The 56389-nt window shown below is 54.9% G+C and carries 60 protein-coding genes, 1 tRNA gene and 1 other RNA gene (2 of these 62 cut by a window edge); 30 read left to right on the plus strand and 32 right to left on the minus strand.

The window, feature by feature from the left end; translation table 11 throughout:
• The 7 genes from AC3CHX_RS24590 to pth form a co-directional block, all read left to right on the plus strand.
• Positions 1 to 1322, plus strand: partial view of a tetratricopeptide repeat protein gene (locus AC3CHX_RS24590; RefSeq protein ID WP_488630585.1) — the 3' portion only. The gene continues 466 nt to the left of window position 1, outside the view; 1322 of the gene's 1788 nt are visible here — the last part of the coding sequence; the start codon falls outside the window, past its left edge; it ends in the stop codon at positions 1320 to 1322.
• An 8-nt stretch (positions 1323 to 1330) separates the two neighbouring features.
• Entirely contained in the window at positions 1331 to 2062 is a 732-nt protein-coding gene (gene lolB, locus AC3CHX_RS24595) for a lipoprotein insertase outer membrane protein LolB (RefSeq protein WP_488630586.1), read from the plus strand.
• Between the two features lie 20 nt (positions 2063 to 2082).
• Positions 2083 to 2946, plus strand: coding sequence for a 4-(cytidine 5'-diphospho)-2-C-methyl-D-erythritol kinase (gene ispE, locus AC3CHX_RS24600; protein WP_488630587.1), 864 nt, complete (start codon positions 2083 to 2085; stop codon positions 2944 to 2946).
• A 74-nt stretch (positions 2947 to 3020) separates the two neighbouring features.
• Positions 3021 to 3097: transfer RNA gene (locus AC3CHX_RS24605), tRNA-Gln, on the plus strand.
• A 200-nt stretch (positions 3098 to 3297) separates the two neighbouring features.
• Entirely contained in the window at positions 3298 to 4251 is a 954-nt protein-coding gene (locus AC3CHX_RS24610; protein WP_488630588.1) for a ribose-phosphate pyrophosphokinase, read from the plus strand.
• A 113-nt stretch (positions 4252 to 4364) separates the two neighbouring features.
• The gene (locus tag AC3CHX_RS24615) at positions 4365 to 4994 is read left to right on the plus strand and encodes a 50S ribosomal protein L25/general stress protein Ctc (protein ID WP_488630589.1); all 630 of its coding nucleotides are present in this window, start codon (positions 4365 to 4367) and stop codon (positions 4992 to 4994) included.
• 210 nt (positions 4995 to 5204) lie between these two features.
• Positions 5205 to 5789 (plus strand): aminoacyl-tRNA hydrolase, encoded by a 585-nt coding sequence (gene pth / locus AC3CHX_RS24620; RefSeq protein ID WP_488630590.1) that lies wholly within the window; start codon positions 5205 to 5207, stop codon positions 5787 to 5789.
• Between the two features lie 53 nt (positions 5790 to 5842).
• On the opposite strand, the gene AC3CHX_RS24625 is transcribed toward pth, so the two are convergent.
• Positions 5843 to 7069, minus strand: a complete 1227-nt coding sequence (locus AC3CHX_RS24625) for a S53 family peptidase (RefSeq protein ID WP_488630591.1) — start codon at positions 7067 to 7069, stop codon at positions 5843 to 5845.
• 470 nt (positions 7070 to 7539) lie between these two features.
• Between AC3CHX_RS24625 and ychF the strand changes: the two genes are divergently transcribed.
• Positions 7540 to 8631 carry a redox-regulated ATPase YchF gene (ychF, locus tag AC3CHX_RS24630; RefSeq protein WP_488630592.1) on the plus strand — a complete coding sequence of 364 codons (1092 nt, stop codon included), beginning with the start codon at positions 7540 to 7542 and terminating at the stop codon, positions 8629 to 8631.
• 154 nt (positions 8632 to 8785) lie between these two features.
• Here ychF and AC3CHX_RS24635 read toward each other — a convergent pair whose 3' ends face one another.
• The gene (locus tag AC3CHX_RS24635; RefSeq protein WP_488630593.1) at positions 8786 to 9673 is read right to left on the minus strand and encodes an SMP-30/gluconolactonase/LRE family protein; all 888 of its coding nucleotides are present in this window, start codon (positions 9671 to 9673) and stop codon (positions 8786 to 8788) included.
• 288 nt (positions 9674 to 9961) lie between these two features.
• Between AC3CHX_RS24635 and AC3CHX_RS24640 the strand changes: the two genes are divergently transcribed.
• Positions 9962 to 10804, plus strand: coding sequence for an MOSC domain-containing protein (locus tag AC3CHX_RS24640; RefSeq protein ID WP_488630594.1), 843 nt, complete (start codon positions 9962 to 9964; stop codon positions 10802 to 10804).
• Positions 10805 to 10835: 31 nt separating this feature from the next.
• Here the strand turns inward: AC3CHX_RS24640 and AC3CHX_RS24645 are convergent, their stop codons facing one another.
• The 3 genes from AC3CHX_RS24645 to rsmD all read right to left on the minus strand — a co-directional run bounded on the left by AC3CHX_RS24645 (position 10836) and on the right by rsmD (position 12427).
• Entirely contained in the window at positions 10836 to 11096 is a 261-nt protein-coding gene (locus AC3CHX_RS24645) for a YfhL family 4Fe-4S dicluster ferredoxin (protein ID WP_488630595.1), read from the minus strand.
• Positions 11097 to 11165: 69 nt separating this feature from the next.
• Positions 11166 to 11672, minus strand: a complete 507-nt coding sequence (gene coaD, locus AC3CHX_RS24650) for a pantetheine-phosphate adenylyltransferase (RefSeq protein WP_488630596.1) — start codon at positions 11670 to 11672, stop codon at positions 11166 to 11168.
• An 86-nt stretch (positions 11673 to 11758) separates the two neighbouring features.
• Positions 11759 to 12427, minus strand: coding sequence for a 16S rRNA (guanine(966)-N(2))-methyltransferase RsmD (gene rsmD, locus AC3CHX_RS24655; RefSeq protein WP_488630597.1), 669 nt, complete (start codon positions 12425 to 12427; stop codon positions 11759 to 11761).
• Between the two features lie 169 nt (positions 12428 to 12596).
• On the opposite strand from rsmD, the gene ftsY reads away from it, so the two are divergent.
• From ftsY to rpoH, 14 genes are all read left to right on the plus strand, one after another.
• Positions 12597 to 13913 (plus strand): signal recognition particle-docking protein FtsY, encoded by a 1317-nt coding sequence (gene ftsY / locus AC3CHX_RS24660; protein ID WP_488630598.1) that lies wholly within the window; start codon positions 12597 to 12599, stop codon positions 13911 to 13913.
• Between the two features lie 32 nt (positions 13914 to 13945).
• Positions 13946 to 14629: a cell division ATP-binding protein FtsE gene (locus tag AC3CHX_RS24665; RefSeq protein WP_488630599.1), complete on the plus strand. Its 684-nt coding sequence runs from the start codon at positions 13946 to 13948 to the stop codon at positions 14627 to 14629.
• Positions 14626 to 15552, plus strand: coding sequence for a permease-like cell division protein FtsX (gene ftsX / locus AC3CHX_RS24670; RefSeq protein WP_488630600.1), 927 nt, complete (start codon positions 14626 to 14628; stop codon positions 15550 to 15552). The genes AC3CHX_RS24665 and ftsX overlap by 4 nt, the downstream gene beginning before the upstream one ends.
• 6 nt (positions 15553 to 15558) lie before the next feature.
• The gene (locus AC3CHX_RS24675) at positions 15559 to 16395 is read left to right on the plus strand and encodes an AraC family transcriptional regulator (RefSeq protein ID WP_488630601.1); all 837 of its coding nucleotides are present in this window, start codon (positions 15559 to 15561) and stop codon (positions 16393 to 16395) included.
• 138 nt (positions 16396 to 16533) lie between these two features.
• The gene (locus tag AC3CHX_RS24680; protein ID WP_488630602.1) at positions 16534 to 17490 is read left to right on the plus strand and encodes a DMT family transporter; all 957 of its coding nucleotides are present in this window, start codon (positions 16534 to 16536) and stop codon (positions 17488 to 17490) included.
• Positions 17491 to 17604: 114 nt separating this feature from the next.
• Positions 17605 to 18093 carry a hypothetical protein gene (locus AC3CHX_RS24685; protein ID WP_488630603.1) on the plus strand — a complete coding sequence of 163 codons (489 nt, stop codon included), beginning with the start codon at positions 17605 to 17607 and terminating at the stop codon, positions 18091 to 18093.
• Positions 18094 to 18285: 192 nt separating this feature from the next.
• Positions 18286 to 18630: a DUF1840 domain-containing protein gene (locus AC3CHX_RS24690; protein WP_488630604.1), complete on the plus strand. Its 345-nt coding sequence runs from the start codon at positions 18286 to 18288 to the stop codon at positions 18628 to 18630.
• A 338-nt stretch (positions 18631 to 18968) separates the two neighbouring features.
• Entirely contained in the window at positions 18969 to 19616 is a 648-nt protein-coding gene (locus tag AC3CHX_RS24695) for a LysE family translocator (RefSeq protein ID WP_488630605.1), read from the plus strand.
• A gap of 8 nt (positions 19617 to 19624) precedes the next feature.
• Complete coding sequence (rsmB, locus tag AC3CHX_RS24700; protein WP_488630606.1) at positions 19625 to 21037, plus strand: 16S rRNA (cytosine(967)-C(5))-methyltransferase RsmB; 1413 nt, start codon at positions 19625 to 19627, stop codon at positions 21035 to 21037.
• A 122-nt stretch (positions 21038 to 21159) separates the two neighbouring features.
• Positions 21160 to 21729, plus strand: a complete 570-nt coding sequence (locus AC3CHX_RS24705) for a DUF4390 domain-containing protein (protein WP_488630607.1) — start codon at positions 21160 to 21162, stop codon at positions 21727 to 21729.
• A gap of 1 nt (position 21730) precedes the next feature.
• Positions 21731 to 24052: a sensor histidine kinase gene (locus AC3CHX_RS24710; RefSeq protein WP_488630608.1), complete on the plus strand. Its 2322-nt coding sequence runs from the start codon at positions 21731 to 21733 to the stop codon at positions 24050 to 24052.
• Positions 24053 to 24239: 187 nt separating this feature from the next.
• On the plus strand, positions 24240 to 24956 hold the full coding sequence (locus AC3CHX_RS24715) for a response regulator (protein ID WP_488630609.1): 717 nt from the start codon (positions 24240 to 24242) through the stop codon (positions 24954 to 24956).
• Positions 24953 to 25348: a GTPase gene (locus AC3CHX_RS24720; protein WP_488630610.1), complete on the plus strand. Its 396-nt coding sequence runs from the start codon at positions 24953 to 24955 to the stop codon at positions 25346 to 25348. Before AC3CHX_RS24715 ends, AC3CHX_RS24720 begins: the two co-directional genes overlap by 4 nt.
• A gap of 261 nt (positions 25349 to 25609) precedes the next feature.
• Complete coding sequence (gene rpoH / locus AC3CHX_RS24725) at positions 25610 to 26509, plus strand: RNA polymerase sigma factor RpoH (RefSeq protein ID WP_488630611.1); 900 nt, start codon at positions 25610 to 25612, stop codon at positions 26507 to 26509.
• Positions 26510 to 26582: 73 nt separating this feature from the next.
• On the opposite strand, the gene AC3CHX_RS24730 is transcribed toward rpoH, so the two are convergent.
• From AC3CHX_RS24730 to AC3CHX_RS24750, 5 genes are read right to left on the minus strand one after another with little or no spacing between them, the layout of a single operon-like run.
• Complete coding sequence (locus AC3CHX_RS24730) at positions 26583 to 27218, minus strand: SCO family protein (protein ID WP_488630612.1); 636 nt, start codon at positions 27216 to 27218, stop codon at positions 26583 to 26585.
• 31 nt (positions 27219 to 27249) lie between these two features.
• Positions 27250 to 28134 carry a heme o synthase gene (gene cyoE, locus AC3CHX_RS24735; RefSeq protein WP_488630613.1) on the minus strand — a complete coding sequence of 295 codons (885 nt, stop codon included), beginning with the start codon at positions 28132 to 28134 and terminating at the stop codon, positions 27250 to 27252.
• A 4-nt stretch (positions 28135 to 28138) separates the two neighbouring features.
• Positions 28139 to 29311, minus strand: a complete 1173-nt coding sequence (locus tag AC3CHX_RS24740; RefSeq protein ID WP_488630614.1) for a COX15/CtaA family protein — start codon at positions 29309 to 29311, stop codon at positions 28139 to 28141.
• 6 nt (positions 29312 to 29317) lie between these two features.
• Positions 29318 to 29956 (minus strand): SCO family protein, encoded by a 639-nt coding sequence (locus AC3CHX_RS24745; protein WP_488630615.1) that lies wholly within the window; start codon positions 29954 to 29956, stop codon positions 29318 to 29320.
• Positions 29919 to 30668 (minus strand): SURF1 family protein, encoded by a 750-nt coding sequence (locus AC3CHX_RS24750; RefSeq protein ID WP_488630616.1) that lies wholly within the window; start codon positions 30666 to 30668, stop codon positions 29919 to 29921. The genes AC3CHX_RS24745 and AC3CHX_RS24750 overlap by 38 nt, the downstream gene beginning before the upstream one ends.
• Positions 30669 to 30707: 39 nt before the next feature.
• Between AC3CHX_RS24750 and AC3CHX_RS24755 the strand changes: the two genes are divergently transcribed.
• The gene (locus AC3CHX_RS24755; protein ID WP_488630617.1) at positions 30708 to 30908 is read left to right on the plus strand and encodes a twin transmembrane helix small protein; all 201 of its coding nucleotides are present in this window, start codon (positions 30708 to 30710) and stop codon (positions 30906 to 30908) included.
• Positions 30909 to 31024: 116 nt separating this feature from the next.
• Here the strand turns inward: AC3CHX_RS24755 and AC3CHX_RS24760 are convergent, their stop codons facing one another.
• The 11 genes from AC3CHX_RS24760 to rnpB all read right to left on the minus strand — a co-directional run bounded on the left by AC3CHX_RS24760 (position 31025) and on the right by rnpB (position 40024).
• Complete coding sequence (locus tag AC3CHX_RS24760) at positions 31025 to 31885, minus strand: cytochrome c oxidase subunit 3 (RefSeq protein WP_488630618.1); 861 nt, start codon at positions 31883 to 31885, stop codon at positions 31025 to 31027.
• A gap of 43 nt (positions 31886 to 31928) precedes the next feature.
• Positions 31929 to 32144, minus strand: a complete 216-nt coding sequence (locus AC3CHX_RS24765) for a DUF2970 domain-containing protein (RefSeq protein WP_488630619.1) — start codon at positions 32142 to 32144, stop codon at positions 31929 to 31931.
• A 30-nt stretch (positions 32145 to 32174) separates the two neighbouring features.
• Entirely contained in the window at positions 32175 to 32753 is a 579-nt protein-coding gene (locus AC3CHX_RS24770; protein WP_488630620.1) for a cytochrome c oxidase assembly protein, read from the minus strand.
• Positions 32753 to 32860, minus strand: a complete 108-nt coding sequence (locus AC3CHX_RS24775) for a cytochrome oxidase small assembly protein (protein WP_488630621.1) — start codon at positions 32858 to 32860, stop codon at positions 32753 to 32755. Before AC3CHX_RS24775 ends, AC3CHX_RS24770 begins: the two co-directional genes overlap by 1 nt.
• 33 nt (positions 32861 to 32893) lie before the next feature.
• Complete coding sequence (gene ctaD, locus AC3CHX_RS24780; protein WP_488630622.1) at positions 32894 to 34489, minus strand: cytochrome c oxidase subunit I; 1596 nt, start codon at positions 34487 to 34489, stop codon at positions 32894 to 32896.
• 18 nt (positions 34490 to 34507) lie between these two features.
• Positions 34508 to 35677, minus strand: a complete 1170-nt coding sequence (gene coxB, locus AC3CHX_RS24785; protein ID WP_488630623.1) for a cytochrome c oxidase subunit II — start codon at positions 35675 to 35677, stop codon at positions 34508 to 34510.
• 32 nt (positions 35678 to 35709) lie between these two features.
• Positions 35710 to 36165: a DUF2244 domain-containing protein gene (locus tag AC3CHX_RS24790; RefSeq protein WP_488630624.1), complete on the minus strand. Its 456-nt coding sequence runs from the start codon at positions 36163 to 36165 to the stop codon at positions 35710 to 35712.
• Between the two features lie 270 nt (positions 36166 to 36435).
• Positions 36436 to 37602 carry an enoyl-CoA hydratase/isomerase family protein gene (locus AC3CHX_RS24795; RefSeq protein ID WP_488630625.1) on the minus strand — a complete coding sequence of 389 codons (1167 nt, stop codon included), beginning with the start codon at positions 37600 to 37602 and terminating at the stop codon, positions 36436 to 36438.
• Positions 37599 to 38759, minus strand: coding sequence for an acyl-CoA dehydrogenase family protein (locus AC3CHX_RS24800; RefSeq protein WP_488630626.1), 1161 nt, complete (start codon positions 38757 to 38759; stop codon positions 37599 to 37601). The genes AC3CHX_RS24795 and AC3CHX_RS24800 overlap by 4 nt, the downstream gene beginning before the upstream one ends.
• Positions 38760 to 38987: 228 nt before the next feature.
• Complete coding sequence (locus AC3CHX_RS24805) at positions 38988 to 39542, minus strand: fasciclin domain-containing protein (protein WP_488630627.1); 555 nt, start codon at positions 39540 to 39542, stop codon at positions 38988 to 38990.
• A 154-nt stretch (positions 39543 to 39696) separates the two neighbouring features.
• Positions 39697 to 40024, minus strand: an RNA gene (rnpB, locus tag AC3CHX_RS24810) — RNase P RNA component class A.
• Positions 40025 to 40254: 230 nt separating this feature from the next.
• On the opposite strand from rnpB, the gene AC3CHX_RS24815 reads away from it, so the two are divergent.
• The 4 genes from AC3CHX_RS24815 to AC3CHX_RS24830 all read left to right on the plus strand — a co-directional run bounded on the left by AC3CHX_RS24815 (position 40255) and on the right by AC3CHX_RS24830 (position 43712).
• A complete protein-coding gene (locus AC3CHX_RS24815) occupies positions 40255 to 41523 on the plus strand; it encodes a D-amino acid dehydrogenase (protein ID WP_488630628.1) in 1269 nt (422 codons plus the stop codon).
• Positions 41524 to 41546: 23 nt separating this feature from the next.
• A complete protein-coding gene (locus AC3CHX_RS24820; RefSeq protein ID WP_488630629.1) occupies positions 41547 to 42476 on the plus strand; it encodes an ornithine cyclodeaminase family protein in 930 nt (309 codons plus the stop codon).
• A 210-nt stretch (positions 42477 to 42686) separates the two neighbouring features.
• Positions 42687 to 43364 carry a MarC family protein gene (locus tag AC3CHX_RS24825; protein ID WP_488630630.1) on the plus strand — a complete coding sequence of 226 codons (678 nt, stop codon included), beginning with the start codon at positions 42687 to 42689 and terminating at the stop codon, positions 43362 to 43364.
• 201 nt (positions 43365 to 43565) lie between these two features.
• Positions 43566 to 43712, plus strand: a complete 147-nt coding sequence (locus tag AC3CHX_RS24830) for an entericidin A/B family lipoprotein (RefSeq protein ID WP_488644926.1) — start codon at positions 43566 to 43568, stop codon at positions 43710 to 43712.
• Between the two features lie 126 nt (positions 43713 to 43838).
• On the opposite strand, the gene AC3CHX_RS24835 is transcribed toward AC3CHX_RS24830, so the two are convergent.
• The 7 genes from AC3CHX_RS24835 to AC3CHX_RS24865 form a co-directional block, all read right to left on the minus strand.
• A complete protein-coding gene (locus AC3CHX_RS24835) occupies positions 43839 to 44603 on the minus strand; it encodes an enoyl-CoA hydratase (protein ID WP_488630631.1) in 765 nt (254 codons plus the stop codon).
• A gap of 15 nt (positions 44604 to 44618) precedes the next feature.
• The gene (locus AC3CHX_RS24840) at positions 44619 to 45815 is read right to left on the minus strand and encodes an acetyl-CoA C-acyltransferase (RefSeq protein WP_488630632.1); all 1197 of its coding nucleotides are present in this window, start codon (positions 45813 to 45815) and stop codon (positions 44619 to 44621) included.
• Positions 45816 to 45829: 14 nt separating this feature from the next.
• A complete protein-coding gene (locus AC3CHX_RS24845; RefSeq protein WP_488630633.1) occupies positions 45830 to 48217 on the minus strand; it encodes a 3-hydroxyacyl-CoA dehydrogenase/enoyl-CoA hydratase family protein in 2388 nt (795 codons plus the stop codon).
• A gap of 74 nt (positions 48218 to 48291) precedes the next feature.
• Positions 48292 to 50082, minus strand: coding sequence for an acyl-CoA dehydrogenase C-terminal domain-containing protein (locus tag AC3CHX_RS24850; protein ID WP_488630634.1), 1791 nt, complete (start codon positions 50080 to 50082; stop codon positions 48292 to 48294).
• A gap of 25 nt (positions 50083 to 50107) precedes the next feature.
• Positions 50108 to 50773: a TetR/AcrR family transcriptional regulator gene (locus AC3CHX_RS24855; RefSeq protein WP_488630635.1), complete on the minus strand. Its 666-nt coding sequence runs from the start codon at positions 50771 to 50773 to the stop codon at positions 50108 to 50110.
• A gap of 330 nt (positions 50774 to 51103) precedes the next feature.
• Positions 51104 to 51490: an RNA-binding S4 domain-containing protein gene (locus AC3CHX_RS24860; RefSeq protein WP_488630636.1), complete on the minus strand. Its 387-nt coding sequence runs from the start codon at positions 51488 to 51490 to the stop codon at positions 51104 to 51106.
• Between the two features lie 21 nt (positions 51491 to 51511).
• Positions 51512 to 52294, minus strand: coding sequence for a Nif3-like dinuclear metal center hexameric protein (locus AC3CHX_RS24865; protein ID WP_488630637.1), 783 nt, complete (start codon positions 52292 to 52294; stop codon positions 51512 to 51514).
• A 14-nt stretch (positions 52295 to 52308) separates the two neighbouring features.
• On the opposite strand from AC3CHX_RS24865, the gene AC3CHX_RS24870 reads away from it, so the two are divergent.
• Positions 52309 to 53481, plus strand: coding sequence for a Do family serine endopeptidase (locus tag AC3CHX_RS24870; protein ID WP_488630638.1), 1173 nt, complete (start codon positions 52309 to 52311; stop codon positions 53479 to 53481).
• 10 nt (positions 53482 to 53491) lie between these two features.
• On the plus strand, positions 53492 to 54172 hold the full coding sequence (locus tag AC3CHX_RS24875) for a DUF2461 domain-containing protein (protein ID WP_488630639.1): 681 nt from the start codon (positions 53492 to 53494) through the stop codon (positions 54170 to 54172).
• Positions 54173 to 54233: 61 nt separating this feature from the next.
• Here the strand turns inward: AC3CHX_RS24875 and tatC are convergent, their stop codons facing one another.
• The 4 genes from tatC to AC3CHX_RS24895 form a co-directional block, all read right to left on the minus strand.
• Entirely contained in the window at positions 54234 to 55001 is a 768-nt protein-coding gene (tatC, locus tag AC3CHX_RS24880; RefSeq protein ID WP_488630640.1) for a twin-arginine translocase subunit TatC, read from the minus strand.
• 97 nt (positions 55002 to 55098) lie between these two features.
• Positions 55099 to 55596 carry a Sec-independent protein translocase protein TatB gene (gene tatB, locus AC3CHX_RS24885; RefSeq protein ID WP_488630641.1) on the minus strand — a complete coding sequence of 166 codons (498 nt, stop codon included), beginning with the start codon at positions 55594 to 55596 and terminating at the stop codon, positions 55099 to 55101.
• Between the two features lie 64 nt (positions 55597 to 55660).
• Complete coding sequence (tatA, locus tag AC3CHX_RS24890; RefSeq protein WP_488630642.1) at positions 55661 to 55876, minus strand: Sec-independent protein translocase subunit TatA; 216 nt, start codon at positions 55874 to 55876, stop codon at positions 55661 to 55663.
• Positions 55877 to 56030: 154 nt separating this feature from the next.
• Positions 56031 to 56389: the 3' portion of a histidine triad nucleotide-binding protein gene (locus AC3CHX_RS24895; RefSeq protein WP_488630643.1), read on the minus strand. The gene runs 13 nt beyond the window's last position; 359 of the gene's 372 nt are visible here — the last part of the coding sequence; its start codon lies off the right edge, out of view; it ends in the stop codon at positions 56031 to 56033.

The raw sequence follows: 56389 nt of genomic DNA on the forward strand, positions 1-56389 counted from the left end.
TTCTTGAGCAACGGCTGGCCAAAGCGACACCGCAAACGCGCGGCCTGATGATTTTCCAGATCCAGCGGCTGCTGGCCCGGGCACCGGATAAAAACGCCGCCATGACTTTGCTGGAAGCTGTCGTGGCGCCATATATGAACATGCCGGAGGCCCATCTGGCACTGGCACAAGCGGCTTTTTCCAACGGCAATAGCCCCCGCGCCATTGAAGAAGCCGGTCTGGCATTACAGTTGAAACCGGACTCCGAACTGGCGATCCTGACCGTTGCCCAAGTCGCACCGGACAAAGCCACATCCGAGAAAGCACTGACCGATTTTCTGAAGGCACATCCGAAAGCGCGTGAAGTCCGGATCGCCTATGCCCGCAGCCTGGTCGAACAAAAAGAATACGACAAGGCGCGCAGCCAGTTTGAAATTTTACTGAAAAGCGACAAGCGGGATGTCACCATGCTATTGGCGCTGGGCTTGCTGAATGCGCAAATCGGCTATACCAAGGCGGCCGAAAAATATCTGACCGGCTACGTCGATGAACTGGCGGCACATCCGGACGAGAGCCGCGACAATACGCAAGCGCTGCTGGTCCTGGCACAAATGGCCGCAGAACGAAATGATATCGATAGCGCCCTGAAATGGCTGGCCAAAGTCGAACCGGGCGAAGCGTATATCGATGCGCAACTCCGGCGTGCGCAATTAATCGCCAAGCGCGGCGATGTCGATGGCGCCAGACAGGTCCTCACACGAATCGAAACCAATGGCGAACGCGAAGAAATCCAGGTAACGCAAGTCGACGCACAATTGCTGCGCGATGCGAATCGGAATATCGACGCCTTGCACGTACTCGAAGCGGCGCTCAAACATTATCCCGAAAACACTGACTTGTTGTACGACTACGCAATGGTGGCGGAACATCTCAACAACTTGAACGTGATGGAGTCGACCCTGCGCAAGCTAATCAAGCTGGCGCCGAATAGCCAACAAGCGTACAACGCGCTGGGTTACTCGCTGGCAGATCGCAACGTTCGGCTTCCGGAAGCTTTGGCGCTGATAACCAAGGCACTATCGCTGGCACCCGCGGATCCTTTCATTCTGGATAGCATGGGCTGGGTCCAATTCCGTCTGGGCAATCTGACAGAAGCAGAATCGCACCTGCGCGCAGCCTATAGCATACTGCCCGATGTCGAAATCGCGGTGCACCTGGGCGAAATCCTGTGGGTCAAGGGCCAAAGAGAAGAAGCACAAAAACTGTGGCGCGAAGTGCAGACCAAAGACCCGAAAAATGCCGCATTGAATAGCACGCTGACACGCCTGCACGTCAACCTATGATGGGGCCGATGGCGTGGTCTGTGCGCAGGTCGGGGAATGCGGCGTCCAGGAAAGTCACATCGGGTATTGGTATTGCGAATAGCCGGCAACGTCTGCTGACCAGACTGGCCGTGTTGACCGCAGTGACCATTGCCACCTTGGCGGCCAGCGGCTGCTCAACCTTATCGACACCAACCGCTCAGGGCGCCACTGCCGTCAGTAGCGGCACCCGCCAATATCATCAGGCGATTGACTTGAGCGGTCGCTTGTCGGTGCGTTATCAACAGGACGGTAAAGAGCAAGCGGTACATGGTAGTTTCACCTGGTCGCAAACCAGCGAACATACTATCGTCACAGTACTGTCGCCGCTGGGGCAAACCTTGGCGACCATTGATATCACGCCACAAAAATCAACGCTGCACCAAGCCGGCCAACCAGCGCGTACGGCCGCAGATGTCGACCTGCTGACGGCACAAACCCTGGGATGGCCACTACCTATCGCGGGCTTGCGTGACTGGCTGCAAGGCTTCGGCGCCGATGCCAATGGCAAACGCTTCAACATCAGCCCGGCAAGCGATAGCAGTGTCACCAACATCACCACTGCCGATCACTGGCTGATCCAGTACGTCGGCTGGCAAACTGCAGACGGCTCCGCTGGCGCCGCCAACAGCTATCCGAAACGTATCGATCTGACCCGCAACACCGAGCAGGCCGGCCAGGTTGCGATCCGCATCGTGCTCGACAGCTCACAGCCTCACTGAACAACTTTATCCCGATCGCAATGATACGTACGCTGAATAACTGCCCCGCTCCCGCCAAACTGAATCTTTTTTTGCACATCAATGGCAGGCGGTCGGATGGCTATCATTTATTGCAAACGGTATTTCAACTGCTCGACTACGGCGATCTGCTGGACTTCGAAACACGGGACGATGGCATCATCCGTCGGGTTTCCGATATTCCGGGCGTACCGGAAGAAAGCGATCTGATCGTGCGTGCGGCCAAGCTGTTACAAGCTGCCGCCGCTAAAAAAACTGGCCAGAAAACGCCTGGCGCCAACATCGCGATTAACAAAATATTGCCGATGGGCGGTGGCCTGGGCGGTGGCTCCTCCGATGCAGCGACTACATTGATGGCGCTAAATCACTTGTGGCATGCCAGCTTCACCCGTGCCGAGTTAATGAAGATCGGTTTGCTGTTAGGCGCGGACGTACCCTTTTTCATATTCGGTCAAAATGCATTTGCCGAAGGCGTGGGCGAGGCTTTACAACCGGTTGAAACCGCCGACTGCTGGTACATCGTGATCGAACCCGGGGTCGAAATTCCAACTTCATTAATTTTTTCGTCAGAAGAATTGACACGGGATACAAAATTAGTCAAAATAGCGGACTTTTCAGGGCATCAAGAGTGCTTCGGAAAGAATGATTTACAAATCGTAGCCGCCAAGCAGTTTCCAGCTGTTGCCGAAGCCATTAATTGGCTCCAGACATACGGAGATGCAAGGATGACCGGTTCCGGCGCATGTGTTTTTTGTGCCTTCGCACAAGAAAAACAAGCAGACGAGGTACTGAAGTTGGCACCCCGGCGCTGGAAAGTTTGGAAAGCAAGAGGAATTAGCTTCCATCCTTTAAAAGATTTGCTATAATGTGGACCCAAATTCGTTGGTCATGAAATCGAGCGCTGCACTTGCGTAGAGTCATGGCAAACAACAAGTTGCGTAGGGGAGTCGCCAAGTTGGTTAAGGCACTGGATTTTGATTCCAGCATTCGAAGGTTCGAGTCCTTCTTCCCCTGCCATTAAGTTCTGGTGTTATCCAGTGATAACACTCAAGCAGCACCCAAGCAGCAAAAGAAACCAGCGTACTACGTGGCATCAACATTCGCCGGTAGCAACGCGCAAAACACGACGATACAAAAAATAAGCCGCCAACGCAAGACTGTCTCAGTCGGGCATTGTCGGCTTTTCAACTTTCTAACGACTGTACTCAGGGATCTCCATGGCACTCGAAAACCTTATGGTTTTTACCGGCAACGCAAACCCGGAACTAGCTATTGGAGTCGCCAAGCAGCTCGGCATTCCGCTCGGCAAAGCTAACGTCACCAAGTTCTCCGATGGTGAAGTGGCAATTGAGATCAATGAGAATGTGCGCGGCAAAGACGTCTTTGTTCTGCAATCGACCTGCGCACCGACCAACGACAACCTGATGGAAATCATGTTGATGGTCGATGCACTGAAACGCGCTTCCGCCGGTCGCATTACGGCAGCAATCCCCTACTTTGGCTACGCCCGTCAGGATCGCCGTCCGCGCTCGGCGCGCGTTGCGATTTCGGCCAAAGTGGTTGCCAACATGTTGCAGGAAGCCGGCGTTGAACGTGTGTTGATTATGGATCTGCACGCAGACCAGATTCAGGGCTTCTTCGATATCCCGGTTGATAATATTTACGCATCGCCAATTTTGTTGGGCGATCTGGTCAGCAAGAACTATGAAGATCTGCTGGTTGTTTCCCCGGATGTAGGCGGCGTCGTTCGTGCCCGCGCTCTGGCGAAACGTCTAAACTGCGATCTGGCCATCATCGACAAACGCCGCCCAAAAGCGAACGTCTCGGAAGTCATGAATATCATCGGTGAAGTCGATGGCCGTAACTGCGTGATTATGGATGACATGGTGGATACCGCCGGCACTCTGACCAAAGCAGCTGAAGTATTGAAAGAACGTGGCGCGAAGAAAGTTGTGGCTTACTGTACGCACCCGGTTTTATCGGGCCCGGCACTTGAGCGCATTGCCAATTCGCCGCTGGACGAACTGGTTGTGATCGACACGATTCCCCTGTCCGCCGAAGCCAAGGCTTGCGGCAAAATCCGTCAGTTGTCATGCGCGGAATTGCTGGCTGAAACCTTCAAGCGTATTAGCAAGGGCGACTCGGTGATGTCGCTGTTTGCCGACTCTTAAGAATTTATAACCGCTGAATTTGGACTTTCCAATTCAGAGGCATACTTAAATCCCCTGGTCGCGGGGGATTTTTACCGCAAGACGAAAGTCCTGCAAACATTGGAGCTTCAAAAATGAAAGTTATCGCATTTGTACGCAAAGAGCAGGGGACCGGAGCGAGCCGCCGCCTGCGCATTGCTGGCCAAACACCAGGTATCGTGTACGGTGGTTCGGAAGCGCCGGTCAGCCTGTCGCTGGATCACAACGCGCTGTACCACGCGCTGAAAAAAGAAGCGTTCCACTCGTCGATCCTGGACCTGGAAATCGACGGTAAAGTACAAAAAGTTCTGTTGCGCGACTTCCAAGTCCACGCATACAAACAACTGGTACTGCACGCTGACTTCCAACGCGTAGACGCGAAACAAGCGATCCACGTAAAGGTGCCGCTGCACTTTGTCAACGCAGAAATTTCACCAGCAGTGAAACTGTCGGCCGGCATCATCAGCCACGTTATCACCGACCTGGAAATCTCATGCTTGCCAAGCGACCTGCCAGAGTTCGTTGAAGTTGATCTGACCGCTCTCGAAGTTGGCCACTCGATCCACTTGTCCGACCTGAAACTGCCTAACGGCGTGACAGTAGTCAGCCAGGAAAACCTGACGATCGCTACTGCAGCGATTCCAGCTGGTAAAGTTGAAGCAGAAGTACCTGCCGCGGCTGCCGCAGCTGCAGCAGCGCCAGCTGCTGACGCAGACAAGAAGTAATGTAATCAGCAGCCAGAACATATCCTGGCTCGAAAAACCCGCCCTTCGTGGCGGGTTTTTTATTGTTGGCCCTGCTCTTTTGCACACGGCGATAATCCCGGGACAATTCCGTTTCCTGCTCAAAGGTGGACGGGAAAGCGCAACATCCGCGATAATCTAGCCACTTCACAACAAGCTGCATCAAACATCTCTCGCCCTATTCGGAATCTCATGTCAATTCGCCTCATCGTCGGCCTCGGCAATCCCGGCCCGGAATACGAACAAACCCGTCATAACGCTGGCTTCTGGCTAGTCGACAATCTGGCGCAAGACCTTGGCTGCAGCCTGCAGCGCAAAGCCGACTTCAAGGCACTGATGGGCAAGACCAGAATCGGCGCGCAAGAAGTCTGGCTGCTGGAGCCGCAAACTTTCATGAACCGCTCCGGCCAGTCAGTCGGCGCACTAGCGCGCTTTTTCAAGATCGCTGCCGAAGAAGTGTTGGTGGTGCATGACGAACTCGATCTGCCACCAGGCATCGCCAAACTCAAAAAAGGCGGTTCGTCCGGCGGTCACAACGGCTTGAAAGACATTACCGCTGCACTCGGCACGCAAGACTACTGGCGCTTGCGAATAGGCATCGGCCACCCACGCACATTAAATTTGCCTCAGGTAGTCGCCGATTTTGTATTGCATCGTCCGCGCAAGGACGAACAGCCGCTGCTCGACGACGCCATCGCCGACAGCCTGAAAGTGATACCTCTGCTATGCGACGGCAAGTTTGCAGAAGCGACGATGCAGCTGCATACCGCTAAATAACATCCGGCAATGACCGTTAAAATCACTCCAATCCATTAAAAAATCTGTGCGCTTCAGGGAAGCGAATTTACCAAACCAGGTATGAGGTAATTTGCTTGCCCACTTCCCAAGCCGGTGACGTAATCATAGCCGCCCGCCGCCGCACACACATTGCCGCAAGTTCCGTTGCTACCGGTCGTCACGTCATGAAAGTCGGACGCGTACGCGCTGACGTTGTAGAGGGTGTTATAGGTTGCCCTAAGCGTTCCCTTTAATGTAGCCGCTCGCAGGGAATTGGCAATCGCAAAAAGGCCGGCCCACTGGGGAGCACCAGCGCTCGTGCCTCCAACTTGAAACCATCCGGACTGTCCGGAATAACTCACCGAATCGTAGACAGGAAAGCCGGTATTCGGATCACCGTTGTAAGCCACATCCGGAATGCCGCGTTTGCCGGCGTGATAAGGGATGGGCCAGCTAGCTTGCCCGCTTGTTTCAGCTTCATAGGCGCTAATGCCACCGCCACTTCCACTCCAGGCGGACTCCGAAACATAGCTGCCGTTCGCGTCCACCCTCAACGTAGTACCCCCGACACCAATGACATATTGCGACGCTGCGGGATACTCAACTCCGTTACCGCTGTCGCCGGAAGACGCGACGAATGTCACGCCACCCACATTAAAATGACTATCGTAAGCAGTCTCTCCGCTAAATTCGCTTCCGCCAAAACTCATCGAGACTACGCTTGCTCCATTTCTGACGGCAACATCAACTGCACTCATCAAATCGGTAAAACTGCTCGACTTCGCCTCGACCAGCAGTATCTTGGCGGCGGGAGCTATAGCATGCGCCCATTCCACGTCCAGCGAGATTTCAAGCGCCCAACCGGAATTGGTACGTGGCCTGTTGCCAGCGGCGAAAACCTTCTTAAAACATCCGTTTACAGTAGTGCAATCCGGCAATTTGAACGTGGCGTTGAACACCGCTAGGTCTGACTCGATATTCGGATGGTCATATGCATCCACTATGGCAACGGTTTGCCCCGCACCTTGATTGGCAACCGTATCAAATCCGTAGGCATGCCGAACTTGTGCTGGCGGTATTCCGTTGGGCGTCGCGTTAGTGACATTCGGTCTGATATGGAACGGTGGACGAGCATAACCTTGTGGTGGGCGCCCTCCCTCAACGACTATTTCGGGATCTCCATTAACAGCGGCTGCGCTGGACTGCGCAAGAACCGATGGAGTGAGCGTTAGCGCACTGAGTGCGATACCGATAATAGCGCCAGACTTTACCGTTTGCATGATTTCTCCCAATGCAATCCAGGTTGCGACGAGTAGCGGAAAACGAAATATGTTCGTCGAAAGCCGACGTCCCACCTAATTGCGCAATGCATGGGTGGATGTTTCTGATGAACATCTGAATCGACGCTCCGCCTGTTTGTAAATTATTGGCAACCTGTTTTGGATTGTAGAGGCCAATATCAAAAAGTAAAGATTAAAAACCATTACCATCGGAAATTTTCAAGCTAGCCTAAAACCCCCTTAACTGCCTTGACCACGTTCTCGACGGTAAAGCCAAAGTGCCTTTTGCAGTAGCGCTTCTGACAGGGTTACAATAGGCATCTTTTTTTGACAAAACCAATACAAAATCCAGCGAAATAGCTTCAAATTTCGCGTCTTGTCAAAATTTCCCCCTTTTCGGTCGCAGCTAGGTTGATTCCCGCACCAATGCCACAGAAAAAATGCTAAGTAATTGATTTAGAAAGAAATATATGAGTCTCAAGTGCGGCATCGTCGGCCTACCCAACGTCGGCAAATCCACCCTCTTCAATGCGCTGACCAAAGCAGGCATTCCGGCGGAAAACTATCCCTTCTGCACCATCGAGCCGAACGTCGGTATGGTCGAAGTGCCGGACCAGCGCCTGAAATCGCTGGCCGAGATCGTCAAGCCGGAGCGCATTCTGCCGGCCACGGTTGAGTTTGTCGACATCGCGGGCCTGGTAGCCGGCGCATCCAAAGGGGAAGGCCTGGGCAACCAATTCCTGGCCCACATCCGCGAAACGGATGCCATCGTCAACGTGGTGCGCTGCTTTGAAGATGACAACGTGATCCACGTTGCCGGCAAAGTCAGCCCGTTGGACGACATCGAAGTCATCCAGACCGAGCTGGCGCTGGCCGACATGGGCACGGTCGAGAAAGCGATCCATCGCGAAAACAAAAAAGCGCGCTCCGGCGACAAGGATGCGGTCAAACTGGTCGCGGTACTGGAACGTTTGATGCCGGAACTGGACCAGGCCAAGCCGGTGCGCGCATGCGGCCTTGATGCCGAAGAAATGGCATTGATCAAACCGCTCTGCCTGATTACCGCCAAACCGGCAATGTATGTCGCCAACGTTTCAGACAGCGGCTTCACCAACAATCCATTGCTGGACCAATTGACTGCATACGCAGCAGCGCAAAATGCGCCTATCGTTGCCATCTGCGCCTCGATTGAGTCCGAAATCGCCGACCTGGACGAAGCGGACAAACACGAATTCCTGGCCGACATGGGCATGGAGGAGCCAGGCCTGGATCGCTTGATCCGCGCCGCCTTCAAGCTGCTCGGTCTGCAAACCTACTTCACTGCCGGCGTTAAGGAAGTGCGTGCTTGGACCATCCATGTCGGCGATACCGGCCCGCAAGCTGCCGGCGTCATCCACACCGACTTCGAACGCGGCTTCATCCGTGCCCAGACCATTGCCTACGAAGATTTCATCACCTACAAAGGCGAAACCGGTGCCAAGGAAGCGGGCAAGATGCGCGCGGAAGGTAAAGAATACGTGGTCAAGGATGGCGACGTTTTGAACTTCTTGTTCAATGTATAAGAATTAAGCCATTGAGGTGCCGACCCTGTTGTAATCAGGTCGACACGAAGGCTGTCACTCAAAGCAAGCCCCGCATTTCAAGCGCGTAGCCATCGCGCCTGGATTGCGGGGCTGCTTGCTTAAGATGTGCGCGGCCCGGCCACAAGGAAACAAATTAACCGCCCACAGTCCGAAAACGCGGCTCCGGCAAACCCGCCACTTCTACTCGCATCGCAAACACGCCACCGGATTGCGGATACTCCCGCAACTCTGCGTCAGGGCGCCCGGCGCTTGCGCTGGTAACGTACAAGGTGCGCAAATCGTCGCCGCCAAACGCGCACATGGTCGGGCACCGCGCCGGCAACGGATAGGTCTCGACAACTTCACCGGCCGGTGAAATCCGTACGATCCGGCCGCCTTCGTATAAGGCGCTCCAGTAGTAGCCCTGACTATCGATGGCGGCACCGTCCGGGCGACCGCGATCGTCTGCCGTCGGCGTGAAGCGCGCCCAGACTTCCTTGCTGCCGAGCGCGCCGCTAGCAGCATCGTAGGAATGCCGATAGATGACAAAATTCGGCGTATCCGAGTGATAAATCCAGCGCTGATCGGGGCTGAAGGCCAGGCCGTTCGATGTGAGTAAGCCGCCATCCATAGCGGCCAGCCCGCGCTCATCAAAACGATACAGATGCGCATTGCTGCCAGCCTTGGGTTCATCCAGCGTGCCGGCCCAGAACCGGCCCTGGCTATCGCAACGTCCGTCGTTGAAGCGGCTATGCGCCTGATCTTCAGGATTATCGGCCAGCTTGCTGACTTGTTCTCCGGCGGCGTTCAACAGCCAGATTCCCGACCGCATGCCGGCCACAAAACCGCCATCGTCAGTGAACGAAAAACAACCGATGTGCTCGGCCACCGGTAACGTTTGATGCTCACCGCTGCCGGGGCTAAAGAAATGGATGGCCGGCGCCAGGATGTCGACCCAGTACAGGCGCTGGCGAATATCATCCCAACGCGGGCACTCGCCCAGTTTTGCGGGTGTTTCGATGATGCATGCAAACTTGTTCATTAATTTCAGCTCCCTCTATCTCTCAGGCCTTTGCTTGCGGCGACATGCGTTTCAACCACTTCCATCCCTTGACACCACTTTGCTGCCCGCTTTGCAGAGGCACCAGCGATTTTACTTTTTTGACTCAGCCGTGTGGGAGGTTTTTAGAAGTAATCTGAAACCTGTACGCCAATCACGGGCGTGCGCACTGGCGCGCGCCGACAAAACCGGGCGATAATCGCGTTCAAGCTAGGCATCATGCGAGCCGCACAACCTATCCCCAGCAATCACCGATGAAAGCCACAGCGCATGCCGACCATCACCTCACTGACTATTTATCCGATCAAATCCTGCGCGGGCATCGCATTGCAGGAGGCCACGCTGACGCCAGCCGGCATACGACATCAGCAAGCTAACGACCGCGAATGGATGGTGGTGGATAGCGCCGGACGATTTTTAACGCAGCGCGAGTATCCGCAGATGGCATTGATCGCACCTAGTCTGTGCCCAGATGGAATGCGCCTGACTGCACCTGGAATGCCAGCACTGGATATCCCGTTCAATGCACCGACATCAACCACGCTCGCTGTCGTCGTCTGGGACGCCAGCCTCACAGCGCTGGACAGCAACGACACTATCGCGCATTGGTTTTCTGCAATGATCGGCATCCCTTGCCGACTGGTACGCTTCGATCCGGCCAGCAAGCGCCTGGCAAGCAAAAAATGGACTGGGGAACGGGAGGCGCCGACCCTGTTTTCCGACGGCTTTCCGATGCTGCTGACATCGCAGGCATCGCTGAATGATTTAAATCAGAAATTGCAAGCGCAAGGACGCGACGCGCTGCCTATGAATCGCTTCCGACCCAACATCGTGATCGATGGCGTAGAGGCATTTGAAGAAGATTTTGCCGAGACCTTCAGCACCGGCAAAGTGCGGTTGCAACCGGTAAAACCCTGCCCGCGCTGTCCAATGCCATCCATCGACCAGGCCACCGGCAAGTTCGGTCCCGACCCGATGGACATCCTGCAAACTTATCGCGCCAATCCCAAAGTCGATGGCGGCATTACGTTTGGGATGAACATCATCCTGCTGGAAGGCGATGGAGAAGTATTGCGGGTCGGGCAGGAAATTGAGGTGGAACTGGCGTTCTGAATCTATTGTATATCGGGCTTCCAGGGAAGCCTTAAGAAGCCTTGATCTCAGCCTGCAAGCGCTCATACTTGGCCTGCAACTGCTCTTTGCTTTCATGCCAGGCAGGATCCAGCGGAATACAACTCACCGGACAAACCTGCTGACATTGCGGTTCATTGAAATGCCCGACACACTCGGTACATTTATGCGGGTCGATTTCGTAAATCAGCGGCCCCATATAAATTGCACCGTTCGGGCACTCGGGCTCGCATACGTCGCAATTAATACAATCGTCAGTGATAAGTAATGCCATGGGACTGCTCTTTTAATTCACAAAGCGTGGGTGTATCGCCCTAGCGTCCTGTCGGACCTGGGGGAATAGTTATACTTTACCTGGCGGAACCGCCGCCTGCACGGTCAGTTTTTCCTTCAGCCACTTTTCAACGGAAGGGAACACGAATTTGGACACATCGCCGCCCAGTGTTGCAATCTCGCGCACGATAGTGCCCGAAATAAACTGATACTGATCCGATGGCGTCAGGAACAAGGTTTCCACATCCGGCAGCAAATAGCGATTCATCCCAGCCATCTGAAACTCGAATTCGAAATCCGATACCGCGCGCAATCCCCGCACAATCACGTTGGCATCATGCTGACGCACAAAATCCTTGAGCAAGCCGGAGAAGCTCTCCACCTGCACATTGGGATAATGTCCCAGCACTTCATTCGCAATCGACAAGCGTTCTTCCAGCGAAAAAAACGGCTTTTTGCTTTTGCTATCGGCAACGCCGACCACCAACTTGTCAAATAATCCCGATGCCCGTCGCACCAAATCTTCGTGCCCGCGCGTCAGTGGATCGAATGTTCCTGGATATACAGCTGTGACCATCTTGTTTCCCCCCTCAAGTGCCCCAATCAGACCGCGCATTATGCCTGAATATTGCGCAAGTCAAGTAGTCTGAACAGGACTGACTACTAGCTTTGTTGTCGTTGCAACACATGATAGAACACCATTCCGGCCTTGTCAGCCCGCACCACTTGCCACCCGGCCATCCAGTCCGGCAATGCCAACTCACTCGTCTCAATCAGTGCAAATTCCGACTCAACGTAGATCAGACCATGATCGGTCAGCAAGCGTTCACATAGCGGTAATGTTTTAGCCAGCCAGCCCTGATGATACGGCGGATCGAGAAAAATCAGGTTGAAGCGCGCATTTTCGGCGCCGTCGTCACTAGCGGCCGATGCTTTCCCTGCCATCGACTGCAATACGCTTGAGGCATCGCCACGCTGAATCCGGACCTGGCTGGCGTCCAGCTTGGCTTTGGTCGCCTCCAGTTGACGCACCGCGGGCGTATTGTGTTCAATCATCATGACTTGCGCCGCACCGCGACTGGCCGCTTCAAAACCAAGCGCGCCGGTACCGGCGAACAAATCGAGGCAGCGGACCTCGGACCAGCGCCCGTCGAGCAAGTGCGTCAACCAGTTAAACACCGTTTCGCGCACCCGATCCGGGGTTGGCCGCAATCCTTCACTGTCGATCACGGCCAGCGGCGTACGCTTCCATAGCCCGCCGATGATACGTACCTGACGCGCTTGCACTGGCCGCGGGCGATGGACTGGGGCTGGTTTTTTAGTTTGCTTCATTTGTTCTTCACTGGTTAGACTGAAGGAACCTGACAGGCTCCGTCTTGAATTTGATCGGCATAGCTCTGATAGAATGCCGGGGATTGTACCTTGCGATTAATTCCTGCGCGGCACGCCGTTGCGGGCACCGCACCGCCCCTATTTGAACGCCTTTCCGACCAGGCCATTGATGTTTAGTTTCTTCAAGAAAAAACCCAAAGTTGACCCAGCACCATTGCCGGAATTGCAACCTGAAGCGCCGCCTGCACTGCAGGAACCGGCACAGGCGGCCATCCCCGCCACGCCAGTCCATAAGACTGCGGACGCCGGCAACCTCACAGAAACCCCGGCAGTCGAGCCAAAACGCTCGTGGCTGGACCGCCTGACCGGCAAAGCTGAGCCACAGACCGAACCGCAAGTATCTGAAAAAATACAGCCGCTCGCCCCCGCTGCGCCAATTCCAGCCAAAAATACTGCGCCGACAGTCGCGCCAGCCGCCATTGCCCCGATCGCGCCTGCACCGATCGAACAGCCGCCGCAAGAGGTCGACATTGAAGACGCAGAGTACGAGGAAGAAATATTTGTCCCGACTCCGGTCGCCGCCGAGCAAAAACGCTCATGGCTGACGCGTCTGAAAACCGGTTTATCGAAAACCTCCTCAAACCTGACCACGCTATTCATCGGCGCCAAAATCGACGATGACCTGTATGAAGAACTGGAATCCGCGCTGCTGGTCTCGGATGCAGGTGTCGAAGCGACCCAATTCTTGCTGAAGGCACTGAAAAAGAAGGTCAAGGATGAACGCCTGACCGAAGCGCAACAGGTCAAGGCAGCCCTGCGTTTCCTGTTGATTGAATTGCTGAGGCCGCTGCAAAAGCCTATGGCAATCGGCAAACATCAGCCGCTGGTCATGATGATAACGGGCGTCAATGGCGCCGGCAAAACCACCACCATCGGCAAACTCGCCATGCATTTGCAGGCGCACGACCAATCGGTATTGCTGGCTGCCGGCGACACCTTCCGTGCCGCAGCCCGCGAGCAACTGACGATCTGGGGCGAGCGCAATAATGTCAGCGTCATCGCCCAGGAATCCGGCGATCCGGCCGCCGTGGCTTTCGACGCGGTACATTCAGCGCGCGCGCGTGGCACCAACGTCGTCATGATCGACACCGCCGGTCGTTTACCGACCCAGTTGCACCTGATGGATGAGCTGAAAAAAATCAAGCGCGTGATCACCAAAGGCATGGCCTCGGCACCGCATGAAATCCTGCTGGTGCTGGATGGGAATACCGGTCAGAACGCGCTGACGCAAGTCAAAGCCTTCGACGATGCGCTCGGCCTGACCGGCCTGGTGATCACCAAACTGGACGGCACCGCCAAAGGCGGCGTACTGGCGGCAATCGCCAGCACCCGCCCGATCCCGGTGTACTTCATAGGCGTAGGCGAACAGATCGAAGATTTACAGCCGTTTGATGCGGCTGAATTTGTTGATGCTTTGTTGAGCTAACCTTTGCATTTCATTAAGCATCTCATTCCCCAATGATTGAATTCAGCCAGGTCTCCAAACAATATGAACGCGGCATTTTTGCGTTGCGCGATATCACGCTAACGGTCAACAAAGGCGACCTGATTTTCCTGGCCGGTCCATCCGGTGCAGGCAAGTCGACGCTGCTAAAAATGATCGGCGCGATCGAGCGCCCGAGCAGCGGCACGCTCACCGTCAGCGGTCAGAACATCGGCAAGCTGAAGACCTCGGGCGTGCCTTATCTGCGACGCAATCTTGGCCTGATTTTTCAGGAGCAACGGCTGCTGCCGGATCGCACGGTATTGGCTAACGTGATGCTGCCGCTACTGGTCACCGGTGCGACCCGTGTCGACGCCGAAAAGCGTGCGCGCGCCGCGCTCGACAAAGTTGCTCTGGCCGATAAAGCATCGTCAAATCCGCAGACGCTGTCCGGCGGCGAGCAACAGCGCGTGGCGATTGCCCGCGCCATCGTCAACCGGCCGCAGATCATTCTGGCCGACGAACCCACCGCCAACCTCGACCGCGACAATGCAGACCGTGTCTTGAATGCGCTGAAGTCGTTTCACGCCGCTGGCGTGACTTGCCTGATTTCGACCCATGACGAACAATTTCTGGATAGCGCCAACCATGTGATCTTTCTCGATCAGGGGCAGATCGTCGATCATTGGCAAAATTCGGCAGCGCGAGGCGGCAAATGAAAACCTGGCTACGACAGCATCTCTCAGCGATCGCAGATGCCTTCGCCCATGTATGCAAAGCACCCGGCAGCTTTGCCATGAATGTGCTGGTGGTGGCGATTGCATTGGCGTTGCCATTTGCCGGTCTGACCCTACTCGAAAACGTGCGCCCGGTATCGGAGCAGTTGGCGGTGCAGCCGGAAATCAGTTTGTTCACCGCGATCGACACGCCGCGCGAAAAAGCCACGGCGCTAGCGACACCTATCCGCGCGATCCTGCGCGACCACGACAAGAACGCCAAGATCAGTTTCGTCCCGCGCGAGCAGGCACTGGATGACCTCAAGGGCAAAACCGGCCTGGTTGACGCGCTGACTACGCTTGGCCGGAACCCGCTGCCGGACGCCTATGTGTTGAAGCTATCCGGCTTCGAGAATTTGGCCGATGCCAATCAGATTGACGGCATTGCCGCGCAATTGAAAGCGCTGCCAGGCGTCGAGGCCGTACAAGTCGATTCGGACTGGGTCAAACGACTGGCAGCCTTGCTGCATATCACGCGCCTGATATTGCTGTTCCTGGCGATCACACTGGCCGTGGTGGTGGTTGCGGTAGTGTTCAACACCGTCCGCTTGCAAGTCCTCACCCAACGCGAAGAAATCGCCGTCGCCAAACTGGTCGGCGCTACCAACGCCTTCATACACCGACCGTTTTATTACACCGGTGCGCTACTCGGTTTGAGCGCCGGCGGCGTCGCACTCGGCTGTGTCGCGCTCGGGCTGCAGCCGCTGAACCAGGCGATTGCTGAATTTGCGCGTCTGTATGCATCCGAATTTTTGCTGCTGCCGCTGAACCTGAACACCACTCTGACGCTACTGGCTATCAGCGCTGCATTGGGACTCTGCGGTGCAGTCCTGTCGGTACGGCGTCATTTAGCCCGGTTAGCGTAGACAACCGTGTTCCATCACCCCGCCGAATTCGTTACCTTCAAGACCAGCCCGCATTTGCCGGGCGTGGAATTGTATTCGGCCAACATTGTTGATCATACGTTTGCGCCGCACGTGCATGACGCCTATTCGCTGGGGGCGATCGAAGCCGGCGCGCAGCGCTTTCGTTACAAGGGCAGCAATCACGTGGCAGCAGCCGGAACATTGGTGCTGCTTAACCCCGACGAATTACACGATGGTCATGCCGAGATCGCCAGCGGCTGGACTTATCAGACGCTGTACATCGATCGGCCGGTGTTAGCCGAGATGACTGGCAGCGCGACGTTTTTTTCTGACGCCACCGCACATGATCCGGCCTTGGCGGCCCATTTTAAGACGCTGTTTAAGCGCATGTGGCAAGCCCCGGACGATCTGGCCTTTGTCTCGGACTTCACACTATTGGTCGATACCGTCACGCGGCGTTACGGCAGCAATCCGCGCTCCGCTCCCATCATTCCGGAGCGCCACCCGCAGCGCTCACTAGCGATGCAACGGGTACGCGATTGCATCGAGGCCCATCTCGACCAAACCCTGCATATCGACACGCTGGCGGCAGAAGCCGGGATGTCGATATTCCATTTTGTGCGGACTTTTTCAGCGCAGTTTCATGCGACGCCGCATCAATACCTGCAAGCACGCCGCGCTGCGCGTGCCAAGACCTTGCTGACGCAGCGAGCGACGCCGTGTGATGCGGCTGCTGCGGTCGGACTCACCGACCAAAGCCATCTGACGCGCTGGTTCAAGCGTGCGTATGGCGTCACGCCGGCGCAGTATCAACAGCAAATTGGTACAAGACCACTGTCCTGAAAACCGGCATGATGGCGTTATATTTCCTGATAACAACGTCGGCATCAGCCCGCGTCGGTCGACCATCCACCTCCTATTGTTGAAAATGCTGCCAACATCTACCAAACACCGCATGCCCAACCTTCATCCGGCCGCAGCATGCTGATCGGCATGCTGTGCGCCCTGGGCGCAGGACTGGTCTGGGGCATGGTGTTCATTGCGCCGTTACTGCTATACGACTATCCCGGCATCGTGCTGTCGTTCGGCCGTTATCTGGCGTTTGGTCTGATTGCCATCGTCCCTGCGCTCATCGACCGCAAGCGCATGGCGACACTGACCCGGGCCGATTGGCGCGCCGCGTTGAAGCTCTCGCTGGTTGGCAATTTGCTTTACTACGCGGCATTGGCGACGGCGATCCAATTGGCGGACGCGCCATTGCCGACCATGATCATCGGCACGCTGCCGGTGGTGATTTCAGTTTGCTCCAATTGGTCGCCCACGCACGGTGCCGACAGTGTCGCCTGGCGCCTGCTGCTACCGTCCCTCATCATCATTTTGATAGGCTTGCTGTGCGTCAACAGTGCCGAACTGACCCACATGAAACTTGCCGGAGCAAACCAGCGCTCCCTATCCGACTATGTGCTGGGTTGTGCGATTGCGATTGCCAGCGTGGCCGCCTGGACCTGGTATCCGATTGTCAATTCACGCTATCTGAAAGCCCATCCGCAGATCAGTTCAACCACGTGGGCCTCTGCGCAGGGCTTGACCACCTTGCCGCTAGCGCTGATCGGGTTCATCGGTTATTTCGTCTATCTGAAATTATCCGGCAGCGCGTATGCGTTTCCGTTCGGGCCGCGCCCCTCCCTGTTTATCGGCCTGATGTTGCTGATCGGCTTATGCGCTTCATGGCTTGGGACGCTGTTCTGGAATAAGGCCAGTCAGCATTTGCCAACTGCGCTGCTGGCGCAACTGATTGTTTTCGAAACCTTGGCGGCGTTGCTATATGCGTTCATACTGCGCGGCGCGGCGCCGAGTTTGCTGGTAATTACGGGAATCGTGCTGTTAGGTATAGGCGTGATTTTGGGTGTCCGTACCTTTCAGCATCAGATACCATAGCGACTGCTTCCATTTTTGCAGCCATCTGCCCCTATCGTGTTGAATATCGCTCTTAAACGTCGGTTGGCATTTTCCAGCCGTGCCATGCTGCTTTGCGCTGGTGCTGGACTCCTGTTGGCTGCCTGCTCACCCAAATTCAATTGGCGCCAGGTGCAGGGCAGCGATGCCCCGTACAGCGTACTGCTGCCGGCGAAACCGTCCACGTTCACGCGCGAGGTTGATCTGGATGGGATCAAGCTCAGCATGACCATGACCGCAACCGAAGTTGATGACACCGTATTTGCTGTCGGTAGCGCCAAAGTAGTTGATCCCGCTCAAGCCGCCGCCGCGCTGCAAGCGATGAAAACGGCTCTGGTGAAGAACATCAATGGCAGCGTCACGTCCGAGAAGGCCAGCGCCATTGCAGGCGGCCCGCAAGGCAACGCCAACAGCATTGATCTGGAAGCGATCGGCAGCGCCGCTAACAGCAGTCAACCAAAAGTGCTTTTCGCGCATTTACAGAGCAAAGAACAATACATTTACCAAGTCATCGTGATCGGCCCGCAAAAAACCGTGACGCCCGAAAATGTAGAGATGTTCATGCGTTCGTTCAAGGCCGGCTAAGGTGTCGCTATACTTGCTGCACGGAGTCGGCGCGCCGAGTCAATAAAACGCTCAACAACACTGTTTTTCTGGGGCCATATTGATATACCCTAGCGACACTGTAACGAGCAGTGACATTAGTGGCGATGGCACCGACAAACAGGTATCCTATGATGTGTGTGTTTTATCAACAACAATATATGCTGAGGCTTTATGTTAATTACTTTTAAATGCAAATCGTCACCCGACGTTGTCATGTTCGAACAACACGTTCAACCGATTTTCGAATTGCTGGACAAAGATGTCAAAATCGGGGTCATCACCGCCGCCGAAACTGCTCACGCAATACAATTATTACAAGGTGAAATAGCCAAGACCACAGCACATGAAAAATCAGCCGAAGTCGAACGCGATGTAGTTGCCCATCACAACGAAAACGGCGACGACCACGGCCACGAGGTCATCGAGCACGTGGCATATGCTGCGCGCACGCGCCCATTGCTGGCCATGTTAATGGCAGCCAACCAGGCTGGCGACGACGTTCTTTGGGGTATTTAAGGAACATCTGGTTGTCGTCGAGCGACCTTTCAACAACCGCCCTCTTGCCAGTCGACGCAGCGGCGGCTGTTGAAAAACCTGCATCAATATGCAATTTTTAAGCAATCTCTTGCGTTTACCCATCCCGAACCGACATTCCCCGCCAGATTTATTTTTAGGCTCGGTAAAGTAGCACGGCAACGCCAACAACAGCATCACAAAGCCGCACCGCGACATCACCCCCCCAGCCCCGAGCCGACCGAACCGATTACTTTGGCGGAATTCCTCAGTCTCTGCCCGCAGCCGCCACGCATGCCGTTACAATCACGTCTTTACATTGGATGCGGTAACGGAAGCCCATGTTGACGAGCTACTTTGGCATTTCCAGTTTTGGCCTGTTTTGTCTGACCGTCCTGCTATTGAATGCCACTCCCGGCCCGGACACCGCTTATATCGTCGGCCGTAGCGTCGCCCAAGGCCGCACCGCCGGCTTGATGTCGGCGTTAGGCATCACCGCCGGCTGCCTGGTGCATGGCACACTCTCCGCATGCGGTCTGACGGCTTTGCTGGCAGCCTCTGCTTCCGCTTTTTTGGTGATCAAGTTGGCAGGTGGCGCTTATCTGATTTACCTTGGCCTGCGCATGCTACTGACGAAACCGGAGCATGCGCAGGCCAAGCGTAGTAACGCCGGCGATGTGCGACCGCAGCGCACGATTTTCCTGCAGGCGCTCGTGACGAATGTGCTCAATCCCAAGGTCATTCTGTTCTTCCTGTCATTCTTTCCGTTGTTCGTAAAGCATGATTCCCCGCACAAAATACTTGCCTTTCTCATGCTGGGTATCGTGTTTGCGTTGATGTCGCTGTGCTGGAACAGCGGTACCGCATTGCTCGCGGGCACGCTGACACGCCACGCCGGCAACAATCCTCAGATTAAACAATGGCTGGAACGCACTGTGGGAGCGGCTTTTATCGCGCTCGGTGTGAAACTGGCCCTCACTAAAAGTTAACGTAAGACATGGAAAAAAATAAAATCCGCGTTGTAAAAAAAGCCAGCGTGCAATCAGCGTCAAAGCCGGCTTCCAAGGCGCCGCAGTCAAGGCCTGACTTGAAACACCGGCTGAATTTTTCCAACCTGAAAAACGACTCGCTGGCCTATGCTCTGTTAGGTGCAGGTCAGGCAATAGCAATGGTACGCGACGGCGCCTCCTTGCCACAGGCGCTAGCGCAAGTGTTTGCGCAAGCGGCGGCGCCGGCAGCGACCCGTGGCGCCATCCAGGATATCGCCTATCGGACCATGCGCGGCGTCGGCCAGGCCGAAGTACTGTTAGCCGCGTTGACTAGCAAAGCCCCGGAACCGGCGTTGTTGCACGGCTTGTTGTGTTGCGCACTGTGTTTGCTGGCGGAGCTTGATAACCCGGCGTATGACCACTTCACCGTAGTCGATCAGGCCGTCACCGCAACCGGGTCCGACGCCAGCATCGCGCATGCAAAAGGCATGGTCAATGCAGTCCTGCGCCGCTTCTTGCGCGAACGCGAGGCACTCAGTGCCGACGCCAGCAAAAATCCGCTGGCTGCTTGGAATTACCCGGTGTGGTGGATAGACCAGATGAAAGCGGCTTACCCGCAAGACTGGCAGGCAATTCTGGTTATAGGCAATCAACCGCCGCCGCTGACTCTGCGTGTCAATCAACGCAAAACCAGCGTGGCAAACTATCTGCAACTGCTGTCGACAAATGGGATCATGGCACGTCAGATCGGCAACGTTGCGGTGCGTCTTGACAAACCCCTACCGGTCAACCAGATCCCGGGCTTTGAAGATGGTTTGGCCTCGGTGCAGGATGCAGCCGCGCAATTGGCCGCGCCGTTGCTTGATCTGCAAGATGGCATGCGGGTACTGGACGCCTGCGCCGCACCTGGCGGAAAAACCTGTCATTTGCTGGAACTGGCCGATATCGCGCTCACCGCGCTCGACCAGGATGCCAAGCGCTTGCAGCGGATCGCGCAAAATCTGCAGCGCCTGCAGTTGCAAGCCAACTTGCAAGTTGGCGATGCGCGCGTAGGTGCCGTAGCTGACGGCTGGTGGGATGGCCAGCAATTCGACCGCATTCTGGCCGATGTCCCTTGTACGGCCTCCGGCATCGTCCGACGCCACCCGGATATTCGCTGGCTACGACGCCAGACCGATACCGCTCAACTTGCAACACTTTCGGCAGATATTCTGGACAACCTTTGGCAGATGCTGCGGCTAGATGGTAAATTGCTACTCGTAACGTGCTCTCTATGGCCGCAAGAGTCGGAGGCACAGGCACTAGCTTTCGCTACCCGTAATCAGGCTGTCAGATTATCGGCACCAGGCCAATTAATACCGACACTGGGCGCGGAGCATGATCATGACGGTCTGTTTTACGCACTGTTTCAGAAAGCCTGATTTTTGCAGCTCACTTAAATAACAAACTTATAAGTCCGACTTGTGTGCAGAAAAAATCATTACAATCCACTCACACCTTTTTAACCGGACTTTGATCCGCCCCAAGAATAGTGACGCGACCATTGCCCCATTTTATTAAGTACTGGCTGCTGACGCTTTTGTTGCTGGCGGTATCACTAGGAACCGTCTCTGCCTACGCAACCGACGGCGCCGAAATGATTAATGCGCGCATCGAGACCAGCGATGAAGGTTACCGGCTCTCTGCCGCATTTTCATTCGACCTGAACCGCGGACTGGAAGACGCAATCAATCGTGGGGTCCCGTTATATTTCACCACCGAAGTCGAATTGACGCGACCACGCTGGTACTGGTTTGATGAAAAAGCCATCAACGCCACGCAAACCATCCGCATTTCGTACAACGTCCTGACCCGTCGATATCACGCAGCAATCAACGGCGGCCTGCAGCAAAGTTTTAACTCTCTCGACGATGCGCTGTCGCTGATCCGTCGCCCCAGCCGCTGGGTGATCGCCGACAAGGGCGCATTGCAAGCCGGCGAAGTCTACAAAGTGGCAATACGCATGGGACTCGACCTGGCGCAACTACCCAAGCCGTTCCAGGTGAATGCGCTAAACAATAGCGACTGGCGTCTTTCGTCCGACTGGAAGACCTTCAACTACAAGGCGGAGTAAAGTGCCACGTGTAATACGTTATTTGCTGATCGTTGGTGGCGCGGTTGTCAGCATTCTTCTCTTTCTCCTGGCCTCGGCGTCAGAAAACTCGATTTTTTTCGATAAGTATTATTCCTGGTTGTTCGGCCTGAATGCACTGGTTGCGATAGCGCTGTTAGGCCTGGTGTGCCTGTTGCTGGGGAGACTCTACAGTCGTTATAAACGCGGCAAGTTCGGCTCCCGACTGATGGCGAAACTGGTGCTGCTATTTGCACTGATCGGGATTTTGCCTGGCGTTATTATTTATTTGGTATCGGTGCAATTTGTATCGCGTTCGATTGAGTCATGGTTTGACGTGCGCGTTGAGGCGGCACTGGAATCCGGCCTGAATCTGGGTCGCGCGGCGTTGAACTCATCATTGGCCGACCTGATGACCAAATCCAAAAGCATTGCATTGGAATTATCTGAAGAGTCGAGTTCTGGACAAGTTTCGCAGCTGACCAGACTGCGGGATCAAAATATCGAAGCATCGATCATCACAGCCAACGGCCAGGTGATTGCATCAGTCGGTGGTCGCCTCGGCACACTATCGCCGAATCTGCCAACCGCGACCATGCTGCGACAAGCGCGACAGAGCCGTGGCTTTTCGGCAATCGAAAGCGAACTCGATAATCGTGACGACACCGGCGCAACCAAACAGACCGATTTGTCTGCCACAGTGGCAAATGACGCGAATAATAATTTACGGCTCCACACGGTCGTAGAGATTCCACCGCCAATCAAGGCGTTGTCACTGCAGAACGAAGCCCGCTTCCTGCAAATCCTGCAACCGGTCCCAAGTTATCTCGCCACCAATGCCGAAGCGCTCCGTGCTGCTTCCAGTGAATATCAGGAACGCTCGCTGGCACGCTCAGGTCTGCGCAAAATTTACCTGGTGACACTGACCCTGACACTGCTGCTGGCGATTTTCGGCGCCATCATCAGCGCATTCCTGATCGCCAGCGATCTTGCCAAGCCGCTGTTGTTGTTGGCCGAAGGCACTAAAGCAGTAGCCGAGGGGAATCTATCGCCGCGTCCGATCATTGCCACCTCCGATGAACTCGGCACCCTGACCCAATCGTTCAACATGATGACGCGTCAATTATCCGATGCGCGTGCGTCAGTGGAGAAGAATCGCAACGAGCTGGAAAATGCCAAGGCGTATCTGGAGTCGGTATTGGCAAATATGTCCGCAGGCGTGATGGTGCTGGATGACAACTTCCACCTGGTCACCAGCAATCAGTCGGTGCAGCGCATTTTGCAATACGACCTGACACCGCATATCGGTCAACCGCTCAACATCATTGACGGCTTAGCCCATTTTGCAGAAATCATCACCAAGGCCTTCTCAGAACAAAATGCCCAGTTTGCGGCAGGCAAAATAGGCGAAAGCCGCCAGCACTGGCAACAGCAGATTGAGATCCCCCGCAGAATCGATAACATCGATAGCGATGATATTTCGCTACTGGCGCGCGGTTCGCGCCTGCCTGTCGAAAATCGTGACGGCTACGTGGTGGTGTTCGATGACATTTCGGACGTCATCTCGGCGCAACGCTCAATTGCCTGGGGGGAAGTCGCACGTCGTTTGGCACATGAAATCAAGAATCCGCTGACACCGATCCAACTGTCTGCAGAACGGCTTCAGATGAAGCTGGAAGATAAGCTGATGACGCAGGATGCCGCGATCCTCAAGAAAAGCACTTCCACCATCGTCAATCAGGTCGCCGCCATGAAACGGATGGTGGATGATTTCCGCGATTACGCCAAGACCCCGCCTGCGGTATTAAGCGCACTGGATCTCAATGTTCTGATAGCTGAAATTCTGCATCTGTATGTGGCCGGTGATGAGCGCGACATGATTCATGCGGCGCTGGCTCCTGAGTTGCCGCACATCATGGGCGACGCCACACAATTGCGTCAGGTGATCCACAATTTATTGCAGAATGCACAGGATGCCGTCACCGATCCGGCTGCGGAGGTGACGGCACCGCGTATCGATGTAGTGACTGAACGCGTCAGCTATCAGGGCTCGGACGGCCAGCCAAGCACCGCGGTGCGTTTATCCATCACCGATAATGGCCCAGGTTTCTCGTCCAAAATTCTGTCACGCGCCTTTGAGCCTTATATCACATCGAAACCACGCGGCACCGGTTTGGGTCTGCCTATGGTGAAAAAAATCATTGACGAACATGGTGGCCGCATCGACTTGCACAACCGTAGCGATACAAAGGGCGCAAAAATATTAATTTTGCTGTTAAAGTTAGCCCCGAGTAGGTACGCAGATAATGACCGACAAATTATTTGAGTAAAATTAAGACGCCAAGATGCACAGGACGAACGCCAAGCGGGACGTCGCTGATATAGCATGTAAGCTCTGACTTAGAAAATTAAACGCAAAGCACAGAAATAGTGCTGCAGCCGCATAAACATGAACTGCATGGCCAGTCCATAATTTTATGATTTGATGCAATAGAAAATGGGAAGACTACCGCATGGCTAATATCCTGGTCGTTGACGACGAAATGGGAATTCGAGAATTGCTATCGGAGATTTTGGGAGATGAGGGGCATGTTGTAGCGACTGCAGAAAACGCGCAACAGGCACGCGAATTTCGTCAAAACGGCGTACCGGATCTGGTGTTGCTCGACATTTGGATGCCCGACACCGACGGCGTAACGCTGCTCAAGGAATGGCAGCGTGATGGCTTGCTGACGATGCCCGTCATCATGATGTCGGGTCACGCCACTATCGATACTGCGGTAGAAGCAACCCGCATCGGCGCTCTCAACTTTCTCGAAAAACCGATTGCGTTACAGAAACTATTAAAGGCGGTTCAGCAAGGCTTGTCACAAGGACCCAAAGCGGCCCGGGCACCTACACTGTTCGCACAGGCTGCGACATCGGGCGAAGTTCCCGAGCTGGCAAGTATCAGCAATTTCGCTAGCACCGTGACCTCCGAAGCGCCGCACTTGACGCCTTTGCCAGTCGCCGCGCTGGCCTCGGACAACCTGTTTTCATCGTCGTTCGGCCTGCCGCTGCGCGAGGCCCGCGATGCGTTTGAACGGGCCTACTTTGAGTACCATTTAATTCGTGAAAGCGGCAGCATGACCCGCGTAGCGGAAAAAACCGGTCTGGAGCGCACTCACCTGTATCGCAAGCTCAAGCAACTGGGTGTTGATCCCGGCAAGCTGTCGAAAAAAGGCGGATGACTCTCCTCGACTCAACTACTTTAGTAAGCCTGGTAACAGGCGTTAGCGCCCACGCTCGCGAAGCAGCCATCTGGTCAGCCATTGAGACCGACGCTAAGTCAGCCCGGTTTGCCAACACCTTTACCGGGGTGATTCTGGAAGGGCTGCCCGATGGCAAATCGAGCCCCGACCCGGCAAATCCCAGTCTGCAAATCAAGCGCATCGCTCCAGGTTGCTTTTGTTGCATCGGCAATCTGACTTTGCGGGTCACATTGAACCGTCTGCTGCGCAGTCACCCATCCCGGCTGTATATCAGTATCGCGGATACCACACACCTCGATAAAATCCACGAATTTCTCACTCAGTCTCCCTACGACGAGTGGCTGACCTTAAGCGATGACATTACCGTTTAGATAATTTTCTCTCAATGAGAAAACGCAAGTTACACATTCTCACAGTATTTTGGCGCAGATCTACGCAACTTCCCCTCCTGGAAGCGCTCTAATTGCTGTTCGTCATTAAATCGCCGAAATTGCATCGATAGCAGTTGACTATTACCGTTATTTGATAAATTCGATTAGCACTCTATAATAGGGAGTGCTAAGATACCCGATCAAATCAGTCTGGTTTAAGGCCCGTTGGTCGTAAATTCCGTCTGATAGCTAGGAGAAACAATGAAAAATCCGTCAGTACAAACTGCGTTAGTTCCAGCCGAAACAGGTGCTTTGGCGCTGGGCTTTTCCGGCACCCTGGGCAACATTGACGCGTATATTTCGGCTGTCAATCGACTGCCGATGCTGACGCACGACGAAGAAATTTCGCTGGCGCAAAAACTGCGCGAAAACAACGATCTGGCTGCCGCTCAAAAACTGGTGCTGTCGCATCTGCGCCTGGTCGTCTCGATTGCACGTGGCTATTTGGGCTACGGCTTGCCGCACGCCGATCTGATCCAGGAAGGCAATATCGGTTTGATGAAAGCGATTAAGCGCTTCGATCCCGATCAAGGCGTGCGTCTGGTGTCGTATGCGATGCACTGGATCAAAGCAGAAATGCATGAATACATTTTGAAGAACTGGCGCCTGGTCAAAGTAGCCACGACCAAAGCGCAGCGCAAACTGTTCTTCAATCTGCGTAGCCACAAAATCGGATTGGATGCGATGACGCCATCGCAAGTTGACGACTTGGCCAAAACACTGAATGTAAAACGCGAAGAAGTGATCGAGATGGAAACCCGTCTGACCGGTCGTGATATCGCCCTGGAGGCGCCAACCGACGATGATGACGATAAATTCGCACCGATCGCCTACCTGTCATCTGACATGCAGGAGCCAACCAAAGTGCTTGAAGCACAGCAATACGACCGCATGCAATCGGAAGGTCTTGAGTCTGCTTTGGCAAAACTGGATGATCGCTCACGCCGTATTGTTGAAGCGCGCTGGTTGGCGAACGATGATGGTTCTGGTGCTACCTTGCATGAACTGGCGGATGAGTTCGGCGTATCGGCCGAACGTATTCGGCAGATCGAAGCAGTTGCCCTGAAGAAAATGAAAGGTTCGCTGGTGGCTTATTCTTAACAGGTCATCGCAGCAAATAAAAAAGCGCCGAATCGGCGCTTTTTTATTCTCCCCCGTCCCGTTCAGTGATGGATCAAGACAGCAGCAACTTCAGATCGTGAACAATCGGCTCAGGACCCTGACCATGCCGCACAAACAAGCGTATATGCCCTTCCGGGTCAAATACGTAGCTGCCGGCAGTGTGATCGATGCTGTAGCTGCCGGGCGTCTTGCCGGGGACTTTTTGATAGAACACACGGAATTCCTTGGCGACTTTTTCAGTCGCCGCCAGATCGCCATACAATCCCAGGAAACGCGGATCGAAAGCCGGTACATACTTGGCCAACAAGGCCTGCGTATCGCGCTCAGGATCGACCGTTACGAATAACACCTGCACCTTGTCTGCCAGCGGTCCCAACTCTTTCATCACGCTCCCCATCTCGGCCATTGTGGTCGGGCAAACATCAGGGCATTGCGTAAAACCGAAAAATACGACCACCGCCTTGCCCTTGAAATCGGCTAGCGTGCGCGGCTTGCCGTTATGATCCGTCAAGGCAAAATCACGGGCATAACCAAGGCCGGTCACATCAGTATTAATGAATTTGCTATTCGCTGACGACTGGGTCATTTGCTGACCATCGGTTACCTGTTTATCGCCGCACCCAGCCAGTGAGAATGCCACGACAATAGAAGCAACGACCGGCGCCAAAACCGAAACAAAACGTTTCATGCTTACTTTCAATATGTACTTCGGAACACGCTTAAAACTTCAGATAGTGATCAACCAGCAACGCAGCGAACAGCAACGACAGATATATGATCGAATACGCAAATGTCTTGCGCGCTATCAAGTCTGTGTAATGTTTGTAAATCTGCCATGCGTACCACAGAAAAATCGCACCGAGTATTGCTGCGCTCACCAGATAGATTAAACCACTCATGCCAACTGCGAAAGGCAACGTGGTGGTTGCGACCAACGCAATGGTGTACAGCCAGATATGGAACTGGGTAAATTTCAATCCATGGGTAATCGGCAACATCGGCAAACCGGATTTCGCATAGTCATCGCGACGGTACATCGCCAGCGCCCAGAAATGCGGCGGGGTCCAGATGAAAATGATCAACACCAGAATCCAGGCCTGCATCGGTACGTCATTGGCAATTGCAGCCCAGCCCAACGCTGGCGGCATTGCGCCGGACAAGCCGCCAATGACGATATTTTGCGGCGTCGCCGGCTTCAGTATCATCGTGTAAATCACAGCGTAGCCAATAAAAGTGGCCAACGTCAGCCACATCGTCAACCCATTCACGAAGTTATACAACACCCAACTGCCGGCGCCACCGATAACACCGGAAAACACCAGCGTCTGCAGCACGGTAATTTCGCCGCGTGCCATAGGCCTGCGAGCCGTGCGCGCCATCCGCGAGTCGATCTCACGCTCAACCAGACAGTTGACTGCGAACGCAGCTCCGGCCAGCAACCAGATGCCGATGGTCGCAGCAACCACGCGCTGCCAGTCGGGCAACGTCGGGGTTGCCAGGAACATACCGATCACGGCACAAAATACTGCCAGCTGCGTGACGCGCGGCTTCGTCAGCGCCCAGTACTGGGCCATGCGATTTGGTGGTGCGGTTAAGGTCGTCATGCGGTCAAGAATTCGAAGTGATGCGATCAGCCATTGCTGGGTTGCCTGGCGCCACCGGTACAAACTGTTTTTCGGTGGCTAGTCTAGCTTTGTAGTTTAACATGACCAGCAACAGCAGAATCAGCGCGGCGCCACCATTGTGCGCAACCGCGATCGCTAATGGCCAATTCAGGAAGATTGTCGCCAGACCGGTCAGTAGTTGCATACCGATGACGACCAGCAACCAGCGCCCGGTCTTGCGCAACCCGTCAATCCGCAACGCCTTGTGGGCCAGCCAACCGATAAAGGCGATCACGACAAAGGCAAACATCCGATGGGTCCAATGGATCGCGGTCAAAGCTTGAAATGGCAGGTATTCACCGTCGGCGGTTTTGCCCAGATGACGCCACAGCGTAAAGCCGTGCTCGAAATCCATGTCAGGGATCACCATCCCATGACACAACGGAAAATCATTGCAAGCCAAGGCCGCATAGTTAGTGCTAACCCATCCGCCGAGCGCAATCTGCATCACCAGCAGCAGCAGCGCGATTACGGCCGGCGTGACCAGTCTGTTACCCGCAGCGGCGACCGGCGCGTGGTCATTTTGACGCGCGGCCAACCAGGTCAGCAACGCCAATAAGCTCAATCCAAGTAACAAGTGCGTGGTGACAATAATCGGCTGCAACTTCATCGTTACCGTCCAGGCGCCGAATGCGCCTTGCAAACAAACGGCCAGAAATAACAGTGTCGGAAACCATGGAGAGAACTTGGGGTCACGCTGAACCGGACGTTGCACGGCATCGGTCGACGCAGCGGGCTTTAGCCACTTGATCCAGGCCACCACCATCAGGCCAATGATCAGGACTCCAACCCCCATCGCGAAGTAACGATGAGTCATTTCGATCCACGCTTTAATGACGGTCACCGGGCCGGTCGGCATTGCCTCTTGCGCTGCGCTGATGTGCTCATGGGCCAATAGCGGATTGGAACGGCCATAACAGCCGGGCCAGTCGGGACAACCGAGACCGGAATCAGTCAGGCGCGTAAAAGCCCCGAACATGATCAGATCAAAGGTCAGAAACAGCGTGACCCAGACCAGCTTGCGATATTTGTTAGCGTCTTTGGAAGCCCAGACCACACTCAGCGCCAACAAGGCCACCAATATTCCCATGGCGGCGAGTTGAAGTAAATTTGACATCCTGGATTATCCGATAGCCGAAGCCCGCAGCAGTTTTGAAAGGTCTGTCTTGACTTTATTCGGATCCGCGTCCTTCGGAAAGCGCATCATCAGGTTACTGCGTGGATCGATCAGGTAGATATGATCGGCAGCAGTCGTTCCTGCCTCGGTTGGCAACCAGGCTTTCAGTAATTCCGGCTTGACCCGCAACATGTGGGTGCCGTCAAAGGGACGCAAGCCCTGTATGTCCAGCGGCTTGTCATCGGTGATCAGCCAAACCCGCTCGATACGCTCCATTTCCTTGCCTTGCATCAACCTTAACTGGCGTATTGCAAAGAGTTTTTCTTTGCATGCCTTTTGGCAATCGCCGCTATCGACCTGCACCATCAACCACTTGCCCTGATAGGCATTGAGTGTCGTCGGGGTACCATCCAATGCGGTGCTTCCCAGTTCGGGTATTGCATACTGACCAGGATCGAGCAAGTCGCCGTAATTGGTACGTGACTGCGGCTTGATCACATAGTAGGTGAAATACGAGGCAATCATCGGTGCTGCGCATACGGCGATGATCGCAAACATTTTCCAGCGACCGTTGCGTTTCAAACGTTTGCCGTCCTGCTCCGCCGGGTTATTGTTCGAGTTCACGGATAGAGGAGTTTTTTGCATCTTTGATTCCATGTCTACATCCTGTTACGACAAAAAAGAGGAAGGCCATTACGGCCAGTGCGTACCATTGGAATTCGTACCCGCGATGCTTCTCTATTCCTAGCGAAGGGCTGGGCCAGTCACGAATAAGACCATCCTGGTTGTCTCCGGTCTGCTCGATCAGCAGCGGTTGCAGTGGTAGCTTGCTGGCAGCAGCCAATTCAGCGATATCGAGATTTTGTACAATGGCGCCTGGCTGAAGTGCTGTCGGCTGTCCAAGCTGCAGGACACGACCAGGATGACGCCGCACCACACCTTGTAAATCAACCAGGCCGGCCGGCGTCGGATATGGCAGCAGATTGGCCCGACCTTGCGGATTTAGCGGTAACCAACCGCGTTCGACCAGTACATGGACGTCCGAGTTCGCTATTTTAAACGGCATCAGCACATAAAATCCGGGACTGCCTTTATAACTGCGATTGTCCAAATAGACAGGCCAGTTCGGCACAAACTGGCCACGGACCGTCACGCGTCGAAATTCTATCCGATCAACATCCTGCAAAGCTGCCCCGAGTTGCAAAGGCGCCTCAGCGCCACGTTGCCGCATGGCGTTTTCAATTGCCTGTTTTTGATCACCACGTCGGGTTTGCCACTGCGCCAACGAAATCCCCAACGTTATCAGCAGCACCGTTGCCGCAAATGGAATCAATCGAAAACGGAATCTAATTCGCATTACAATACCGCCTTAGTTATCGTTTGCCGAGTCCATCCCATGAAAATCATAGTCGCCATTGCATTCATTCTGATCATCGGCAGTCTGGCCTCCGCGCTGGTTTTCCTGATGCGCGACAAAGGCAAAAGCAACCGTACCGTGCAAGCTCTGGCACTCCGTGTCGGCTTCTCAATCATGTTGTTCGTTCTGCTGTTGCTGGCCTACAAACTTGGCTACATCCAGCCTACCGGGATACGTTAAGGCCCGGCTCAGAATACCGCGCCCATTCTTAACGTAATTGCTACTTAATTCCTGCCAGTAAAAAGGCCGCACCGAAGTGCGGCCTTTCTCTATCTCCGAAGTCGCTTGTGATCGACTTACAGCCAATACACAACGACGTACAGACCCAGCCAGACAACGTCAACAAAGTGCCAATACCAGGCGGCGCCTTCGAACGCGAAATGGTGTTCAGGGGTGAAGTGCCCCTTCAGCACACGGTACAACACCACCGATAGCATGATTGCGCCGATTGTCACATGGAAGCCATGGAAGCCGGTCAGCAGGAAGAAAGTCGAACCGTAAACACCGGAAGTCAGCTTGAGATTGAAATGCTGATACGCTTCCATGTATTCAGCTGCCTGAAAACACATGAAAGTGGCACCCAGCAGTATCGTTGCCGCCAGCCAAAGCGCCGTCTTGCCACGATGACCAGCGCGCAGTGCGTGGTGGGAAATCGTCAGCGTCAAACCCGAAGTCAACAGCAATGCCGTATTGATCGTTGGAATCGGGAAAGGTCCCATGGTGCGGAATGTCTCAATCGTGCCGGCCGGACCGGTATTACCCCAATGTGCCGCAAAATCAGGCCACAAAATTTTGTGGTCCAGATCAGCCAGCCAAGGCATCGAAATACTCCGTGCATAAAACAATGCACCAAAAAAAGCAGCGAAAAACATTACCTCAGAGAAGATGAACCAGCTCATGCTCCAGCGAAACGAAGTATCGATACGGTCGTTATACATGCCGCCTTCGGATTCGCGGATGGCATCGCCGAACCACTTATACAGAACCACCAGCACCGACAGGATACCGGCAGCACAAACTGCCGGACCGAAGGCCACGCCATTTACCCAGCCTGCCGCACCGAACATAGTCAAAAGCAGTGCTGCACCAGCCAGCACAGGCCATTTGGATGGACCTGGCACAAAATAGTAAGGTGCATTACCTTGTTGAGAACTCATTTCCATCTCCCGATACACATTTAAATAATTTCTTGAGCTTAAGTTACTTAGCGACGACCAGCTTCACAATCGTGATCAATATTACAATGAAAACCGCTGCACCGATCACACCGGCAATCACTACATGCACAGGATTCAGGCCCGCTGCATCGCTTTCGTAATCTTTCTTTTTACGAATCCCGAAGAATCCCCACAACACCGCTTTGACAGTGGCGCCGAATGAAGCTTTACGGCGAATTGCCTTCTTCATATCCGACATTTGTCACCCTTTATGCTGCTTTCTCTTACTTTAGGCTGGCTTCGCTAGCACCGGTTTGCTGATTTCAAAAAATGTGTAAGACAACATAATCGACGTCACATTCTTGGGCAACGCCGGATCAATGTAAAACACCACAGGAAACTCCTTGGCCTGATTCGGACCTAGCGTCTGTTGTGTAAAGCAAAAGCATTCGATCTTTTTAAAGAAAGCTTCTGCCGCCATCGGCGCATAGCTCGGAATTGCCTGCGCATCCATCGTGCGCGCTTCCTTGTTCACGACTTCATACGTCACCTGCGTCATTTCACCCGGATGCACTTTCAGGCTACTGACCGCCGGACGAAAGCGCCAAGGCCCTCGCGCATTCCCATCAAACTCGACCGTAATAGTTCTGGATTTGTCGATCTGCGTATTGGTGGGCGCAACTACCGTGGTGTCTTGCGGCGTCAAAAAATTCACGCCGGTAAGTGAGCAAATTGATTTATAGACCGGCACCAGGCCATAGCCGAAACCAAACATCAGCACGGCAATCACTATCAGTTTGCCAAGCATTGTTCGATTCAACTGTAGCGCGGATGCCCGGCCTTTGCTACTTGGCTCCGGTGCGTCCATCAACTAAACCATAAACGGTTAACAAATATCCCTACGAAAAATACTAGGGCAAGCGATGCCAATAGCAAGGCTGTGCGCAAATTATTCGGCTTTTTTCTATCAGGCATGGTGAGTTGGCAGGCGAAAGCCTGCCGCTCCTATCATTTTACGGTCGGTGGCACTTCAAATGTATGGAACGGTGCTGGGCTCGGCACAGTCCATTCCAGCCCTTCGGCGCCATCCCATGGCTTCGCAGGCGCTTTTACACCACCTTTGATGGATGGAATAACGACAAAGAACAGGAAGTAGACTTGGCTCAGGCCAAAACCCAATGCACCGATTGACACGATCATGTTGAAATCGGTGAACTGCGCAGGATAATCCGCAATCCGGCGTGGCATGCCGGCCAGTCCCAGGAAGTGCATCGGGAAGAACGTGATGTTGAAGGTGATCAACGAAGCCCAGAAATGAATCTTGCCGCGTGTTTCGTTGTACATGAAACCGGTCCACTTGGGGCTCCAGTAATAGTAACCGCCAAACAGGCCGAACAACGAACCAGCTACCAGCACATAGTGGAAATGCGCCACCACGTAATAGGTATCCTGCATCTGGATATCAATTGGCGTCACTGCCAGAATCAGGCCGGTGAAACCGCCCATCGTGAACACGAAAATAAAACCAACCGCGAACAGCATCGGTGTTTCAAAAGACATCGAACCACGCCACATTGTCGCGATCCAGTTGAATATCTTGACGCCGGTCGGCACCGCGATCAGCAATGTTGCGTACATGAAGAACAGCTGCGCAGTCACTGGCATGCCAGTGGTGAACATGTGGTGAGCCCAGACGATGAATGACAGAATCGCGATCGATGCGGTCGCGTACACCATCGATGCATAACCGAACAATTGCTTGCGTGCGAATGCCGGGATGATCTGCGAGATGATGCCGAACGCAGGCAAAATCATGATGTACACCTCTGGGTGACCGAAGAACCAGAAAATGTGTTGATACATCACTGGATCGCCGCCGCCGGCAGCGTTAAAGAATGAAGTACCGAAATGACGATCGGTCAAGGTCATGGTGATCGCACCAGCCAACACCGGCATGACAGCGATCAGCAGGTATGCAGTAATCAGCCAGGTCCAGCAGAACATTGGCATCTTCATCAACGTCATGCCAGGCGCACGCATGTTGAGTACGGTGGTGATGATGTTGATCGAACCCATGATCGACGATGCGCCCATGATGTGGATCGCAAAAATTGCCATATCCATGCCAGGCCCCATTTGGGTCGACAGTGGCGCATACAGCGTCCAGCCGGCAGCAGTTGCGCCGCCCGGCACCAGGAACGATGTCAACAGCAGAATCGCTGCCGGCGGCATCAACCAGAATGAGAAGTTATTCATCCGGGCAAAAGCCATGTCGGATGCGCCGATTTGCAGCGGAATCATCCAGTTGGCGAAACCGACGAAGGCCGGCATGATCGCACCGAACACCATGATGATGCCGTGCATGGTGGTCAGCTGGTTAAAGAACTCCGGTTTGAAAAACTGCAAGCCTGGCTGAAACAATTCGGCACGAATCAATAATGCCAGCACGCCGCCGGATAGCAGCATGGTGAACGAGAACCACAAATACAAGCTCCCAATGTCCTTGTGGTTGGTCGCGTACAACCAACGGCGCCAGCCTGTCGGATGGTCATGCGCGTGGTCGTGAGAATGATCGTGTGCGTGATCGACTGCGGTTGTGCTCATCTCAATCTCCTAATTCAATTACTTACGCGCAGCCAGCACTTCAGCCGGTTGAACAATGTTTTCTGCCGCTTTGTTGGACCAGGTGTTGCGGGTATAGGTAATCACCGCAGCAATTTCGGTATCCGACAATACGGCCTTCCAAGGTGGCATCTGCTTAGCGCCGTCAGTTTTACCGTCGAGCACCACATGAATCTGGTCAGCGCGCGGACCATTCACGATCGGGTCGCCATCGAGTGCAGGGAACGCGCCTGGAATGCCTTTACCAGTAGCCTGGTGACAGGCCGCGCAATTTGCCGTATAGACTTTTTCGCCGCGTGTTTTCAGCTCGTCAATAGTCCAGATTTTATTTGGATCATCGGCTTGAGCAGCCATTTCTTTCTTCTTGCCATTGACCCATTTGGTGTAATCGGCGTCGCTGACTACCTTGACCACGATCGGCATGAAGCCGTGATCCTTTCCGCACAATTCAACGCACTGACCGCGGTAAGTGCCGATTTTTTCAGCCTTGAACCAGGTATCGCGGACGAAACCGGGAATCGCATCTTGCTTGACGCCAAACGCAGGAATGGTCCACGAGTGAATGACATCGTTGGCGGTAGTGATGATGCGAACTTTTTTGTTCACCGGCACGATCACTTCGTTGTCGACTTCGAGCAGGTAATTATCATTTTTGACCTTGGTCGGATCGACAACCTGCTCATGCGGCGTGGCCAGCGTGGACAGGAAGGAAATGCCCTCGCCCTCGCCCTTCAGGTAATCGTAGCCCCACTTCCATTGCATCCCGGTAGCCTTGATCGTCAGATCGGCATTTGACGTGTCCTTCATTGCCACCACGGTTTTGGTCGCTGGCAATGCCATCCCGATAACGATCAGGAAAGGCACCACGGTCCATGCGATTTCAACCGCAGTGCTTTCGTGGAAGCTGGCCGATTTGTGGCCGAGCGACTTGCGATGCTTCAGAATCGAATAGAACATTACGCTGAACACGGCAAGGAAGATCACCAGACAGATAATCAGCATCCAGGTATGCAGATCGTAAATCTGTTGCGCAATTTGCGTCACCGGTGACTGAAAATTCAATTGCAGTACCGCAGGACCGCCAATACTATCTTTCACCGCCCAGGACGGCAATGCCGTCAGGGACAGCGCACCAAGCATCAACGATATAAGGCGCTTCGCATATTTCATGATTACCCCAAAAGCCCAAAATTATAATTCTATCAACCGTCAGACACGCATTCATGCTGCAGCTCCTGCTTCAGCTCCCGCATAAATTCGCGCCGCTTCCATTCCGTCAAAAACCGTCCCACCTCAACCCGGACACCTTCCGCTTCCAGAGCAATCAATTCCCTGCGCGAAGCTTGCCCCAAAATCCGGATTGAACGTAATTCCAGTTTGTATTGTCGAATTTTCTGTGCCTGTATCAATTCCACCAACAGGCAATCATCCTGCATTGCAATGTGCTCGCGATCGGTTGCATGCCTTGCGTAAATCAGAAATGCGATGCCAACAGCAAGCATTTCAAGCGCCGCAAACAGCAACACAAACCAGGCACCGCGCAATGTGCACACAGCCGCCACCAGCAATGAAGTGACACACATGCCTGCGTAAAAATTAGCCAGTTGACGCGGTGCTATCGAGCAATTCCGCTTCAAATCCCATTCACGTCGCATCATTGTGTACCACCTGAACGCATAGGACTACCCTGTCCGCACAAGCTAAAACCTTCGAAGTATAAGGGCTAATAGCGATTGTTATCAAGGAGAAATGCGTGCTGGAAGCGAGTCCGGGGCTTTCGCACCACGCTAAAATTTGAGGCGATTTCGGCTTCCGGACTGCCGTCGCCAGCAATCACTCCGGACCCCAGTGACGCCGTCCATTTCGTATAACAAACATCTGCCAAACGATATATCCGAATGCACCGTACCGAAGTGTTGTTTTATTCGCTAATCCAAATCTGCCAGCGGGTGGTTGTTACGCGACCATGGTCCGGCAAAGAATCCATCGACCCAGTCGCGACTAACGCTTGCCAAAGTTGCATGCAGCCACTTCGGCTGGCGATCCTTGTCAATAATCAACGCCCGAATCCCCTCGGAAAAATCGGCACGCGCGGCACAATGCAGCGACACGACATATTCCAGACGGAAGATTTCCGCCAGAGACAAATGTCGTGCCCGCCGTTGCAGCGCATACGATAGCCAGGCAGAGCCGGGACTACCGGCGTTCAATGTTGCGACAGCTTTTTGCAACCAGGCATCGTCGGTGTTCAGCGCAACGATGGCAGCGACGATTTCCGGCAAGGTCGGCTTGCGGCACAGATGATTGATCAGGGCAAAATGCGTGCTCAGTGGTGACGACGACGCAGACAGCGCCTGCCGTGCAGGTTCGGCAGACTGCAGCAGACGCGTCAATAGAACGTCATCGCCATCGCCACCGCTCCACGCTTGCATCAGCAGCGCGTCAAACACCGCTTGCTTGTCTGCCTGCGCGATCTGATAGTCCGCCAGCTTGGTAAAAATTGCATCGGCAGCGCCAATCGATGCACCGGTCAGCGCCAGAAACAGACCGACCTGGCCCGGCATCCGGTTCAAAAACCAGGTACCGCCAACATCCGGGTACAGGCCGATGGTGATTTCCGGCATCGCCAGCCGTGATTTCTCGGTAACAACCCGGTGGCTGGCTCCGGCCAGCAAGCCAATGCCGCCGCCCATCACGATACCGTGCCCCCATGCAAGGATCGGCTTCGGAAAGGTGTGGATCAGATAGTCCAGCCGGTATTCATGCTCAAAAAACTCGCCGGCGTAGCGATTGCCCAGGATATTCTCGGGATCGTCCGAAGCATGGTGCTCCAGCATGGTTCTATACAAATGCTGTAAATCGCCACCGGCGCAAAATGCCTTGTCGCCAGCCGCTTGCAATACCACGATGGCAATCTGCGGATCGGACGCCCATTTCCGCAATTGCGGATCGAGCAGGTCGACCATCTCCAGCGAGATTGCATTTAATGTCTTTTCTGCATTCAGTGTGGCGACACCGATGCGCTTGCCATTCTGTGTCGCCAGTTCTTCAAACAAGACCGGTTGCGCAAAAACTTCAGAAATGGCCTGGCTCATCGCATATCCTCGTTTGGCGGGTTACTCAGCAATTGGCGTGCAATGATGACGCGCATGATTTCGTTGGTGCCCTCCAGGATTTGGTGCACGCGGACGTCGCGGAAATAGCGCTCCAGCGGATATTCGCGGATGTAACCGTAACCGCCGTGAATTTGCAGCGCTTCATTGCAAATCTGAAAACCGACATCGGTCGCAAAACGCTTGGCCATCGCGCAATAAGTGGTCGCGTTCGGCGCTTTGGCGTCCAGTTTGCAAGCCGCCAACCGCACCATCTGGCGCGCCGCCACCAACTCGGTCTGCATGTCGGCCAATTTGAATTGCAGGGCCTGGAAATCCGCCAGCGGCCGCTTGAACTGACGGCGCTCATTCATGTAGCCGTGCGCAGCATCCAGCGCCGCCTGCGCAGTGCCGACCGAACAGGTGGCGATATTGATACGGCCGCCATCCAGCCCGCGCATCGCCATGCGGAAGCCCTCGCCCTCCTGACCCAATAGATGATCGGCCGGAATCCGTACGTCGTCAAAACTAATCGTGCGTGTCGGCTGGCTATTCCAGCCCATTTTTTCTTCCTTGCGCCCGTAACTGATACCAGGGGAATCGGCCGGCACTGCAAACGCCGAGACGCCACCCGCGCCGTCGCCACCGGTACGTGCCATCAGGACCAGCATGTCAGTGGCGCCGGCACCGGAAATAAAGGCCTTGGCGCCATTGATAACGTACTCGTTGCCGACCAGCACGGCACTGGTCTTCAGCGCTGCCGCATCCGATCCGGCACCTGGCTCGGTGAGGCAATACGAGCCCAGTTTCTTGCCGCTGGCGAGCTGTTCGCACCATTCCTGCTTGACTGCCGGCGTGGCCCAGTTGGCCACCATCCAGCTCACCATGTTGTGTATCGTCAGATAAGCTGTGGTCGAAGTACATCCTCGGGCCAGCTCCTCAAATATGATGGTTGCATCCAGCCGCGTAAGCCCCAGGCCGCCGACCTCCTCCGGCGTGTACAACCCGCAAAAGCCCAGTTCACCCGCCTTCGCAATGACATCAGTCGGAAAAATACCTTCAGCATCCCAGCGCGCCGCATGCGGTGCCAGCTCGCCAACGGAAAAATCGCGTGCAGTCTGCTGAAACGCACGCTGCTCTTCGGACAGTTCAAAATCCATGGTGGTTTGTCTCCTGATCGGATGATTGCTTTATAGTCAATTACGGTCGGCTAAACCTTCGAGCATGCTGAAGTGGCAGACAGTAGGCGCTTTCCGCAGAATAGCAACAATTGACGTTAACGTAAACGTCACTCAGCGCATGGCAAACAAAAAAAAGGCGACACAAGAGAATGTCGCCCTGACTCGCCACCACCTTGACTGGCAGCAGCGCATAAATTCCAGACCAAATCACTTCGGCAACAGCACTGTATCGACTACATCGATGATGCCATTCGATTGATACACATCGTAGGTGCTGATATTGGCAGTATTCCCGCCATCATCGGTCACATTGATGTTGTGCATGCCATTTTTCTTGAAGGTCAACTTGCCGCCGCTGGCGGTGGCCAATTCAACCTTGCCGCCGCCCTTCTGGATGGCGCTTGAAAGTGCGGCAAAGTCAAACCTTCCCGGCACCACGTGATAGGTCAGAATCTTGGTCAGCGTCGCTTTGTTTTCCGGTTTCACCAGGTTATCGACGGTGCCCGCCGGCAGCTTGCCGAACGCCGCGTTGGTTGGTGCAAAGACCGTGAAAGGACCTTTCCCTTTCAGCGTATCGACCAGTCCGGCCGCTTTTACCGCCGCCACCAGGGTGGTGTGATCGGCTGAATTGACGGCGTTATCGACGATGTCCTTGCTTGGAAGCATGCTTTGCCCACCGACCATCACGGTGTTTTCGGCGCAGGCCAGGTTAGCGGCCAGCAAAGCTGCGGAGAGTGTGATTACATAGCTGAGTTTGCGCATGATAATTTCCTTTAGAGAATCGTTTCGGAGCTTGCACAGTCATATACGCGAGCGTTTCGAAACTGGATTCAGCGGTGCGGGAAATCATGCGAAAAATATGTGCGCAATAGATCTCGATGGATCTATTGCGACATCTGCATAGGTATTGAAAAAGAAATGAAGTAAGCCGATAGGCCGGATTCTGTTACGACGCTTGGGCTTGCGCCCGCCCGTTATGACAGCCATTCCTCTAGGCGCTGAATTACTCCAGCGCTCAAGCTTCCTACCCGCACGCTCCGCGAGCAACATCAACGCGTGCCTATTTGGAATTGCTCCGAGTGGAGGTTACCGCGTTTCACCGTAACTTAATACGCTCGTCTCTGTGGCCCTATTCCTCGCCTCACGGCGGACGGCCATTAACCGTCACCCTGCTCTATGGAGTCCGGACCTTCCTCCCGCCACGCAGTTTTCACTGAATGACCAGCGGCTGTCTGGCTTACTTCAGGCGGCATTCTACCTCAGTCGGCCTGCAGCGGCGATAGATTCCAGGAATACCATCGTCGCCGGCAAAGACAGCGCGCGCATAATGCCGAAATAGCATGGGACAGTTATCGGATCAATACGTATAGTATTTATCCCACAACGCTGACAACCGACCACGCAACGCGGTTCGCCGCCGAGTCCGGCATCATTTCAGCACTGCATTTTTTCTTTGCGTCATAGGATCATGTAAATGCATATTTGCGTTTTAGGTGCCGGCATCATCGGCGTGACATCCGCCTATCGCCTGCTGGAAGCCGGCCATCAGGTAACGCTGGTCGATGCCGAGGCGCTGCCAGGCACCCAGACCAGCCTGGGAAATGGCGCACAGTTGAGCTATTCGTATGTAGCGCCGCTCGCCGATCCGTCGGTCTGGACCCACTGGCCGGAATATTTATTCAGCGCCGGCTCACCGCTCACATTGCGGCCGAAAATGGACCCGGCGCAATGGCGCTGGCTGATTAAATTTCTGGCCGCGTGCAACGCCAGGACCGCCAGGAAAACCACCATCGATTTATTGCAACTGGCATTTTTCAGTCGCGATCAGTTGGCGCAACTGGCGCAAGCAACGCCGTTCGACTTTCAACACAGAACGGCAGGAAAACTGGTGATGTATACCGACCTCAACGGTTTGCATGCCGCGCGCAAGCAAGTCGAATTCCAGGCTGTCCATGGCTGCCAGCAAGAAGTCATTGACGCGGCGCGCTGCATGGCGATTGAACCTGCCCTGGCGAATGCGAAACGCGACTGGGCCGGTGGCGTGTATACCCCGAGCGAAGAAGCAGGCGATTGCGCCCTGTTCTGCCAACGCCTGGTCGAAGCCATGTCGCGCCAGCCCGGATTCCGGTTCGCGCACTCCCGACGCATCGGCAAGCTGGAAATACGCAACGGCACACTGACCGCAGTCCATGCCGGCGACGAACAAATCGATGCCGACAAATTTGTGCTGGCGCTGGGTGCGGAGAGCGCCGCGTTTGCCCGTCAGGCCGGATTCTCGTTACCGGTCTATCCGCTCAAAGGCTACAGCATCACCGTGCCGCTACCAGACCGCGCGCGCCAGGCCGCAGCCCCGCAAGTCTCGATTACCGACCTGGCGAAGAAAATCGTCTATGCCCGGCTCGGCGAGCGCTTACGCGTCGCTGGGCGGGTGGAGATACTCGGCCTGGACCGTCGCATCCCACCGCGCGCGATTGACGAACTGAAACGTGGTGTCGGTGAATTATTTCCTGGCAGCGCGGATTTATCGGATGACGCCGCGCTGTCGCCATGGGCCGGCTTCCGCCCCGCCACGCCGACCGGTGTCCCGATCATCGGTGCCTCACCGGTTAACCATCTGTACCTGAATGTCGGGCATGGCAGCCTCGGCTGGACGCTGGCGCACGGCAGTGCAACGCTGTTATCGCAATTGATTGCTGGAAAAACGCCTGGCATCGATAGCAAGCCATTTGCGTTTGATGCCTAAATCCCTCCACAAAAGGACCCATCATGAAACTCATCAGCAACCTGCAAGTATCCGAACTCATCACAACTGCCGACGCCATCGACACCATGCGCGATGCTTTTGCAACGATACGGCAAGGCGCACAACAAGCGCGCGTGCGCACCAGTGCCACCACCAGCACCGGATCGGTGATGTTGTCCAACATGGGCGCGATTCTGCCCGCCATCGGCATCGCCGGCTGCAAGGTCTACACCACCATCAATGGCGTATTCCACTTTGTGACGGTGCTGTTTTCGACCGAGGATGGCCGACCGCTGGCAGCGATTGAATCCGACACCATGACCGGCTTGCGGACCGCCGCAGCCACCGCGGTTGCGGCGGATCATTTGGCGAATAGAGATGCGGCGACACTCGCCGTCATCGGTACCGGCGTGCAGGCGCAATCTCATATACCGGCCCTGTTGCAGGTGCGTTCGTTCAAGGAAATCCTGATTGCGGGACGCAGCGGCCAACAGGCGCTGGCAGAACAAGTAACGCAGCAAACCGGCGTGCCTGCCCGTGCGGTCAGCATCGAAGAGGCCGCGCAAGGCGGCGATGTAGTGGTCACGGTTACGCGCTCGGCCACACCACTGTTTTCCGGCGACTTGCTGAAACCGGGCGCACTGGTGGCGGCGATTGGCGCCAGCAAAGGCAACGTGCGCGAACTCGATGACCGCGCGATTGCCCGTGCGGCAGCACTGGTCGTGGAGTGGAAACCGCAGGCACAGCAGGAAGCCGGCGATCTGCTGTTATGCCAGCCGGGCGTCTTTGACTGGAACAACGTGCTGGAACTGGGCCAGGTGGTGGATGGCAGCAGTAGCTACCTGCGCCTGGCGTCCGACATCGTGGTGTACAAAGGGATCGGTGTCGGCCTTGAAGACGTCGCCCTTACCGGACTCGTCTATCGCCGGGCCTGCGAGCGCTTTGGCTGGTAACAGGCACGTGGAACCGCATTGCTTCCGGCCGCAGAACCAGCGCCGGTCCAGTGTTGGCGAGGTGTTGCCGTTAAAATCCGCATGTCATTTAGCGCGGGACCGGCCTGATAAGTTTTTTTGCCGCTAACACCGTCCTCAGTCTAGAATCGGATCGTCAATTCCCGTACATTGCGAATTCTTTTTGCCTGCCCGCAGGCACTCCAGGTATACATGCAAGTCCACCTACTCGCCTTTCTGAAAACTGTTTTCTTCGTACTGGCAGCGCTATTGCCGATCATGAATCCGCCTGGCAATGCGCCTATCTTTCACTCGCTGACTGCCGGCGCCTCGGACACTACCCGCAATGCGCTGGCCTGGCGCGTCGCGCTCAACGCCTTCATTTTGCTGGTCGGCGGTATGTTCATCGGCACCCATGTGCTGGCTTTTTTCGGGATCTCTCTGCCGGTGGTGAAAGTCGCCGGCGGCCTGTTAGTCATCGCCACCGCCTGGAAACTGCTGGATACGGAAGAAACGCCGAAAGTCGATGCCAGCCCCGGATCGCTCTGGACCACGGAGCTCGCAACCAAAAAAGCGTTCTATCCGCTGACCTTCCCACTGACTGTCGGTCCCGGATCGATCTCGGTCGCGATTACCCTCGGCGCCGGACTACGGATTCCTCAGGTACCCGTTATCCTTACGCTGCTTGCGGCGGTTTTCGCACTGGCGCTGGCGGCCGCAGCGGTGTATTTCAGCAACCGCTTCGCTGGTGTGCTGGTGCGTCTGCTTGGCGACACCGGCACTACCGTCATGCTGCGCATGTATTCGTTTATTTTGCTATGCATCGGCGTACAGATTTTGTGGGATGGCGTCGGTGGATTGCTGCTCCAGTTGCATGCGACGGGCGTGTAATCCGGCAGTCCCGGACACATTTTATGCAACAAATTTGTCAGGGAGCAACAAAATTTTCACCAGCTATGGACACGGTCTGCATGAAAGCTTAACCTGATGCCTGACTTGTCCCGTCTGACGAGGCAAGGCACAAAATGAATATGAAAGATTTCCAAGGTAATGGCAGCACTTTTTTATCAACCTGATTAGGAGCGCACTATGATCAAGAAAATCATTTCCCTCGCAGCAGTCATCAGCATATTCGGCATCCTGTCGGCCTGTAACACGTTCGAAGGCATGGGCAAGGATGTTCAAAAGGGCGGTGAGAAAGTGGAAGATGCTGCGCATGAAACTAAAGAAAAAATGTAACGGCATTATTGCCAAGGCGCCGACAAGATCGGCATAAAAAAACCCGACACCAGGTCGGGTTTTTTTATTGGCGGTAACAGCTAGCGAAAACCATTACCGTTTACCGGTATAACCCGCCGCGCATTCTCAAGCAAACCGACTGAAATCCGGACGGCGCTTTTCAAAGAATGCAGTCAGCGCTTCCTTCGCTTCCGGCGCTTTCAGCATTGCGCCAAAGTGCGTGATTTCCTGCTCCATCTGCGCTTCCACTGCGCCGATCTGCGCAGCTTTCATCAGTTGCTTCGAAATACGCATCGAGGCCGCGGGCAAAGCCACCAGCTTGGCTGCTTGCGCCTGCGCAAATTCCAGCAACTGATCTGCCGGCAATACTTTATTGACCAATCCCATCGCATGCGCTTCGGTGGCATCGAATGCTTCTCCAAGCAGTAACTTTTCAGCCGCGCGCTGGTAGCCCGCGATTTGTGGCAACAGCAAACTGGATGCGGCTTCCGGGCACAATCCAAGCTGCGTAAACGGCATTGAAAAACGGGCGTTATCCGCCGCGTACACCAGGTCGCAATGCATCAGCAAGGTCGTGCCAATGCCAACCGCTGCACCCGCCACCGCGGCCACCAAAGGCTTGCTGGCATGGCTGATCTGCCAGAGAAACTGAAATACCGGACTGGCCTGGCTGGTGGGCGGATTCTTCAAAAAGTCTTCGAGGTCGTTTCCCGCGCTAAATATCTGCGCTTTGCCAACGAATAGAATCGCCCGCACCTCCACATCTGTCTCCGCATCTTTCAACGCCTCGACCATGGTTTGATACATCGCGGCGGTAATCGCGTTCTTCTTGTCGAGACGATTAAAAGCAATCGTCAATATGCCATTTTCCTTGCTGGTCAATATATCCATTTTTATCTCCCCGAATTACATGCGCTCGAAGATACCGGCGGCGCCCATGCCGGTACCGACGCACATCGTCACCATGCCGTACTTCAAATTCTTGCGGCGCAGTGCATGAATAGTAGTGGCCGCACGGATCGCACCGGTCGCGCCCAGCGGGTGGCCCAAAGCGATCGCGCCGCCCATCGGATTCACTTTGGATGGATCCAGGCCGAGATCCTGAATCACCGCCAATGCCTGCGCAGCAAACGCTTCGTTCAACTCGATCCAGTCCAGTTGATCCTGCGTAATCCCGGCGGCGCGCAACGCTGCCGGAATCGCTTCTTTCGGACCGATCCCCATGATTTCCGGTGGCACGCCGCGTACCGCAAACGAAGCGAAACGGGCCAGCGGCGTCAGGTTGAATTGCTTGAGGATTTTTTCGCTGACCAGAATCAGCGCACCGGCACCGTCCGAAGTCTGCGAGCTGTTACCTGCGGTGACGCTGCCTTTGGCGGCAAACACCGGCTTCAGCTTGGCCAGTGCTTCCAGCGTCGATTCGGCACGCGCACCTTCGTCACGATCAACGGTCCGGGTTTTGGTATCGATCTGCCCGCTCGCCAGATTTGGAAAACGCTCGATGATGTCGACCGAAGTAGTCTCGGCATTGAATTCGCCAGCCAGTTGCGCCGCAATCGCCTTTTGATGTGAACGCAAGGCAAACTCATCTTGCGACTCACGCGACACTTTCCATTGCTGTGCCACTTTTTCCGCGGTCAGGCCCATGCCGTACGCCATGCCGATATTTTCATCCTTGAACACGTTCATGTTGACCGACGGATGGAAACCCATCATCGGCACCATCGACATCGACTCGGCACCGCCGGCAATCATCACGTCGGCCTGGCCAACCCGAATCCGGTCGGCGGCCATCGCAATGGCAGTGATGCCGGAGGCGCAATAGCGATTCACGGTAACGCCGCCGATCGTGTTCGGCAAGCCGGCCAGCAGCACGCCGTTACGCGCCATGTTCAGGCCCTGCGCGCCTTCCGGAAACGAGCAACCGATGATCGCGTCTTCGATCAACTTGGGATCCAGATCCGGCACTTGTGCCATCACTGATTGCAGCACGCGCACCAATAAGTCGTCGGGACGGGTGTTCTTGAACATGCCGCGTGGCGCCTTGCCAATTGGCGTGCGGGTAGCGGCGACGATGTACGCATCTTGAAGTTGTTTGGTCATTTAAATCTCCGTTATCAGTTGCGGACGGGCTTGCCGGTTTGCATCATGCCCATGATGCGCTCTTGCGTTTTTGGATGATTCAGCAATTCCATGAAGGCCTTGCGCTCCAGGTCCAGCAGCCATTGTTCATTGACGACGCTACCCTCTTCCACGGCGCCGCCGCAGACGATTTCAGCAATCATGCAACCCAGCTTGTAGTCATGCGCGGAGATGAAACCGCCATCGCGCATGTTCACCAGTTGCGCCATGATGGTCGCAATGCCGCTGCGACCGACAACCGGGATCAACACCTTCAACGGTGCACGATAACCGGCGTCGAACATCGCGCGCGCTTCAACCTTGGCCACATGCAGCAATTCGTAGGTATTCAAGACGATGACGTCGCTGGGCTTCAGATAGCCCATCTTCTTCGCTTCCACCGCCGACTTCGACACGTTTGCGGTGGCGGCATTCAGGAACGAAGACTTGAGGAATTGCAGAATATCGTTGCCTTTGGCGTCATGCGCAGCGCGTACTGCCGCTTCTTTTAAACCGCCGCCGGCAGGAATCAGGCCGACACCGACTTCGACCAGGCCGATATACGATTCGATCGCGACGACACGTTTGGCAGCATGCAACGCCAGTTCGCAACCACCGCCGAGTGCCAGGCCTGCCACTGCGGCGACCACCGGAACGCCCGCATATTTAAGGCCCATGAAGGCCTGCTGCAACTGCGCCACCATCGGTTCAATCGCCTTGACGCCGCCCGACATGAATAGCGGCAGCATCGATTGCAAGTCAGCGCCAGCCGAGAATGCACCGCCATTGGCAGCATCCGCGTGCCACAACACCAGGCCCTTGAAGTTCTTTTCGGCTTCAGCCACCGCCATGTTCAAGCCGGCGATCACGCCCGGCCCGATAACATGCAGCTTGGTCTTGAACGAGATGATCAGGACTTCGTCGTTTTGATGCCAGAGGCGGACTGAATCATCTTCAAATACGGTAGTGCCGGCATTGCTGCCGTCAGCGACACCTTCGCCCACCAACGGTGCGCGGAATACCTGGCGCTGATACACCGCCAGATCGGAGCGCGCGACATTCGCCTTTTGCGCTGGCGAATATGAGCCGTCAGCGCTGTGAACGCCGCTGCGGCCGTCGAATACCCAGGATGGCAACGGCGCATTACACAACGCTTTACCGGCATCGATGTCTTCCTTGACCCAACCGGCGATTTGTTGCCAGTCGGCGGCTTGCCAGATTTCGAACGGGCCAACGCTCCAGCCAAAACCCCAGCGCATCGCGAAATCGATATCGCGCGCGTTGTCAGCGATCGACTCCAGATGGACGGCGATGTAGTGGAAACCGTCACGGAAAATCGACCACAGGAATTGTGCTTGCGGATGGGTTGATTCGCGCAGTGTCTTCATGCGCTTGACCGGATCCTTGTCCTTCAGGATGCGTGCAACCAGATCATCGGCCTTGCCGCCGCCGGTGACGTACTCGCCTTTGGCAGCATCTATGCGCAAAATATCCTTACCGACTTTTTTGTAGAACCCGGCACCCGATTTTTGCCCCAGTGCGCCCTGCGCAACCAGTTTGGCCAGCAATGGCGGTGTCGCATAGACGCTGTAGAAAGGATCGTCTTTCAGATTGTCCTGCATGGTCTTGATCACGTGCCCCATGGTGTCCAGGCCAACGACGTCGGCGGTCCGGAAAGTACCCGACTTGGCACGCCCCAGTTTGGCACCGGTCAGATCATCGACGACATCCACCGACAGACCGAATTTTTCGGCCTGATGCGCCGTCGACAGAATGCCGAACACACCAACCCGGTTAGCGATGAAGTTCGGCGTATCTTTAGCGCGCACAACGCCTTTACCAAGCGTAGTGGCCAAAAAGCCTTCCAGCTGATCCAGAATTTCCGGCTTGGTGGTGGCGGTAGGAATCAGTTCAACCAGATGCATGTAGCGCGGCGGGTTGAAAAAATGCACGCCGCAGAAGCGCGCTTTTAATTCGTCGTCAAACCCTTCAGACAATGCCGTGATCGACAAACCGGATGTGTTGGAAGCGAAAATCGCGTTAGGCGCGATATGCGGCGCCACTTTCTTGTACAGATCGTGCTTCCAGTCCATGCGCTCGGCAATCGCTTCGATGATCAGGTCGCAACCTGCCAGTACATCGAGATTGTCTTCGTAGTTCCCGACTTCGATCAGGTCGGCGTCATCCTTGACGCCTAGCGGCGCCGGGCTGAGTTTTTTCAGATTTTCGATGGCGCGCAGAACGATACCGTTCTTCGGACCTTCTTTGGCGGGCAAGTCAAACAGGACGACCGGTACCTTGGCGTTCAGGCAGTGTGCAGCGATTTGGGCACCCATCACGCCGGCACCCAGAACGGCGACTTTTTTTACGATGAAATTGGACACTGTTGTCTCCTTAATTAGCAAATCCTGATACGAAAGATGCGCGGCGGGAGCGATGTTCCGCTGCGCAAAAATATTTAAAACAAGTCGGCATCCAACGCCATCAGGCTGGCCGAACCGGAGCGCGCCTGGCGAATCAGCATCGCTGTTTCGGGCAGCAAACGGGCGAAGTAGAAGCGTGCCGTCGCCAGTTTTGACACATAAAACGTGTCGCCGGTATCCTGTTTTGCCAACGCGATCTTTGCCATTTGTGCAAAGAAGTACGCATACACCAAGTGCCCCACCACACGCAGATACGGCACTGCGGCGGCACCGGCTTCGTCCTGATTCTGGAATGACTTCATGCCGATTTCCATTGTCAGCTTGCTGACCTTGTCACCTAAATCAGCCAGCGGTGTAATGAACTCCGACAGTGCTTCATCGGTGCCATTCTCTTCGATGAAAGCCTGTACCTTGGCACCGAATTTCTTCAGCTTGGCACCGTTATCCATCAACACTTTGCGGCCCAGCAAATCCAGCGACTGAATGGTATTGGTGCCTTCGTAAATCATGTTGATACGGGCATCGCGCACGTATTGCTCCATACCCCATTCGGCGATGAAACCGTGGCCGCCGTAGACTTGCATGCACTCCGACGTAGCGACCCAGGCATTGTCAGTGATAAAGGCTTTGACCACCGGCGTCAGCAACGCGACTTCGTCAGCCGCATCCTTGCGCACTGCTTCGTCCGGATGATTCAGTTCCTTGTCGAGTTGCAACGCCACATAGGAACAGAATGCGCGACCACCTTCCGCGTAAGCTTTTGCAGTCAACAGCATGCGGCGCACATCCGGGTGGACGATGATAGGATCGGCTGGCTTGTCCGGTGCTTTGATACCTGACAGGCTGCGCATCTGGATACGGTCTTTGGCATACACCAGCGCATTCTGATACGCGACTTCCGTCAGACCCAGGCCTTGCATGCCAACGCCCAGGCGGGCGGCATTCATGAACACAAACATTGCGTTCAAACCCTTATGCGGGCCGCCGATGAGCCAGCCGGTCGCGCCGTCCAGATTCATCTGGCAGGTTGAATTGCCGTGAATGCCCATTTTTTCTTCAATGGCGCCGCAAGCAATCGGATTGCGCGCACCCAGCGAACCGTCTGCATTCGGCAGGAACTTCGGGACCAGGAACAGCGAGATCCCTTTTGAACCTTGCGGAGCATCCGGCAAACGTGCGAGTACCAGATGCAGGATATTGGCCGCCATGTCATGTTCGCCGGCCGAAATGAAAATCTTGCTGCCGGTGATCCGGTAAGAACCATCTGCCTGGGGCTCGGCCTTGGAACGCAACATGCCAAGATCGGTCCCGCAATGCGCTTCGGTCAGGCACATCGTGCCAGTCCATTCGCCCGACACCAGCTTCGGCAAATACATGGATTTTTGTTCTGGCGTACCGTGCTCGAGCAAGCACTCGTAAGCGCCGTGCGACAAACCCGGATACATGGTCCAGGCTTGATTGGCCGAGTTCATCATCTCGTAGATCGCGTTGTTCATCACCAGCGGCAAGCCTTGTCCGCCAAATTCAGGGGCGCAAGAGAGGGCCGGCCAACCGGCTTCGACGTATTGCTTGTAGGCTTCCTTGAAGCCCTTGGGCGTAGTAACGGCCTTGGTTTCCTTGTCGTGGTGACAGCCTTCACGATCACCTGAATGGTTCAATGGGAACAACACCTGGGAAGTAAATTTACCGCCCTCTTCCAGTACCTGATTGATGATGTCCGCATCGATATCCGCATGTTTCGGCAACTGCTTCAGTTCATCTTCGACATGTAACAACTCGTGCATGACGAATTGCATATCTCGCAGTGGCGCGACGTATTGACCCATGGTGTTCTCCTGATGATTGGATTTGTCAGACTGCCTTATGGGCAGCGGATTTTTGATTCGGCGCTGAAGCTTTTTTGCTGGCTTCGTTTTTTTGTTCAGGCTGATTGCTGCGGTAGCTTTCGATCAGGCGATCAAAACCCGCCTGGGCGCGCTCTTCACTACCGGCTTTTTTCAGGAAACGGGCATCGTGATGCAGGCCGAGTATCAGCCCGTACATTTCGTAGACCAGTTGCTCGGCATCGGTATCGGCGCGCAGATGACCAGCTTCAATCGCCTGCAGCACGCAACGGTGCAAGGCTTGTTGCCAGGTCCGCACCATCGACACCAGCTGGTCGCGGATGGCACCGGGGCGATCATCGTATTCAACCGCGCCGCTGATATAAATGCAGCCGGATGAAATTTCAATCGTGACCTGCTTGATCCAGCGCGCAAACATGCCGCGCAAGCGTGGCAGGCCGCGCGCTTCCTTGATGCTCGGATAAAATACTTCTTGCTCGAAATGACGGTGGTACAGCTTGACGACTTCGATCTGCAAATCTTCGCGCGAGCCAAAATGCGCGAACACGCCAGACTTGCTCATGCTCATTTTCTCAGCCAGCAAACCTATCGTCAGACCTTCCAGGCCGTCGCGCTGGGCGAGGCTGAGTGCAACATCAAGAATCGCTGCACGCGTCAGCTCGCCTTTTCGCATAAACTTGGGCGGCGTTTCTGTGATCGAGTGTGCCACAATAGTCCTGTCTTTTTAGGTCATAGTGTAAGTAACAACGTCATCAGCAAATAATGCGAACGACCGTACTATTATGCACCAGAAAGCAAATGTCAAACAGCGACTTAGAGGATGAGTTCTATTGATAGCCGGTGCGCACTGGACTGCCCTGGCAACGGTGATAGCGCCGCCATGGAAGTGACTCGCATGGACGAGGGAAACCACCCTGAAACGATATCAATACGTCAACCACAACTAATAGCCCGGGATCGCATTGCGTGAGATCGCCGGAACACTTCCGGCATTCCCGCGGTTTTACTGTTGATTTTTATCCAGCAATCGGCGATCACGCTTGGTGGGGCGTCCTTTTATCATCATGGTCGGCTCATGGAAGAATTTTCGGTCTTCCGCAACCGCCATGCGCTTGCTGACACTCCGTTCGGTCTCCAGATACAAGGTCTGCGCAATAACGGCCGAGCCGCGCACATCGGCGAGACGCTGCACTGCGACCTCCCATTCATTGGCGCCATTATCGATCTCCAGCGTGTCGCCAACTTTTACATTGCGCGCGGGCTTGACGCGCTCGCCGTTGAGCCTGACTTTACCGGTAAGAACCGCATCGGTAGCCAGCGAACGTGTTTTAAAAAAGCGCGCCGCCCATAACCATTTATCGATACGTACTGCGTCAATGAAATTATGCATACCTATACCGCTCCAGAATCGTCAAACAGGATTATCGATATCAATAAAGCGATGTTGCAAGCCGAAGCGCTCAGCCAGATGACGGCCCAACGCTTGCACGCCATAACGCTCGGTCGCGTGATGACCGGCCGCCAAATAAGCGACACCGGATTCGCGCGCCAGATGCACCGTCGGCTCGGAAATCTCACCGCTGATATACGCGCTGGCTCCCGCTGCAATCGCATCCCCCAGAAAATTCTGCGCAGCGCCGGTGCACCAGGCAATCTGCCCGAGTACTTGCGCCGGGTCGCCAATCAGCGTCGGTTGACGTCCGAGTTTGCTCGCAATCAATTGCGCCAATTCACCTGCCGTCTTCACAGCCGGATCGGCTACCGTGCCCAACCAGCCAAGGCTATCCTCGCCGAAACGGCCATTCGGAAGCAATCCAAGTTGCTGCGCCAGTTGCACGTTATTGCCCAACTCCGGATGCGAATCGAGCGGCAAATGGTAGGCAAACAGATTAATGTCGTGCGTCAGCAGCAATTTCAGTCTATTGTGTTTGGGTCCGACCACGCGTGCGTCCTCACCCCGCCAGAAATAACCGTGATGCACAAGAATCGCATCCGCCCCCGCTTCAACCGCCGCCTGCAGCAAAGCCTGGCTGGCAGTGACACCGGTAATCAAGGTAGAGATTTCAGCGCGTCCTTCCACCTGCAGGCCATTTGGGCAATAATCACGGTATTGTGTAATATTTAGCGTTTCCGCTAGATATTTTGCAAGATCCACGCGACTTACGGACTTTTGACTCACCAACTCTTGGCTCATTCTTTTACCTCTATATGCGACGTTTCTGGCTATTGTTTGCTCAAACCGTAACTATCGGCTTGGCGATTTGGTTCATTGTAACGACCCTGAAACCCGATTGGGTGAACGGCCCGTTGGGCGGCGGTACGCGGCTACACATCGCCACGTCCAATGTCCCGCTGCAGGAGGCCCCCCTTGGCACAACGATACAGGGCTCGTATCGCGCTGCCTCGATACGGGCCATGCCGTCGGTGGTAAATATCTTTACCAGCAAGGAAGCCAAGCCGTCCAGCAACCCGTTCCTGCAAGATCCGTTGTTCAAGAAATACTTTGGCGACCGCTCCGAGGAACCGGAAGAAAAACAGTCCAGCCTGGGCTCGGGCGTGATTGTCAGTGCGCAGGGCTATATTCTGACCAATAACCACGTGGTCGAAGCAGCTGACGAAATCGAAGTGGCGCTGGCCGATGGTCGCAAAGCCTCGGCGAAAGTGGTCGGCACCGATCCCGACACCGATCTGGCAGTGATCAAGATCGACCTGCCAAATCTACCGGCGATCACGCTCGGCCACGTCGATCAAGCTAGCGTCGGCGACGTGGTATTGGCGATCGGCAATCCTTTTGGCGTGGGCCAGACCGTCACCATGGGAATTATTTCCGCGCTTGGCCGCAGTCATCTCGGCATCAATGCGTTCGAGAATTTCATTCAAACGGATGCAGCCATCAATCCCGGCAATTCAGGCGGCGCTTTGGTCGATACCAACGGCAATCTGCTCGGCATCAACACCGCCATTTACTCACGTACCGGCGGCTCGCTCGGTATTGGTTTTGCGATCCCGGTCTCGACTGCCAAAACCGTCATGGAATCGATCATCAACACCGGCAGCGTAGTACGCGGCTATATCGGTGTCGAACCGCAAGACATCACACCGGAACTGGCAGAGAGCTTTGGCCTGACCCAAAAGACCGGTGCGATTATTGCCGGCGTCCTGAAAAACGGCCCGGCCGACAAAGCAGGCATGAAACCGGGCGATATTCTGGTGGCAATTAATGAAAGCCCGGTTGCCGATACTACCGACTTGCTCAACGTGGTGGCAAAATTTGCACCCGGCAGCAAAGTTAAAATGACGGTAATTCGCAAGACGAAACAGTTGTCGATTCCGCTGACGATAGGCAAGCGCCCGGTCACCAAACACCAAGAACAAGAATAGAAAGAAGCCGATGCACGTGCGTGACCTGACGCAGTTCCTGGCCGAATTATCGGAAAACAATAACCGCGCCTGGTTCGTGATGAACAAGCCGCGCTACGATATTTTGCGGGCCGAGTTTCTCGAGTTGGTGATTCGTCTGATCGGCGAAATCATCAAATTCGATCCTGCCGTCGCTGCCTGCAATCCTAAAAAAGCGCTGTTCAGGATCAACCGCGACATGCGCTTTTCACATGACAAAGATCCATATAAAACCACCTTTTCTGCGGCAATTACCGCCAGCGGCCTGAAGCGGCCTAGTCAAGGCGGTGGTCCCATGTATTATTTCCATGTGAATGCCGAAGGCATGCTGCTGATCGCCGCCGGCGAATACATTCCACCGCCTGACCGCTTGCGCGCCATCCGTCAGCAAGTCGTCAGCGATGGCACCGGCTTTGGCAAGCTATTGAAAAACAAAAAGCTGCTGGCAAGTTACGGCAGCCTGCAAACCCGCGAGCAACTGGTACGCCCGCCCAAAGGTTTTGACGCCGAATCGCCGCATATCGACTACATCAGGCTGAAAAGTTTTATCGTGCGCAGGGAACAACCGCTAAAGAAGATGCTGGGAGATGAGTTGCAGCAGGAATTGGTGCGCAGTTTCAAGGACGCTTATCCGCTGGTAAATTGGCTGCGGCAGATAAACACCCCGGTCTGATCCGGTAGTCGGTCCAGTTAAATTGGCGCGGGGACCGGAGTCGCTTATACAACTAGTGCCATCAAATGGTTTCTTCAGTGTCCTCGGGCGCCTGAGTTGCCTTGACGAACATCGGTGCAACCAGCAGGCCGACTTCATACAGCAGGCACAACGGCACCGCCAACAGCATCTGACTCATGATGTCAGGCGGTGTGACGATCGCCGCAATGACGAACGCACCAACCACCACATACGGCCGGATCGCCTTGAGCTTTTCCAGCGAGACCAGGCCCATCCGCACCAGCACGATCACTACGATCGGCACTTCAAAAGTCAGGCCGAAAGCGATGAACATAGTCATCACAAAATCGAAATAGCTATCGATGTCCGGCGCGACTGAAATGGATTTCGGTGCGAAGTTGTTGATGAAGCGAAAAATCACCTTGAACACGAGGAAATAGCAGAAAGCGACGCCGGTAATGAACAAGGCGGACGACGAAACCACCAGCGGCGCAATCAACTTCTTTTCGTGGGTATACAAACCCGGCGCAATAAATGCCCACAATTGATACAGCACCCACGGCAAGGCAATCACAAACGCCACCATCAACGTCACCTTGACCGGAATCAGGAAGGGCGTGATGACGCCGGTAGCGATCATTTTGCTGCCCGTCGGCAGTGCCGCTATCATCGGTGCCGCCAGCAAGTCGTAGATGTGTGCGGCCCATGGCATCAGACACAGAAAGACCACAATAATCGCGATCGATGCCTTCATGATGCGATTGCGCAGCTCTACCAGATGCGAGATGAATGTTTCCTCGACACCGCTGGTTTTTTGTTCTTCAGTCATGGGGTCACTACAAAGATTTTTTGCAGACTAGCCTGCTTGCGCAAATTGGGGAAACCGGATGTGTTGGCGCCATCAGCAATGTTGCTGAATTGCATGCTCATGCGTAAAACGAGCCAGAATTTTTAACCGCGCTGACAGGTCGATACTTGGCAACACGTGCTGCGCCGGAAATTACGCGTACTTTGCGGCCACTCTGGTTTTTGTACCAGGCTGGAATCGCGCTATTTTTAGCCAGTTTCTTTTTACGGAAATTTTTGGCCTTGATCGCCAGTTGCTCCACATTCCCGGTAACCAAACTGTGGTCGCTGAGATCACCATCCCAGGCCGCATGCAGCGACTGCTTGGTATCCGAGATGCTGCGGGTGAAGCTTTGCTCGATGTCGCTGGCGGCTTCCTGCACGTCTTGCTGCATCTTGCGCAGTTCTTCCAGCTCAATCTCGCGACTAACCTCGGATTTGACCTCATTGATATACCGTTGCGCACGACCAAACAACGAGCCCGCCATGCGGGCCACGGTCGGCAATTTTTCCGGTCCGATAACAACCAGTGCAACGACGCCAATTACTGCGAGTTTCGTGAGGCCAATATCAATCATGAGGTGGTTGCGGCAAGCGCTAAGTCACACACCGGCAAAAAGAAGTTTTGCCGGTAGTGCTGACTCAGTTGCCGGTTTTATCCTGTTCTTTGGCTGCGACGTCGATGGTGGTCGGCTTGGCTGCTTCTGCCGCCTTCTCTTCTTCGCCTTTAACACCGTCTTTAAAACCTTTAACGGCCTTGCCCAGATCAGAACCCATATTGCCTATCTTTTTGGTACCGAATACCAGCATCACGATGACCAGCACTATCAACCAGTGCCAAATACTGAACGAACCCATAATTTCTCCTTGCCGAACCCGAATGTCCGGAACCTTCAATGACAACATTGCCAAACAATTATGCTCTGGCGCTGACGTCCGCTTAATTACTGCAATCCGTCACTAACATTCATTACGCGCATTTGAATTCTTGCTTTTGCCGTACCCCAGAAAATCAGTGCTGCCCCCTCCAGGGGCGCGGTCCACCGATCACATGCGCATGTAAATGATATACCTCTTGGCCGCCGGCAGGACCGGTGTTGAACAAAGTCTTGAAACCGCCGCTAGCCTGCCCCTGGGCGTCGATCTGATAACCGCAACCCAGTTCCTGGGCCAGACGCGGCACCAGCAGCAGCATTTTACCTAGCAACGCAGCATGCTGCTCGCCACAGTCTGCCAAAGTGGAAATATGCTGCTTCGGCACGATCAGAAAATGCACCGGCGCGGCGGGATTATGGTCATGAAAGGCCACCACGTCATCATCTTCATAAATCAGCTTGGACGGAATCTGTTTAGCAGCGATCTTGCAGAAAA

This window comes from Glaciimonas sp. OK215, from assembly GCF_057787885.1.

Coding starts and splice junctions, on each gene's coding strand:
- lolB (WP_488630586.1), top strand. CDS start 1,331: ATGGCGTGGTCTGTGCGCAGGTCGGGGAATGCGGCGTCCAGGAAAGTC.
- ispE (WP_488630587.1), top strand. CDS start 2,083: ATGATACGTACGCTGAATAACTGCCCCGCTCCCGCCAAACTGAATCTT.
- AC3CHX_RS24610 (WP_488630588.1), top strand. CDS start 3,298: ATGGCACTCGAAAACCTTATGGTTTTTACCGGCAACGCAAACCCGGAA.
- AC3CHX_RS24615 (WP_488630589.1), top strand. CDS start 4,365: ATGAAAGTTATCGCATTTGTACGCAAAGAGCAGGGGACCGGAGCGAGC.
- pth (WP_488630590.1), top strand. CDS start 5,205: ATGTCAATTCGCCTCATCGTCGGCCTCGGCAATCCCGGCCCGGAATAC.
- AC3CHX_RS24625 (WP_488630591.1), bottom strand. CDS start 7,069: ATGCAAACGGTAAAGTCTGGCGCTATTATCGGTATCGCACTCAGTGCG.
- ychF (WP_488630592.1), top strand. CDS start 7,540: ATGAGTCTCAAGTGCGGCATCGTCGGCCTACCCAACGTCGGCAAATCC.
- AC3CHX_RS24635 (WP_488630593.1), bottom strand. CDS start 9,673: ATGAACAAGTTTGCATGCATCATCGAAACACCCGCAAAACTGGGCGAG.
- AC3CHX_RS24640 (WP_488630594.1), top strand. CDS start 9,962: ATGCCGACCATCACCTCACTGACTATTTATCCGATCAAATCCTGCGCG.
- AC3CHX_RS24645 (WP_488630595.1), bottom strand. CDS start 11,096: ATGGCATTACTTATCACTGACGATTGTATTAATTGCGACGTATGCGAG.
- coaD (WP_488630596.1), bottom strand. CDS start 11,672: ATGGTCACAGCTGTATATCCAGGAACATTCGATCCACTGACGCGCGGG.
- rsmD (WP_488630597.1), bottom strand. CDS start 12,427: ATGAAGCAAACTAAAAAACCAGCCCCAGTCCATCGCCCGCGGCCAGTG.
- ftsY (WP_488630598.1), top strand. CDS start 12,597: ATGTTTAGTTTCTTCAAGAAAAAACCCAAAGTTGACCCAGCACCATTG.
- AC3CHX_RS24665 (WP_488630599.1), top strand. CDS start 13,946: ATGATTGAATTCAGCCAGGTCTCCAAACAATATGAACGCGGCATTTTT.
- ftsX (WP_488630600.1), top strand. CDS start 14,626: ATGAAAACCTGGCTACGACAGCATCTCTCAGCGATCGCAGATGCCTTC.
- AC3CHX_RS24680 (WP_488630602.1), top strand. CDS start 16,534: ATGCTGATCGGCATGCTGTGCGCCCTGGGCGCAGGACTGGTCTGGGGC.
- AC3CHX_RS24690 (WP_488630604.1), top strand. CDS start 18,286: ATGTTAATTACTTTTAAATGCAAATCGTCACCCGACGTTGTCATGTTC.
- AC3CHX_RS24695 (WP_488630605.1), top strand. CDS start 18,969: ATGTTGACGAGCTACTTTGGCATTTCCAGTTTTGGCCTGTTTTGTCTG.
- rsmB (WP_488630606.1), top strand. CDS start 19,625: ATGGAAAAAAATAAAATCCGCGTTGTAAAAAAAGCCAGCGTGCAATCA.
- AC3CHX_RS24715 (WP_488630609.1), top strand. CDS start 24,240: ATGGCTAATATCCTGGTCGTTGACGACGAAATGGGAATTCGAGAATTG.
- AC3CHX_RS24720 (WP_488630610.1), top strand. CDS start 24,953: ATGACTCTCCTCGACTCAACTACTTTAGTAAGCCTGGTAACAGGCGTT.
- rpoH (WP_488630611.1), top strand. CDS start 25,610: ATGAAAAATCCGTCAGTACAAACTGCGTTAGTTCCAGCCGAAACAGGT.
- AC3CHX_RS24730 (WP_488630612.1), bottom strand. CDS start 27,218: ATGAAACGTTTTGTTTCGGTTTTGGCGCCGGTCGTTGCTTCTATTGTC.
- cyoE (WP_488630613.1), bottom strand. CDS start 28,134: ATGACGACCTTAACCGCACCACCAAATCGCATGGCCCAGTACTGGGCG.
- AC3CHX_RS24740 (WP_488630614.1), bottom strand. CDS start 29,311: ATGTCAAATTTACTTCAACTCGCCGCCATGGGAATATTGGTGGCCTTG.
- AC3CHX_RS24745 (WP_488630615.1), bottom strand. CDS start 29,956: ATGCAAAAAACTCCTCTATCCGTGAACTCGAACAATAACCCGGCGGAG.
- AC3CHX_RS24750 (WP_488630616.1), bottom strand. CDS start 30,668: ATGCGAATTAGATTCCGTTTTCGATTGATTCCATTTGCGGCAACGGTG.
- AC3CHX_RS24755 (WP_488630617.1), top strand. CDS start 30,708: ATGAAAATCATAGTCGCCATTGCATTCATTCTGATCATCGGCAGTCTG.
- AC3CHX_RS24760 (WP_488630618.1), bottom strand. CDS start 31,885: ATGAGTTCTCAACAAGGTAATGCACCTTACTATTTTGTGCCAGGTCCA.
- AC3CHX_RS24765 (WP_488630619.1), bottom strand. CDS start 32,144: ATGTCGGATATGAAGAAGGCAATTCGCCGTAAAGCTTCATTCGGCGCC.
- AC3CHX_RS24770 (WP_488630620.1), bottom strand. CDS start 32,753: ATGGACGCACCGGAGCCAAGTAGCAAAGGCCGGGCATCCGCGCTACAG.
- AC3CHX_RS24775 (WP_488630621.1), bottom strand. CDS start 32,860: ATGCCTGATAGAAAAAAGCCGAATAATTTGCGCACAGCCTTGCTATTG.
- ctaD (WP_488630622.1), bottom strand. CDS start 34,489: ATGAGCACAACCGCAGTCGATCACGCACACGATCATTCTCACGACCAC.
- coxB (WP_488630623.1), bottom strand. CDS start 35,677: ATGAAATATGCGAAGCGCCTTATATCGTTGATGCTTGGTGCGCTGTCC.
- AC3CHX_RS24790 (WP_488630624.1), bottom strand. CDS start 36,165: ATGATGCGACGTGAATGGGATTTGAAGCGGAATTGCTCGATAGCACCG.
- AC3CHX_RS24795 (WP_488630625.1), bottom strand. CDS start 37,602: ATGAGCCAGGCCATTTCTGAAGTTTTTGCGCAACCGGTCTTGTTTGAA.
- AC3CHX_RS24800 (WP_488630626.1), bottom strand. CDS start 38,759: ATGGATTTTGAACTGTCCGAAGAGCAGCGTGCGTTTCAGCAGACTGCA.
- AC3CHX_RS24805 (WP_488630627.1), bottom strand. CDS start 39,542: ATGCGCAAACTCAGCTATGTAATCACACTCTCCGCAGCTTTGCTGGCC.
- AC3CHX_RS24815 (WP_488630628.1), top strand. CDS start 40,255: ATGCATATTTGCGTTTTAGGTGCCGGCATCATCGGCGTGACATCCGCC.
- AC3CHX_RS24820 (WP_488630629.1), top strand. CDS start 41,547: ATGAAACTCATCAGCAACCTGCAAGTATCCGAACTCATCACAACTGCC.
- AC3CHX_RS24825 (WP_488630630.1), top strand. CDS start 42,687: ATGCAAGTCCACCTACTCGCCTTTCTGAAAACTGTTTTCTTCGTACTG.
- AC3CHX_RS24835 (WP_488630631.1), bottom strand. CDS start 44,603: ATGGATATATTGACCAGCAAGGAAAATGGCATATTGACGATTGCTTTT.
- AC3CHX_RS24840 (WP_488630632.1), bottom strand. CDS start 45,815: ATGACCAAACAACTTCAAGATGCGTACATCGTCGCCGCTACCCGCACG.
- AC3CHX_RS24850 (WP_488630634.1), bottom strand. CDS start 50,082: ATGGGTCAATACGTCGCGCCACTGCGAGATATGCAATTCGTCATGCAC.
- AC3CHX_RS24855 (WP_488630635.1), bottom strand. CDS start 50,773: ATGCGAAAAGGCGAGCTGACGCGTGCAGCGATTCTTGATGTTGCACTC.
- AC3CHX_RS24860 (WP_488630636.1), bottom strand. CDS start 51,490: ATGCATAATTTCATTGACGCAGTACGTATCGATAAATGGTTATGGGCG.
- AC3CHX_RS24865 (WP_488630637.1), bottom strand. CDS start 52,294: ATGAGCCAAGAGTTGGTGAGTCAAAAGTCCGTAAGTCGCGTGGATCTT.
- AC3CHX_RS24870 (WP_488630638.1), top strand. CDS start 52,309: ATGCGACGTTTCTGGCTATTGTTTGCTCAAACCGTAACTATCGGCTTG.
- AC3CHX_RS24875 (WP_488630639.1), top strand. CDS start 53,492: ATGCACGTGCGTGACCTGACGCAGTTCCTGGCCGAATTATCGGAAAAC.
- tatC (WP_488630640.1), bottom strand. CDS start 55,001: ATGACTGAAGAACAAAAAACCAGCGGTGTCGAGGAAACATTCATCTCG.
- tatB (WP_488630641.1), bottom strand. CDS start 55,596: ATGATTGATATTGGCCTCACGAAACTCGCAGTAATTGGCGTCGTTGCA.
- tatA (WP_488630642.1), bottom strand. CDS start 55,876: ATGGGTTCGTTCAGTATTTGGCACTGGTTGATAGTGCTGGTCATCGTG.